The organism is Halomonas aquatica (assembly GCF_040196335.1).
GTDB classification, from domain to species: domain Bacteria; phylum Pseudomonadota; class Gammaproteobacteria; order Pseudomonadales; family Halomonadaceae; genus Halomonas; species Halomonas aquatica.
This window is the reverse complement of record NZ_JBEGCJ010000002.1, coordinates 453,513-508,065: the sequence shown is the minus strand read 5'-3', so window position 1 is coordinate 508,065 and position 54,553 is coordinate 453,513. Positions and strand designations below refer to the sequence as shown.

Below are 54,553 nucleotides of genomic sequence, written 5' to 3'. Positions count from 1 at the left end.
CTGGGTCTGGAAGCGGCCCAGGATGCGACTGACGGTCTCCACCGCAAGCCCCAGGTAGTTGCCGATATCGGCACGGGACATGGACAGCCGGAAACTGAAGGGGGAGTAACCGCGGCGACGGAAGCGGTCCGACAGGTTGGTGAAGAAGGTGGCCAGGCGCTGGTCGGCGGTCTTTCGTGAGAGCAGGCGCATCATGCGGCGATCGTCGCGCATCTCCTTGCTCATGCTGCGATAGAGCTGGCCCCTTAGCTCCGGCAGGGTCTCGGAGAGGGCTTCGAGCCGGTCGAAGGGGATCTCGCAGACGGTGGTGGTCTCCAGCGCCACCACTGTGCCCGGATAGCTTGCCTCACCGATGCCGTCCAGTCCTGCCAACTCGCTGGGCAGATAGAAGTTGGTCAGCTGTTCCTCGCCGCCGCCCTCGGTGGTCATCTGCTTGAGACTGCCGGAGCGCACTGCAAAAACGCTGGTGAAAGGGGTGCCCTGACGGAACAGCGAATCTCCCTTCTTCAGCGGTGCGCGACGGCGGATGATGGCATCTAACTGGTCCATGTCCTGCAACTCGAGCGCCAGCGGCAGGCAGAGGGAACTGAGGCTGCAGGTCTGACAGCGGGTCTCGTTCAATAGTGTACGGGGGCTGCCGGTAGCGGTGTCGGCCATGCTGTCCTCCATGAATGACGACTCCAGCCACAGTATGGAGGGATTGTCGCCCATCGGCAAAGTCCTCCTCGACATGCCTCAGGAGGCGTGTGATGACTGCCTGGGCAAGGGCGTGAGGGGATAGGCGTCGAAGGCCGTGGCCAGTTGGCGGACCAGCAGCCGTCCCTTGGCCGTGACAAGGAGTCGCTGGTCCTGGCGTTCGACGAGTCCCTCCCGCTCGGCCACTGCCAGGCGCCACAGGGGTTCGGCGAGATGGGCCTCGGCGTCCAGGTCGAAAGCGTCGCCGAGGGCCGCCAGATCCAGGGTGAGTTCGCTCATCAACGTCTCGATGGCGGCGCCGCGCAGCCGGTCGTCCAGGCTCAGTCGGTGTCCGGCGGCGGTGGCCAGGCGGCCCTGGTCCAGGGCCGCCTCATAGGCCTCCAGGGTCAGCGGGTTGCGGACATGCAGGTCCTCCAGGCGGGAGACGGCCGTGACGCCCAGCCCCAGCAGGTCATGGCGCTCGCACTTCCTCCCCGCCAGCCGGTCCTTGGTCAGGCGGTCGTCACTCCGCGCGAAGCGCTCCCTGCCAAGATGGACATAGCCCGCGGCGGCGAGCATCCGGTAGGCCGTATCCATCATCGCCAGGGTCTCCTGTGGGCCGGGTAGCTCCGCGATGCGGATGTGTCTCTGGATCGGGAAGCGTTCGGGATGGTGGCGGTAGTGAAACAGCGACAGCCGTTCCGGCGCCATGGCGATGACCTGCGCAAGCGTGGCGGTGAAGCCGTCCCGGGTCTGGCGGGGAAGGCCGATGATCAGGTCCAGGTTCACGGAGTGGAACCCCAGCCGTTCTGCCTCGTCGATCAGCTGCTCGGTCAGACCGCGTCCCTGGATGCGGTTGATCGCCTGCTGGACCTCGGGATCCAGGTCCAGCACCTCCAGGCTCAGGCGGTTGAAGCCCAGCGCTTCCAGATGACGCAGGGTGAGGACATCCGCCTCACGTGGGTCGATCTCGACCAGATATTCCCTGCCTCGATCGCTGGCCAACCGGAAGCGGGCATCCAGTCGATCGATCAGGTCACTCAGCTGGTTCAGGCCCAGGAAGGTGGGAGTGCCCCCACCCCAATGCAGGGAGCGGACTTCCCGTGCGGGATCCAGGTGGCGACGGATCAGGACCATCTCCCGGTCGAGGCGTGAGAGATAAGACTCGGGAAGCCGGGTATCCGAGGTGATGACCGGCTGGCGGGTGCAGTGAAAGCAGGCCTGCCGGCAGAATGGCAGATGGACGTAGAGTGCCAGGGGGCGTGCCGCCGCATTGCTGTGCTCCAGCGCCTGGCGATAGTCCTCGGCACCGATATCGTCACTCAGCGCATGGGTGGTGGGGTAGAAGGCATAGGCGGGGGCCGGCGACGCCGCTGAGAAGAGGGCCCCGTCACGGTCGGCGGCTGACGCGCGAGCAGGCATGGTCTGCACTCCGCTGGAACATGCCCTCATGCTAGTGACATGGATCTCGAGCCGCGTTGAGCTGTGTCAAGCTAAGCCGGAATCGCCGCCGGCGTCAGTGGGTCCCTGTGGCGGGAAGCAGCGTCCATACCTGCCATAGGGCGAAGGCGATGATCGATAGCGCGGCGAGGGTCCGGGTGGCCGGGTGGCGGATCAGGGAGCCAAGCTGGCGAGCCGCCAGGCCGGTGGCCAGCAGGGCAGGCAGGGTGCCGAGGCCGAAGGCGCCCATCAGGGCGGCGCCCCGCCAGGGATCGGCCATCGCCAGGCTCCAGGCCAGCATGGAGTAGACCAGGCCGCAGGGCAGCCAACCCCAGACGGCCCCCAGAGCTAAGGCCTGGGGGATCCTGACGACCGGCATCAGGCGACGCCCCAGCGGTTCGAGATGCTTCCAGAGTCGGCGTCCCAGGGCCTCGACCCGCAGCAGGCCCTTCCACCAGTCGGCGATGTAAAGCGCCATCAGGATCAGCATCACCGCGGCCAGGGCCTGCAGCACCAGGCGCGCCTGGGGGCTGAGGGCGACCAGTGTGCCGAGCCCGGCCACCAGGGCGCCGGCCGTCATGTAGCTGGTGATACGGCCCAGGTTGTAGCCCAGCAGCAGGCCCGAGAGTCGTGCCGGGCTGCGCATGCTGGGGGGAACGGCGAAGGTCAGGGCGCTCATGATGCCGCCGCACATGCCGATGCAGTGGGCGCCACCGAGCAGGCCGAAGATGAAGGCTGCGGCCAGCGGCGGCAGGTCGAGGCCGGTGGGGTCCATCAGTGGTGGCGGTCCTCGTCGTGGATCCCTTCAGGATCGGACGACGGCCGCTGCTCCTTGGGACGGTCGTTTTCGTCCTCGTCAAAGAGGATGCGGTAGGCGGGGCCCTCGAGATCCTCGAACTGGTCGTGCTTGACGGCCCAGAAGAAGGCCCAGACCGCCAGCCCCAGCAGGATCAGTGAGAGGGGAATCAGCAGGTAGAGGATGCTCATGCGTTCACCAGCCTGGGAGAGTCGGCACCGGAGGGTCGCGCGGGAGTGTCGCGGGACAGGCGCAGGGCATTGCCGACGACGACCAGCGAACTGGCCGACATGCCGATGGCGGCAAGCCAGGGAGGCACGAAGCCCATGGCCGCCAGGGGCAGCGCCGAGACGTTGTAGACCAGTGACCAGGCCAGGTTCTGGCGGATGATGCGCCGGGTTGCCCGGCTGGTCGCGATAGCCTCGACGATACGCCCCAGTCGCGGGCCGAGCAAGACGGCGTCGGCGCGGGTGCGCGCCAGGTCGGTGGCACCGTTCATGGCGATGGCCACGTCGGCACCGGCCAGCACCGGCACATCGTTGATGCCGTCACCCACCATGGCCACCCGCTCGCCGGCGGCCTGCAACGACCGGATGCGCTCCAGCTTGTTTTCCGGAGAGGCCGCCGCCTGCCAGGTCGCGATGCCCAGGCGTCGGGCCATGGCCGACACCGCCGACTCGGTATCCCCGGAGAGCAACTCCACCGCGAGGCCTCGCGCCTTCAGGGCCTCGACGGTCTCCCGGGCATCCTCCCGCAGGCGGTCGTGGAGGCAGAACCAGGCCCGGGGCATGCCGTCCTCCGCCAGCAGCAGCCACTGGCCCTCGCCAGGCACGGTGGGAGGCGTCTCGGGGGCGGCGAATGCCGGCGTGCCGAGCCGCCAGTGACGTCCATCGATCCGGCCTTCCAGGCCCTGGCCGGGGCGGCTGTGCACCTCGACGGCGCTGAGGGCTGCGTCGCGAAACGGGCGGAAGGCGCGGGCGATGGGGTGTTCGGACTGGGCTTCCAGTGCTGCCGCCAGGGCACGTGCGCGGTCATCGTCGAGGGCGTCGCCGACCCGGCGGGTCTCCACCAGGCTCATCTCGCCGCTGGTCAGGGTGCCGGTCTTGTCGAAGATCACCCGGTCCAGCTGGGACAGTGCCTCCAGGGCGTCGGCACGGGTGATGAGGACCCCGCGGCGGTGCAGCCGTCCGTGACCGGCGGTCAGGGCCGTGGGCGTGGCCAGTGCCAGGGCGCAGGGACAGGTGACCACCAGCACCGACAGGGTGACCCACAGCATCCGGTCGGGGTCGATGAACCACCAGGCGACGGCGACGGCGAGGGAGATCACCAGCACCTGCAGCACGAAGTGATGGGCCATGCGCGCCGCGAGCTGGGCGATGCGCGGGCGGCTGGCGAAGGCGCGGTCGGTGAGGTCGACGATGCCAGCGACCCGGGCATCACTGCCTGCGTGGGTGACGCGCACCGTGAGGGGACTCTCGATGTTCTGGCTACCGCCGGTCACGCGGTCGCCGACCCGCCGGGTCACCGGCTGGTTCTCTCCGGTGAGCATGGACTCGTCGAGACTCGACTCGCCGCTCTCGATCACCCCGTCGGCCGGCACGCCGTGTCCGGGCTTGACCAGCACCCGGTCCCCCGCGGCGAGCTCGCTGGAGGGCAGGATGCGTTCCTCGCCCTCTCCGGTGAGGCGGATGGCCGAAAGGGGCAGGGCGCCGGAGAGGGCATTGCCGCTGTGTCCACTGCGTCGCCGGGCACGCACCTCCACGTAGCGGCCGAAGAGCAGGAAGAAGGTGAACATGGCCACCGAGTCGAAATACACATCGCCGTGTCCCGCGATCACCGCATAGCCGCTGGCGAGATAGGCCCCGCCGATGGCCAGCGACACCGGCACGTCCATGCCCAGGACACGGGCCTTCAGGTCGCGCAACGCGCCCGCGAAGAAGGGCTGTGCCGAGAAGAGCACCACCGGGGTGGCCAGGGCGAAGGATAGCCAGTGGAAGAGGGCATCGAAGTCGGCGCTGAGCTCGCCTGGGTCCGCCACGTAGATCGGGATCGAGAACATCAGGACCTGCATCATCGCCACCGCGGCGACGATCAGCCGGCGCACGTTCATGCGCTCCTCGTGCTTCAGCCGGCTCTGGGCCGCATCGGGCTCGTAGGGTTGAGCGGCATAGCCGATGGCGGCCATCTCGGCGAGGATCCGCGACAGGGCCACCCGTTCGGGATCCCAACTGACACGCAGGCGGTGATGGGAGAGATTGACCGCGCTGGCGGTGATGCCGGGGAGGGCATTGAGCCGGTGCTCGATGAGCCAGGCGCAGGCCGCGCAGGTGATGCCGTCCACGGCCAGGGTGGCGTGCACCGTGTCACCGCCCCCATCGGCGTGCACGAAGCGCGCCTGTAGCCCCGGATCATCGAAGACCGCCCAGGTCTCTGCATTGACCGCCTGGCGATCATCCGGCCGCTCCGGCAGCTCGGTGCGAAAGCGGTAGTAGCTCGCCAGGCCTCCGTCGACGATGGCATGGGCCACCGCCTCGCAGCCAGGACAGCACAGCGGCCGACGCTCGTCGTCCAGAGTGATCGACCAGGGTGCGTCCGGCGGCACCCGGCTGCCGCAGTGGTAGCAGTCGAGGACGTCGGTCATGGAGGTCGTGGCGGGTGAGGCGGTCATCTAGATCCCGGGGGACAGCGGTATCCCGCTATCCGCCGGGAAGTGCGCCTCACCGGTCAGGCGCCACTCGGCATCCTGGCCCTCGGCGGGCTGCAGGTGCAGGTACCAGCGATAGTTCAGCGGTTCGTCGATCATCGTCACGTAGCGTCCGTCACGGACGTGCTCCAGCACCAGGGAGCGGTCGCGGCTGCTCTCGGTCGGGAAGATCAGTTCCAGGTAGAGTCGCTCCGGTCGGCGCTCGCCCTGAAGGTCGATGACGATGTCCCCGGTGAGGGGGTCGGCCAGCATGACCGCCTCGAGACCGAGCTCACGTGCATGCTCCTGCTTGGCCAGCTGTTCGTTGATGGCCAGGCCCCGCTTGTAATAGTCCCGCTCCACCGTGCCATCGTAGAAGTGGATCGAGAGCACCAGGTAGACGATGCTGAAGGTCACCGACGAGGCCAGCAGACCGATCAGGAACCAGGGCCAGAACTGCTTGTACCAGGGGGGGATGATCTCTTGCTCCGCGCTCATCAGCGGGTGCCTCCCAGGAAACGGCTGTCATGTTCGATGGCGATATCACCCTCATTGGCGGTGACCCGCAGAAGGATATCGTGGCTGGGGCGCTTGATCACCTCCGGGTTGGCGGTGGCTTCCACCACCAGCTGACGAGACTCTCCGGCGGGAACGCTGACTTCGTGGGTGTCCAGGGTGAGTCCCGGCAGGCCCTCTACCTCGAGGCGATAGACGTGGTCGCGACTGTCGAGGTTCCGCACGGTCATGGTGTAGACGTTGCTGATCTTGCCGTCTCGGGTCATCTGGTAAAGCTGATTGCGTTCGCGCTCCACGTCGAAGTCGAGTGGCGTGCGGTCAGCCACCGCCCAGGCGAACACCCCGATCATCACCATCAGGGCGGCGAGATAGCCCATCAGACGGGGCCGCAGGATGTGCGTCGGCTTGCCCTCCAGGGCGTTCTCGGTGGTGTAGCGGATCAGCCCTCGGGGGTAACCCATCTTGTCCATCACGCTGTCACAGGCGTCGATGCAGGCCGCGCAGGTGATGCACTCGTACTGCAGGCCGTCGCGGATGTCGATGCCGGTGGGGCACACCTGCACGCAGAGGTCGCAGTCGATGCAGTCGCCGTGGCCTTCCTGGCGGGCCTGCTCATGGCCGAGGTTCTTCTTCCGGGGCCCGCGGGGCTCGCCGCGGTCCGTGTCGTAGGAGACGATCAGGGTGTCGCGGTCGAACATCACCGACTGGAATCGCGCGTAGGGGCACATGTAGATGCAGACCTGCTCGCGCAGCCAGCCGGCATTGAGGTAGGTGAAGACCAGGAAGAAGCCCACCCAGAAGTAGGACCAGCCATGGGCCTCGAGGGTCGGCAGCTCCATCACCAGGTCACGGATCGGCGTGAAGTAGCCGACGAAGGTGATCCCTGTGGCCAGGGCGATCAGCAGCCAGATGGCGTGCTTGGCGGTCTTGCGCCGTAGCTTGTCGGCCGACGTCGGCTGTCGGTCGAGCTTGATGCGCCGGTTTCGCGATCCTTCTAGGCGATGTTCGACCCAGATGAACAGGAAGGTCCAGACACTCTGGGGGCAGGTATAGCCGCACCACACTCGCCCGGCGAATACCGTGATGAAGAACAGGCCGAAGGCGCAGATGATCAAGAGCCAGGAGAGCAGCATGAACTCCTGAGGGTAGAAGGTCGCCGAGAAGATGTGGAATTCCCGGCCGGGAAGATCGAACCAGATGGCAGGCCGGTCGCCCCAGGGCACCCAGGGCAGCAGGAAGAAGGCCAGCATGAGACCCCAGTTGGATCCACGGCGAAGGCGCTGGAAGACGCCCTTGATCTCACGCACATAGATATGCCGACGACTGGCGTACATGTGCTGGGTCACCGTCTCCTGCGGGCTGTGGTGCTTCACCGGATCCGGGGTGACATCGTGGGTCGGGATCTTCTCGCTCATGGCAGGCTCACGGCTGGCAAGGAGGGGCAGGGCCTGGCAAAGGGCCGCTGCGGGTGACCATCATTGTATCGGGGCGGCCGCTCAACGAGAAAGGGTGCGACCGGAGGCCGCACCCTTTTTCATGCCGATGGCCGTTGTAGATGGCCGTCGCCTCAGTCCTGGCGGCTCAGACTGTAGACGTAGGCAGCAACGAGATGCACCTTGTCCTCGCCGATGTAGGCGGCCTGCGCCGGCATATGGCCGTTGCGGCCATTGCGCAGGGTCTGGCGCACCGAGTCGGCCAGTGACTGGCCGGGCGCCCGATATAGCCAGGTGTCATCGGTCAGGTTGGGCGCGCCAAGGGCCTGGTTGCCGGTGCCGTCGGGCATGTGACAGGCGGCACACACCGAGGCGTACACGCTGGCTCCCTGCTCGGCGCTCTGCGCGTCCTCGGCATTGCCGGAGAGCGATAGCACGTGCTGGGTGACATTCTCGATGTTCTCGCTGCCCAGCTGCTGCCAGGAGGGCATCAGGCCGTTACGACCATTGTTGAGGGTGTGCACGATGTTCTCCGGCGCCCCCCCGTACAGCCAGTCATCGTCGGTCAGGTTGGGGAAGCCGTAGCCGCCCTGGGCATTGGAACCATGGCAGATCGCGCAATTGTTGAGGTAGATGCGCTCGGCGACCTGCATGGCATCGCCGTCCTGGGACAGTTCCGGGATCGGCACCTCCTGATACTGGGCGAAGATCGGAGCGAAGCGCTCCTCGGCACGGGCGACTTCCTCCTCCCACTGACCCTCCTGGCTCCAGCCCAGCATGCCGGAAAAGTTGCCGAGGCCGGGGTAGAGCACCAGGTAGCACAGCCCGAAGATCACGGTGCCGACGTAGAGCTGGAACCACCAGCGCGGCAGCGGGTTGTCATACTCCTCGATCCCGTCGGCGGCGTGACCCGTGGTGTCGACATTGCCTTCGGCATCCGGCGCCTTGTCGGTCTTGCGGTTGGCGAAGAGCAGCCAGAAGGCAATGCCGATGGTGCCCAGCGTGATGACGATGATCCAGACGCTCCAGAAGCTGGAAAGGGAGTCACCCCAAAAATTGTTCATGTCTTCCTCTCTCCCTTGTCGTGTCGGGAATCGGCCTCTCGGGAGGCACTCTGGTCACGGTTCGGCTGCTCATCCTCATCGGCAAAAGGCAGGTTGGCCGCTTCGTCGAAGTCCGGCTTGCGTCGCTTCGAGTAGGCCCACAGCGTGAGCCCCGCGAAGGCGATGATCAGCAGGATGATGATCACCCCGTTGACGATCCCGTTATCCATGGTCAGCGCGAATCCTTGAGCACGGTACCGAGTTGCTGCAAATAGGCGACCAGGGCGGTGATCTCGCGCTCGCCGCGAACCTCCTCGCTGGCGCCGGCAATCTGCTCGTCGGTGTAGGGCACGCCCAGCATCTGCATGGTGCGCATCTCGTCGTCGATGCGCTCTCCGCTCAGGGTGTTCTCGAAGAGCCAGGGATAGGCAGGCATGATCGACTCCGGCACCACGTCACGTGGGTTGTAGAGGTGGGCGCGGTGCCAGTCGTCGCTGTAGCGGCCGCCGACGCGGGCCAGGTCCGGCCCGGTGCGCTTGGAGCCCCAAAGGAAGTTGTGGTCGTAGACCGACTCGCCGGCCACGCTGTAGTGGCCATAGCGCTCGGTCTCGGCCCGGAAGGGGCGAACCATCTGGGAGTGGCAGCCGACGCAGCCCTCGCGACGGTAGATCCCGCGACCCGCGAGCTCCAGAGGAGCGAGGGGCTCGAGGCCCTCGACCGGCTCGGTCGTCTGTTTCTGGAAGAACAGCGGCACGATCTCGGCCAGACCCCCGAAGCTGATCACCACCAGGATCAGTACGGAGAGCAGGCCGACATTCTTTTCGACTATCTCGTGTCTCATTGGTGTCTCGTTCCCTGGTTGGCTCAGGCAGTCTGCGGAATCGGCTGACGCGCGTCTTCGCCGCGTCGGACGGTCATGTAGACGTTGAAGGCCATGATCAGCATGCCGGCCACCCAGCACAGGCCGCCGATCAGCCGCACCATGTACCCCGGGCCGCTGGCCTCCACGGACTCCACGAAGGTGTACATCAGGGTCCCGTCGGCGTTCACGGCTCGCCACATCAGGCCCTGCAGGATGCCGTTGACCCACATGGCGGCGATGTAGAGCACGGTGCCGATGGTGGCCAGCCAGAAGTGCACTCCGATCATCCCCACCGAATACATCTCGGTACGACCGAACAGTCGCGGGATCAGGTGGTACATGGAACCGATGGTGATCATGGCCACCCAGCCCAGGGCGCCGGCATGCACGTGGCCGATGGTCCAGTCCGTGTAGTGGGAGAGCGCGTTGACGGTCTTCACCGCCATCATCGGGCCCTCGAAGGTGGACATGCCGTAGAAGGAAAGGGCCACCACCAGGAAGCGCAGGGTCGGGTCGGTGCGCAGCTTATGCCATGCGCCGGAGAGGGTCATCATGCCGTTGATCATGCCGCCCCAGGACGGGGCCAGGAGGATGATCGACAACACCATGCCGAGTGACTGGGTCCAGTTGGGCAGGGCGGTGTAGTGCAGGTGGTGCGGACCGGCCCACATGTAGACCATGATCAGCGCCCAGAAGTGGACGATGGAGAGGCGGTAGGAGTACACCGGGCGTTCGGCCTGCTTGGGAACGAAGTAGTACATCATCCCGAGGAAGCCTGCGGTCAGGAAGAAGCCGACCGCATTGTGGCCGTACCACCACTGTGTCATCGCATCTATGGCGCCGGCATAGAGGGAGACGGAGTAGGTCGAGGTCACCGGGATGGAGGCGCTGTTGACGATGTGCAGCACGGCCACGGTGATGATGAAGGCCGCGAAGAACCAGTTCGCCACGTAGATGTGGGACGTCTTGCGCAGCTTGATGGTCCCCAGGAAGACGATGGCATAACTGATCCACACCACGGCCAGCAGGATGTCGATCGGCCACTCGAGCTCGGCATACTCCTTGGTGCTGGTGAGGCCCAGCGGGAGGGTGATCACCGCGGACAGGATAACGGCCTGCCAGCCCCAGAAGGTGAAGGCCGCCAGCTTGTCCGAGAACAGTCGCACCTGGCAGGTTCGTTGCACGACATAATAGGAGGTGGCAAACAGTGCCGAGCCGCCGAAGGCGAAGACCACGGCGTTGGTGTGGAGGGGGCGCAGTCGGCCGAAGCTCGTCCACGGCAGTCCCAGGTTCAGTTCCGGCCATACCAGCTGCGAGGCGATGATGACACCGAGGGCCATGCCCACGATGCCCCACACCACCGTCATGATCGCGAACTGCCGAACTACCTTGTAGTTGTAGGTCGGGTGTTCAAATGCTGTGCTCATGTCAGGTTCCCATCGAACGCGGTTTGGGGGTGTCCCGCGGCATTCTGCCTCGGGGTGACCTCCGCAGGATGATGCAGGTCTGTATCCAAGCGTGATTCTAGCGCAGGCTTACTGCAAGCTGAACACGCCAATCTGTTGATTTATTAACGCGAGGAGGCATAAATTGTCAGACTATTCTTGTCGGGATTTGCCTCTGATCGATGGCGATACCCTGGCCCGGCGGCTTCTGGAAGGCGATCAGGGGCGCTGGAATATCGAAGGCCTTGGCCCCCTTGAAGTACTAGGTGAATGCCGTGTCGGGCGGTTGCTGATGGCTCATGGAGCTGGCGCTGGGCAGGATTCAACCTTTATGCAACGCTTGCGCGACATCCTCGCCGCGACAGGGGTCCAGACCCTGGCCATGGAGTTCGACTACCTGCAGTCGATGCGCCGTGAAGGGCGACGTCGCCCTCCGCCGAGGGTCGATCGCCTGGTCGAGGAACTTGCCCGCTGGTGCGACATTGTGTCGCATCGAGACCTTCCGCCGCCCTGGCTGGGGGGGAAGTCCATGGGTGGTCGCGTCGCCAGCATGCTGGCGGCACGGGACGGTGCCCGGGGCCTGGTGCTGTGTGGCTATCCCTTCCATCCTCCCGGCAAGCCTGAACGCCTTCGGCTCGCCCACTGGTCGTTGCTCGAGTGTCCGACCCTGGTAGTTCAGGGCAGTCGAGACCCCTTCGGGACTCGTGAGCAGGTGCAGGGCTATGACCTTCCCAAGGTGGCGAAGCTGCACTGGCTCGGAGAGGGGGATCATGACTGGAAGCCGACGCGCGCCTCGGGGCGAGATCAGGCGGGTCTGATCGCCGAGGCTGGGGCCGCGATCGCCGCCTTCATGGTCGATCATTCCTGAAAGCCCCGTACCGCGGGCGATGTAGCCAAGTGGATGAAAGGGCGGCGATTCTTGCCCACTCGAGGGTCCGTTTCGGCGATGCAAAAAGCGTTGACATTGGTCGGCCCCCCTGTAGAATGCAGCGCCACGTGACCGAGGGTGGTTAGCTCAGTTGGGAGAGCACCAGCCTTACAAGCTGGGGGTCACAGGTTCGAACCCTGTACCACCCACCATTGCTGCGGCAATGCCCGATCGCGTAGCAGGAAGATCACAGCGGACCGGTAGTTCAGTTGGTTAGAATGCCGGCCTGTCACGCCGGAGGTCGCGGGTTCGAGTCCCGTCCGGTCCGCCATCTTCTTCCCCGTCGCAGGTCATCTTGCGGACCGGTAGTTCAGTTGGTTAGAATGCCGGCCTGTCACGCCGGAGGTCGCGGGTTCGAGTCCCGTCCGGTCCGCCATGATGGCATGAGACAGCAGTAAACTTGCAGTAACGCGTGGGTGATTAGCTCAGTTGGTTAGAGCACCAGCCTCACATGCTGGGGGTCACTGGTTCGAGTCCGGTATCACCCACCATGCGGACCGGTAGTTCAGTTGGTTAGAATGCCGGCCTGTCACGCCGGAGGTCGCGGGTTCGAGTCCCGTCCGGTCCGCCATCTGCACACGAATTCTTCAGCCCCGAGGCCCATCCGGTCTCGGGGCTGTCTCGTTTGGCCGCCGGACCGCCGGTTTCTTCCCCGCTCCTTTCTCTATGCACCTTTTTCTCTAACCTCCTTTACTCTCTCATCCTGCTTTCACGCTGGGTTCTCGCACGTTCGCACGTTCGCACGTGTGGCGATGGGCCTTTGCGTCCTCTGCCTCTATTGCCATACAGTTGTTTGAATATGTTGCCATCCCTACCGTGAGGATCCCGCCGTGAGTGCCTTTCCCCAGCTGTTTCGCCCCTTGAGGGTCGGGCACCTGACGCTCCCCAACCGGGTGCTGATGGGCTCGATGCACACCAACCTCGAGGAGGCGCCCGGTGGCGTCGAGCGGCTGAAGGCCTTCTATGCCGAACGGGCACGAGAGGGGGTCGGCCTGATCGTCACCGGCGGTATCGCGCCGCATCCCGAGGGGGCCGTCTTCCAGGGGGCCGCGACCCTCGAGCGGCCCGAGCAGGTGGCGGATCACCGCCGCGTGGTCGAGGGAGTTCACGAGGCCGGCGGACGCATCTGCCTGCAGATCCTGCATGCCGGGCGCTATGCCTATACCCCTGAGCTGGTGGCCCCGTCGGCGATCCAGTCACCGATCACGCCCTTCATGCCCCGAGAGCTCGACACCGACGAAGTTGAGTCACGTATCGAGGCCTATGTGCGCTGCGCGAAGCTGGCCCGAGAGGCCGGCTATGACGGTGTCGAGGTGATGGGCTCGGAGGGCTACCTCATCAACCAGTTCATCTGTCCGCGCACCAACCACCGCGATGATGCCTGGGGCGGAACCTTCCAGCATCGCATCCGATTTCCCGTGAAGATCGTGCAACGCATCCGCGCCGCGGTGGGGGATGACTTCCTGCTCATCTTTCGACTGTCGATGATCGACCTGGTGGAAGAGGGCAGCACACGGGAGGAAGTTCTGGGCCTGGGTCGCGCGATAGAAGCCGCCGGCGCCGACCTGATCAATACCGGCATCGGCTGGCATGAGGCGCGGGTGCCGACCATCGTCACCAGCGTGCCGCGGGCCGCCTTCACCGAGGTGACGCGACGCATGAAGGCCGAGATCAGCGTGCCGCTGATCACCACCAACCGCATCAACATGCCAGAGGTGGCGGAACGAGTGCTGGCCGAGGGACATGCCGACATGGTCTCCATGGCGCGCCCCTTCCTGGCCGACCCGGCCTGGTTGAGCAAGGCGGGCGCAGGGCGACGTGACGAGATCAATACCTGCATCGCCTGCAACCAGGCCTGTCTGGACCAGGTCTTCCTGGGCCGGCTCGCCTCTTGCCTGGTCAATCCCCGCGCCTGCCATGAGACAGAACTTCTGGTCACGCCGGTCGACAGCCCCGGGGCCATCGCCGTGGTGGGCGGCGGTCCGGCGGGGCTGGCCGCGGCCGTGACGGCCGCTGAGCGTGGTCATGCGGTGACCCTCTTCGAACGGGCGAGCGAGCTGGGCGGCCAGTTCAACTATGCACGACGGATTCCCGGCAAGGAGGAGTTCGAGGAGACCCTGCGCTACTACCGGGTGATGCTCGACCGTTACGGCGTTCAGGTACGGCTCGATACCGAGGCGGATGTCGATCAGCTGCGCGATTTCGACGCGGTGGTCCTGGCCACCGGTGTGCGCCCCCGACGGCTCTCGCTGCCGGGGATCGACCACGCGAAGGTAATGAGCTACCCCCGGGCCATCACCCACCCCGAGCGGGTCGGTCCCCGGGTCGCGATCATCGGCGCCGGGGGTATCGGCTTCGATGTGGCCGAGCTGCTGACCCATATCGAGCATCATTCTCGGGATGTCTCGGCCTGGTGCGACGAATGGGGGGTCGATCTCGACCTGGCGCATCGCGGGGGACTCAAGGCGATGCAGGCTCCTGCGACCCCGCGCCGCGTCTTCCTCCTGCAGCGCAGGGCCTCGCGGCCCGGCAAGGGTCTCGGCAAGACCACCGGCTGGGTGCATCGGGCCTCGCTTGCGCACCGTGGCGTCGAGATGATAGCCGACTGCGAGTATCTCGGCATCGACGACGACGGCCTGGCGCTGCGGATCGGAGGGGAGCCGCGCCGACTCGAGGTCGATACCGTCGTGGTGTGTGCCGGCCAGGAGTCGGTGCGGGAGCTGCTGGAGCCGCTTGAGTCAGCCGGCGTGGCCGTGCACGTGATCGGCGGTGCAGACGAGGCCGCCGAGCTCGACGCCAGGCGCGCCATCGAGCAGGGAACGCGCCTGGCCGCGGCGCTCTGACGCATCAGGGCGACCGCGATCGCCGAGCTAGAAGCGACACCGGAAGGCTGCCCGCCGATCGCCACCGGCGGGCAGCGTCGGGCCAGCGTTCAATCTTTGGAAAATCTTCATGAACCGATGGACGCTCCCCGGGCTCTCATCAAATGAGGGCTCGGGATCGTTGATTGGTGGGCTAAACCGTTATCCGCTGATGCTGTCTACGCTGAGAAGACCCCACCCCGGCTTGTCACCACCACGTCGTCGTGGCCCGGGAATCGGGCATTAAGGAGGCATAGATGAGCATCTTCGATCATGTGCAGAACCGCTTCGCTCGCGTCCAGCAGGAAGAGATGGGCCTGCAGGAGTATCTGGAACTCTGCCGCCGTGAGCCGGTGGCCTATGCCACGGCCGCCGAGCGGATGCTGGAGGCCATTGGCGCACCCGAGGTGATCGATACCGCGAAGGATCCGCGACTGTCCCGCATCTTCTCCAACAAGGTGATCCGCCGCTATCCGGCCTTCGCCGAGTTCTACGGCATGGAGGAGGCCATCGAGCAGATCGTCGCCTACTTCCGACACGCCGCCCAGGGCCTCGAGGAGCGCAAGCAGATCCTCTACCTGCTGGGACCGGTGGGGGGCGGCAAGTCCTCCCTGGCCGAGCGGCTCAAGTTGCTGATGGAGAAGGTGCCGTTCTATGCCATCAAGGATTCCCCGGTCTACGAGTCGCCGCTGGGCCTCTTCTCCCCGGATGAGGATGGCGAACTGCTTGAGAAGGAATATGGCATTCCCCAGCGCTATCTGAGGAGCGTGATGTCGCCCTGGGCCGCCAAGCGGCTCAAGGAGTTCGGCGGCGACATCTCGCAATTCCGGGTGGTGCGTCTCTATCCATCGCGGCTCAACCAGATTGCCATCTCCAAGACCGAGCCCGGCGACGAGAACAACCAGGACATCTCTTCGCTGGTCGGCAAGGTGGATATCCGCCAGCTCGAGCTCTACTCCCAGGATGACCCCGATGCCTACAGCTTCTCTGGAGGCCTGTGCCGCGCCAACCAGGGGCTAATGGAGTTCGTCGAGATGTTCAAGGCGCCGATCAAGGTGCTGCATCCGCTCCTGACGGCAACCCAGGAAGGCAACTACAACCCCACCGAGGGCATGGGCGCGATCCCCTTCGATGGGGTGGTGCTGGCCCACTCCAACGAGAGCGAGTGGCAGACCTTCCGCAACAACCGCAACAACGAGGCCTTCCTGGATCGCGTCTACATGGTCAAGGTGCCCTACTGCCTGCGAGTCACCGAGGAGATCAACATCTACAAGAAGCTCCTCGAGCACTCATCGCTGGCCGAGGCGCCCTGTGCCCCGGATACCCTGCGCATGCTGGCGCAGTTCACGGTGCTCTCGCGGCTGAAGGAGCCCGAGAACTCGAGCGTCTATTCCAAGATGCGGGTCTACGATGGCGAGAATCTCAAGGATACCGACCCCAAGGCCAAGTCGATCCAGGAGTACCGTGACAGCGCCGGTGTCGACGAGGGGATGGAGGGGCTGTCGACACGCTTCGCCTTCAAGATCCTCTCCAAGGTGTTCAACTTCGACAACCATGAGGTGGCGGCGAACCCGGTCCACCTGCTCTATGTCCTCGAGCAGCGCCTGGAGCAGGAACAGCTGCCCCGGGAGACCTTCGAGCGCTACCTGCGCTTCATCAAGGAGTTCCTGGCGCCACGCTACGTGGACTTCATCGGCAAGGAGATTCAGACGGCCTATCTCGAGTCCTACTCGGAGTACGGACAGAACATCTTCGACCGCTATGTCACCTATGCCGACTTCTGGATCCAGGATCAGGAGTTCCGTGACCCCGAGACCGGGGAGTTCCTCGACCGTCAGGCCCTCAACGAGGAGCTGGAGAAGATCGAGAAGCCGGCCGGCATCTCCAACCCCAAGGACTTCCGTCACGAGGTGGTCAATTTCGTGCTGCGGGCGCGTGCCCAGAACAACGGCATGAACCCCAGTTGGCAGTCCTACGAGAAGCTCAGGGGGGTGATCGAGCACAAGATGTTCGCCAACACCGAGGAGCTGCTGCCGGTGATCTCCTTCAATGCCAAGGCCTCGACGTCGGACCAGAAGAAGCATGAGGACTTCGTGGCGAGGATGGTCGACCGCGGCTACACCGAGAAGCAGGTGCGCCTGCTCTCCGAGTGGTACCTGCGGGTGCGCAAGTCGCAGTAGCCCGAGGAGGTCGTCATGACCTATTTCATCGATCGACGAGCCAACGCTAAGCACAAGAGCGCGGTCAACCGTCAGCGCTTCCTCGACCGCTACCGGACCCATATCAAGCGGTCGGTCGAGGAGTCGGTGAACCGTCGCTCGATCACCGACATGGAGCGGGGTGAAAATGTCTCGATCCCCACCCGGGACATCTCCGAGCCGGTCTTTCAGCACGGACCGGGAGGCAAGCGCGCCATCGTGGCGCCCGGCAACCGGGAGTTCGTCGAGGGGGATCGGCTGCGCCGCCCCGGGGGTGGGAGCGGCGGGGACGGTGCCGGGGAGGGAGGTGCCTCCAACCAGGGCGAGGGGATGGACGAATTCGCCTTCTCCCTTTCCCGGGAGGAGTTTCTTGAGTTTGTATTCGACGGCCTGGAGCTGCCCCACCTGGAGCGCAAGAATCTGGTGGACCTGGACGAGGTGCGCCAGGTGCGGGCGGGGGTGTCCCGAGACGGGACGCCTGCGCGCATCAACATCGTGCGCTCCATGCGTGAGGCTCAGGCGCGGCGCATCGCCATGCGGGCGCCGATCCGCCGGGCCCTTCGCGAGGCCAGGGAAGCGCTGGTCGAGGAGGAACGCAAGGATCCGGTGCTACGTAACCCGGCCCGCATCACCGAGCTCAAGGCAGAGATCGAGCGGCTGGAGAAGCGTCTCGAGTCGGTCCCCTTCATCGATACCTACGACCTGCGCTACAACAACCTGATCGACCAGCCCCAGCCGTCGAGCAAGGCGGTGATGTTCTGCGTGATGGATGTCTCGGGCTCCATGACCCAGGCCCACAAGGACATCGCCAAGCGCTTCTTCCTGCTGCTCTACCTCTTCCTCGAGCGCAACTACGAGAAGGTAGAACTGGTCTTCGTGCGCCACCACACCGCGGCCAAGGAGGTCGACGAGGAGGAGTTCTTCTACTCCCGGGAGACCGGCGGCACCATCGTCTCCAGTGCCTTGACCCTGGTCGACGAGATCATCGAGACGCGCTACCCCGCCGGGCAATGGAACCTCTACGTGGCCCAGGCCTCGGATGGTGACAACTGGGACGACGACTCCGTCGCATGCCGAGAGTTGCTGGTCGATCGCCTGATGCCGCGGCTGCAGTACTTCACCTACGTGGAGATCACCCCCCACGCCCACCAGGCGCTCTGGGAGGAGTATGAGCGGGTGGAGGCCGAATACGACACGCGCTTCGCCATGCGCCAGATCGTCGAGGCCGGGGACATCTATCCGGTCTTTCGCGAGCTGTTCAAGCGCCGAGTCGCCGTCTGAGGCGGCCTGAGGAGGCAGCATGACCCGACGAAAGCCCATCGCCACCGGCTCCGACTGGAATTTCGAGATCCTCGATGCCTTCGAGGGCGAGATCGCCCGACTGGCCGACGAGTATCGCCTGGACACCTACCCCAACCAGATCGAGGTCATCACCACCGAGCAGATGATGGATGCCTATGCCAGCGTAGGGATGCCGGTTGGCTATCACCACTGGTCCTTCGGAAAGCAGTTCCTGGCCGTGGAGCAGGCATATCGTCGCGGCCAGATGGGGTTGGCCTACGAGCTCGTCATCAACTCCGACCCCTGCATCGCCTACCTGATGGAGGAAAACACCCTGATGATGCAGGTGCTGGTCATGGCCCACGCCTGCTATGGCCACAACTCCTTCTTCAAGGGAAACTACCTGTTCCGCACCTGGACGGATGCCACCTCCATCGTCGATTACCTGGTGTTCGCCAGGAAGTACATCGGGGAGTGCGAGGAGCGCCACGGCGTGGAGGCGGTGGAGCAGTTGCTGGATGCCTGCCACGCCCTGCAGAACTACGGGGTCGATCGCTACAAGCGCCCGTCGCCTGTGTCCGCGGCGGAGGAGTCGCGCCGGCAGAAGGAGCGTGAGGCCCACCTCCAGGCTCAGGTCAACACCCTGTGGCGAACCATCCCGGGCCGGCCCCGCGGGGATGCCCTTCCCGGCATGGTCGACGAGGAGGATCCGCTCGGCCTGCATGAGGGTGGGCGCTATCCTCCCGAGCCTCAGGAGAACCTGCTCTACTTCATCGAGAAGAATGCGCCGCTGCTGGCCCCCTGGCAGCGGGAGGTGGTGCGCATCGTGCGCAAGCTGGCCCAGTACTTCTATCCCCAGCGCCAGACCCAGGTGATGAACGAGGGCTGGGCCTGCTTCTGGCACTACACCCTGATGAACCGCCTCTTTGATGAGGGGCTGGTGGACGAGGGATTGATGCTGGAGTTCCTGCAGTCGCATACCTCGGTGGTGCAGCAACCGGCCTTCGACAGTCCTTACTTCAGCGGCATCAATCCCTATGCCCTGGGCTTCGCCATCTTCACCGACCTCAAGCGTATCTGCGAGGCGCCGACCCAGGAGGATCGCCAGTGGTTCCCCGATACGGCCGGGAGCGACTGGCGGGAGACACTGGAGTTCGCGATGCGCAACTTCAAGGATGAATCATTCATCCAGCAATTCCTCTCGCCCAAGGTGATGCGTGACCTGAAGCTGTTCATGGTGGTCGACGATGACCAGGAAGAGATGCTGGAAGTGTCGGCGATCCATGACGAGCGTGGCTACCGGCGCATCCGTGACTCGCTGGCCACCCAGTATGCCCTGGCGGTGCGGGAGCCCAATATCCAGGTCTACGCGGCGGATATCCGCGGTGATCGCTCGCTGACCCTGCGCCATGTGCAGGACGGTCGTCGGCCGCTGGCGCGCAGCGTCTACCCGGTCATCCGTCACCTCAACCAGCTGTGGGGCTTCCCGGTGAGACTGGAATCCATGGAGGGTGACGAGGTGGTCCGCCGCTACCAATGGCCCCTGGCCGAGGAGGAACGGCGCGACTGAACGCTCATAGAACGAGAAGCCCCATAGAACGAAGAGACCCGCGCCATGGCGCGGGTCTTGGGTTTCCTGCTTCGACGGCGATTCAGGCCTGGGCCGTCCAGGACTGGCACCAGCCGCCTGGCTCGACGCTGTTCTGCGGGAACAGCTGGCAGCCCTGGCTGTCCGCCTTCCAGAACATGCAGTTCTGGCACACCTCGCCTTCTTCGTAGGCCGGGTGATCGCTGGCCTCACTGGCGACCTTGACGTAGTTAAGGGCCTGGGCCTGTGCGCCGCTCGGGTCCAGGGCGGGCAGGTCCTGGGCGAAGGCGCGCTTCGACAGGATGCCGGCACCCAAGGGCAGGGCGGCAAGGCCCAGCAGGCTGTTGCGCATGAAGTCACGACGGTTGCGGTCGGCCATGGTCTCTCCTGATCATCAGGTTGGGGATAAGGTCGCGGCGGAACATGTTGAGTGTCCGCTCTTCTTTCCTGGTCTTTCCTTGGTCTTTCTTGGCGGGTGATCGCGCCACCCTTGTTCGGACAGGCGTTTCCCCGCGGAGTTCTTGGGCCCATGGTAGCCACGTGACCTTGGCATCGCTAATTTCTTAGGACTCGTGCGGCAATCTGCCGCGTGGTTCAGGCTCATTGACATGGTTCGCGGATATGGCTCTTGGATATCGCCCGTGGAGATGTCTCGAGCCGAGAAGGTCCTGACGCCCGCGCACCTGCTGTCGGTGCAGCGTCCACGCCGGCGCTGCTATACTCGCCCAGCTGCGGTGGCCGCCAGGTCGACCGGAACGTGATGCGCGCGACAGCGCCTTGAGCAGGGAGAAGTCCGATGCAGAATGCCGTGATTCTGATCAATGCCGACAAGGGCCAGGTGAAGGCCGTGGCCGAGAGGCTGGCCGACGTCGAGGGAATCAGCGAAGTCTACTCCACCTGTGGCCGCTATGACCTCGTCGCCATCGCGCGTACCCGCGATTTCGAGAGCCTGGCGGAGCTTGTGACCGGGCGGCTCAATACCGTCGAGGGCATTCGTGATACCGAGACCCTCAATGCCATGCAGGTGCATTCCCGCCACGATCTGGAGACCATGTTCTCGTTGGGCTGGTAATGGGCTGGTAAAGAGTGTTCTGGCTGGGTTGTGAAAGAGTGTCCTCGCTGTGCTGGTGAGGAGTGTCGGGCCGCTCGGCCCAATGGATGAACGGGCAGGGACGATTCAGTCATGGCAGCAAGTCGCGCGCGCGCCAGTCACCGCTGGCGGCGCCGGGTCCGTCGTTTCGGCATCACGGCGCTGTTCCTGGCGGTGACCTCGGGGCTCTGGTACTTCCAGGAGCGCGAGCTCCGCGATGGCCTGAGCTGGCAGGGTGTCACCACCTGGGAGGAGCTCACGCCGTTGACCTTCCATCGGGTGCTGCGCAACGACGGTTACCTGGCGGGCTGGTCCGACATCCGTGTCAATCCGCTGTGGGTCAGCTACCTGCTGCAGAGAGTCGACGACCCCGCTGCCGGGCCGCGCCCCGGTTTCCGCCGTGACTGGCGGGCCCTCTGGCCGATCTCGCCGGACAGCTACTTCGGCAGTGGCTATGACCGCGGCCATCTTGCGCCGAACTATGCGATCGCGGCGGTCCACGGCGCCGGGGCCCAGCGCGACACCTTCCTGATGAGCAACATGTCCCCCCAGAGGCCGGCGCTCAACCGGCGTCTATGGCAGCGGCTCGAGGAGGTGGTGATGGATCACTTCGTGCCGCGTTTCGCTGTCATCCAGGTGATCACCGGCCCGGTCTTCCCGGCCCGATTTCGGGACAATGTGCTCAATCGCGTCGGGCTGGTGGAGGTGCCGGAGGCCTTCTACAAGATCCTGGTGGTGCCGGGGGAGACGCCCCGGGCGCTGGCCTTCATCATGCCGCAGCGCGTGTCGGGCGACGAGCCGCTGGACGACTTCCTGGTGAGCATCGACGATGTGGAGGCGCGCACCGGCCTGGACTTCTTTCCGCAGCTTTCCCGGGAGGCAGCCGAGGCGCTGGAGGGCGGGGTGCAGACCGCGGGCTGGGGCATCGACGAAGTGGCCAGATTGCCCGGGCGCTTCTGAACGAGCACCGGTCATGAGGCGGGCAGCAAGCGGAGCGTAGAAACACGACACAAAAAAACCGCGATCAAGGGTCGCGGTTTCCTGTGGGCTGCTCTTTATAGCTTACGGCTCGGTGGTGCGGCTCGTCTGCATGATGCGAGAAGTGGTGCCCAGGAGAGGACTTGAACCTCCACATCCGTAAGGATACTAGCACCTGAAGCTAGCGCGTCTACCAATTCCGCCACCTGGGCGCATCATGCTGCCATCGTGTTCGGGCGCATCGCGTCGGCGATGGTGCCCAGGAGAGGACTTGAACCTCCACGTCCATAAGGACACTAGCACCTGAAGCTAGCGCGTCTACCAATTCCGCCACCTGGGCGAACACGAGTGACTCGAGCTGACAAAGAGCGTGGGAGCTGACTCCCTGATATCCAGTCGATGATCGACCCGATATCGTTGGTGCCCAGAAGAGGACTTGAACCTCCACACCCGTAAGGATACTAGCACCTGAAGCTAGCGCGTCTACCAATTCCGCCATCTGGGCAGGCGAGGCGTATGGTACCGGATTCGTTCGTTGATGCAAGCGGCTCCGGGGCCAAAAATCAGGATTTTTTGCCGGCTGGCGGGGCCCCTTGGTACTGCCATGGTTGGGTGATGGAGACGCCGGCGCTATACTGCGCGCATGAAAACCTACCCGAAATGCAAGATGTCACGCGCCGGACGCCGTCCCTGCGCCCTTTCGATAACGCCGCTCCCGATGCCGCCAAGGATGCCCTCCGCATGACCCACTGGACGCTCAGCGACGATCCGCACGCGAAACGCGAAGCCCACAAGTACGACAAGCCCGCTCCCAGCCGAGAATACCTGCTGGCCCGCCTCGAGGAGGTCGGCAAGCCCATCACCCATGAGGTGATGAGCCAACAGCTGGGCCTCGAGGACGAGGATCTCCAGGAGGCGGTGCGGCGTCGCCTGGCGGCGATGGAGCGCGATGGCCAGGTGCTGCGCAACCGGCGCAATGCCTATGCGCTGATCGACAAGCTCGACCTGGTCAAGGGAAAGGTGCTGGGGCATCGCGACGGCTTCGGCTTCCTGTTGCGCGACGACGGCAAGAAGCCTGATCTGGTCCTGCCACCTCGGCAGATGCGCCGGGTCTTCCATGGTGATCATGTACTGGTGCGCATCAGCGGGCGCGACCGTCGGGGGCGTGACGAGGCCACCATCGTCGAGATGCTGGCACGCAACACTCAGACCATCGTCGGCGTCTATCGGGCCAATACGCCGGAATTCGGGGTGTTGATTCCCGAGAACTCCCGTATCACCCAGGAGGTCATCATTCCCCACAGCGCCTGTGGCGGCGCGAAGGATGGCCAGGTGATCTCCGCGAGGATCACCCAGCAGCCCGAGACGCGTGTGCAGCCGGTGGGCGAGGTGGTCGAGGTGCTCGGCGAGCGCATGGATCCCGGGATGGAGATCGACATCGCCATCCGCAGCTACGAGATTCCCGCCGATTTCCCGCCGGATGTCCACGACCAGATCTCCGGCATGTCCGCCGAGGTGGCCGAGGCGGACAAGGCGCATCGCATCGACCTGCGCGACGTGCCGCTGGTGACCATCGATGACGAGAGTGCCAAGGACTTCGACGACGCCGTCTGTGCATACAAGACCAAGTCCGGCAGTTGGAAGCTGCTGGTGGCCATCGCAGATGTCTCCCACTACGTGCGTCCGGGTACTGCCCTGGACCAGGAGGCCATCACCCGCGGCAACTCGGTCTACTTCCCGGGGCAGGTGGTGCCGATGCTGCCGGAGCTGCTCTCCAACGGGCTCTGTTCGCTTAATCCGGCCGTCGATCGCCTGGCGCTGGTCTGCGAGATGAACATCTCCCAGAGCGGGGCGATCAGCCGCTACCGTTTCTATGAGGCGGTGTTCCAGTCCCATGCGCGACTGACCTACAACAAGGTGGCCGCCATTCTCGATGACCAGGGGGAGCAGGGCGATGCCCTGCGCGAGGAGTACCGCGAGCTGGTGCCATCGCTTGAGAACCTGCATTCGCTCTACCGGCTGCTGCGTGAGGCCCGCGTGGAGCGCGGTGCCATCGACTTCGAGACCACCGAGACCGCCATCGTCTTCAACGATGAGCGCAAGATCGAGAAGATCGTCCCGCGCTCGCGTAACGACGCCCACAAGATCATCGAGGAGTGCATGCTGGCGGCCAACGTCGCCACGGCGCGATTCCTCGACAAGCATGACCTGCCGGCGCTCTATCGCATCCACGAGAAGCCCTCGCCGGAGCGGCTCGACAAGCTGCGGCTGTTCCTCAACGAGTTGGGCCTTTCGCTGCCCGGTGGCGATGACCCGAGTCCGCAGGACTATCGCGACCTGGCGGCGACCATCAAGGGTCGCGACGACGCCGACGTGATCCAGACCGTGATGCTGCGCTCCATGAGTCGAGCGGTCTACTCGCCTCAGAACGACGGGCACTTCGGCCTCGCCTATCCGGCCTATGCGCACTTCACCTCGCCGATCCGCCGCTACCCGGACCTGCTCGTCCACCGCGCCATCCGCTCGGTGATCCGCGGGCCGCGCCAGACCAATACCGTGCTGCGCGCCAATGGCGCCGCGGTGGAGCCGCCAAGCAAGTGGTCGCCCTATACCTTCGAGCAGATGCTCGAACTCGGCGAGCACTGCTCGATGACCGAGCGACGCGCCGACGACGCGACCCGAGACGTGGAGGACTGGCTCAAGTGCGAGTTCATGTCCGACAAGCTCGGCGAGGTCTATGAGGGCAGCATCGCATCGGTGACCCAGTTCGGCATCTTCGTGCGCCTCGATGAGGTCTACGTGGAGGGGCTGGTTCACGTCACCTCGCTGCCGTCCGACTATTACCACTACGAGCCCGAGAAGCATCGCCTCAAGGGCGAGCGCAGCGGGATGAGCTATCGCCTGGGCGATGGGGTCACCGTGCAGGTGGCCCGTGTCGACCTGGACGATCGCAAGATCGACTTCGAGCTGGCCGACGACAAGCCGCGCCCCAAGCGTCAGCCGCGTAAGCGCCGCGGGAATGGTCCGGCATCCTCCTCGCCGGAGGGGGGCAAGAAGCCAGATGAAAAGGCGGGCAAGGGCGGCAGGCGTCGTCGCGGTCCGCGGCGGTCGAGGGCGCGTGGCTGATGGCGGCAGGTCACCGCAAGCCGCGCGCATCTCGAAGGGCTTCGGGTCACGGGCCGTCGACACCCGGGGGGCTCGAGGCCGTGTTCGGCGTTCACGCAGTACGTGCGCTGCTGGACCGTGGCGAGACGCCCCGTGAGGTCTGGGTCCAGGAGGGCAGTGCCGGTGCCCGCCTGGACGAGCTGGTCGAGGCCGCACGCCAGGGAGGCGCTCGTCTCCAGTCGCGTCCTCGTGACGAGCTCGATCGACTCGCCCAGGGCGCCTCTCACCAGGGCATCATCGCCTTCGCCACGCCGCTGGCCTTCGAGGGGGAGGCATCGTTGTGGCTCAGGCTCGAGGGCTGGCCGCATGCGGCGCCACCCCTGCTGCTCGTGCTGGACGGCGTCACCGACGTGCACAACTTCGGGGCTTGCCTGCGCAGTGCCGACGCCGCCGGTGCCCACGGGGTGATCGTGCCCAAGGACAAGGCGGCGCCGCTAAATGCCACGGTGCGCAAGGTCGCCTGCGGGGCCGCCGAGAGCATACCCGTCTACCAGGTCACCAATCTCGCGAGGACTCTGGCGAAGATGAAGTCCCTCGGGGTGTGGATCACCGGTACCGCCGGCGAAGCCGAAGCGAGCCTCTATGAGGCCGACTTCACCGGCCCAGCGGCCCTGGTGATGGGTGCCGAGGGCAAGGGCATGCGTCGTCTCACTCGAGAGGCCTGCGACACCCTGGTCAAGCTGCCCATGGCCGGCAGCGTCTCCAGTCTCAACGTCTCGGTGGCTACCGGGGTATGCCTGTTCGAGGCAGTACGCCAGCGCCAGGGGGCAGGGTGAGCGACTGAGTCGCTCCTGCCTTGCCTCTCGGGCCATGAATCATTAGAATACCTGCGCCCGCTCGTCCTGCGAGCGGGCATTCCTGTCTTTTTGACAATCACTCCTTGCTTCCCCTGAGCGACCCGAGGTCGTCACTGTGGAAGCTGCCAAACCGCAAGGAGATTTCATGCGTCACTACGAGATCGTCTTCATGGTCCATCCGGACCAGAGCGAGCAGGTCCCGGCCATGGTCGAGCGCTACACCGGCCTCGTCACCGAGAGCGGCGGTACCGTGCATCGCCTCGAGGATTGGGGCCGTCGCCACCTGGCCTACCCGATCAACAAGATCCACAAGGCTCACTACGTTCTGATGAACGTCGAGTGCAGCGGCGAGACCCTCGACGAGATCGAGAACATCTTCCGCTTCAACGACGCCATCATCCGCAGCCTGGTGGTTCGCGCCAAGGAAGCCGTCACCGAGGCCTCTCCGATGATGAAGCCGGTGGAAGAGAAGCGTGTCCGTCGCGACGAGAAGCCGCGCAGCGCCGAATCCGCCTGAGCCCACCCATCGCACCTCTTAAGGAGTCTTCCCATGGCACGCTTTTTCCGTCGCCGCAAGTTCTGTCGCTTTACCGCTGAAGGCGTGAAGCAGATCGACTACAAGGATCTGGATACGCTCAAGGCCTACATCACCGAGACTGGCAAGATCGTACCCAGCCGCATCACCGGGACCAAGGCCCGTTACCAGCGCCAGCTGTCTTCCGCCATCAAGCGGGCACGCTACCTGGCACTGCTGCCCTACACCGATAGCCACCAGTAACGCGCCGCACGTGATGATGCCCGTTGCCCGCTGGATGATGCGCGGCACGCCCCACGCCGCCCTCGGGGCCGCCGCGGCCACCGCCATTCCCTGGCTGTTCTGGCTGGGGGCTGCCGTGGTGGCCCTGGTCACGCTGCGACATGGCCTGGCCGCGTCGCTGCCCGTGATCATCGCCGCGGCCGTTCCGGCTGGCTGGTGGTGGACTCAGGGGGATGTCATTCCGCTGACCAGCGTTCTGCTGGTCGTGCTGATGGCGGTGGTGCTGCGCTCTCGACTGCGCTGGAGCGAGGCCCTGATCGCCGGGACCCTGGCCGGGGCGGCGATGATCCAACTGGGCACCTTCCTGCCGCCGGGCGGCGCAGGTCTCGTGCTGGAGCAACTGCGCCAGGCGTCGCCGGACATTGCGGCGATGCTCGGTGAGCTCTCCCGCCAGGGCATGGATACCGAGCGTCTGGCCGGCCTGATGATCAGCGGCGTGACGGCACTGATCGTGCTGCTCGTCGCCGTGGTCTGTCTGGCCATGGCGCGCGGCTGGCAGGCCGAGCTCTATAACCCGGGCGGGTTCCGCGAGGAGTTCCATGGGCTGCGCCTGGCGCCTCGGGAGTTCGCCGTGCTGGCGGTGCTCGGGGTGCTTGGAGTGGTGCTGGGGCTTCCGGCCCTTGGCATGCTGACCTGGGTGCCGCTACTGGTGTCTGGCATCGCGCTGGTGCATGGTTTTATCGGATTGAAGGGAATGAACGGGCTGTGGCTGGTCGCCTTCTATGTGCTTCTGATCACCACCTGGCCCATGATTCTCATTGTGCTGCTCGCGGCCTTCATCGACACGTTCGCGGATTTCCGTGGACGATTGGCCCGCAGCCACTGACAAGAGGTTTACGAGAATGGACGTCATTCTGCTAGACAATATCGGCAAGCTGGGCGGTCTGGGTGACCAGGTCACCGTCAAGCCCGGTTACGGCCGCAACTACCTGGTTCCCTACGGCCTGGCCGTACCGGCGACCAAGGACAACATCGAGGCCTTCCAGGCCCAGCGTGCCGAGCTCGAGGCCCAGGCCGCCGAGCGCAAGGCCGTGGCCGAGGCGCGTGCCGAACAGCTCAACGACATCGAGCTCTCCCTGGTCTCCAAGGCCGGTGACGAGGGCAAGCTGTTTGGCTCGATCGGTCCGCGGGACCTGGCCGAGGCCATCTCCAGCGCAGGCATGGAGGTCGCCAAGAGCGAAGTGCGCATGCCGCAGGGTCCGATCCGTCAGACCGGTGAGTACGACGTCGTCCTGCACCTGCATGCCGAAGTCGACGCCACCGTGCGCGTGGTGGTCGTGGCCGAGTAAGGCCAATGCCGGTGGCACGCTCACTGGGGCGTGCCTCGACAGGGGGCGAGGAGCGAATCCTCGCCCCCTTTTTGTTGGCAGACCACCTCTCGCGGCGGTAGGCGGTTTTCGGGCATGGGGTCGTCGCCTGCCATCGGGTAGACTGTTCCTGTCCCTTTTTTCCCCTGAAGGTCCGCTCGCCATGAACGAACCCATCGCCCTCGACCGGGAAACCGCCGCCCTGAAGGTGCCGCCTCATTCTCTGGAGGCCGAGCAGTCGGTGCTCGGTGGCCTGATGCTCGACAACCAGGCCTGGGACAACGTGGCCGAGCGACTGGTGGCGGACGACTTCCATCGCTATGAGCACCGGCTGATCTTCAACGTCATGGCGGGCCTGGCAGAGGCGAGCCGGCCGCTGGACGTGGTGACCCTCTCCGAGGCCCTGGAAGGGCGCGACCAGCTCGATACCGTGGGCGGCCTGGCCTACCTTGCCGAACTGGCGCGCAACACGCCCTCGGCGAGCAACATTCGCGCCTACGCCGACATCGTTCGCGAGCGCGCCACGCTGCGCAAGCTCATCCGGGCAGCCAGCCAGATCGCCGATGGCGCCTTCAGCCCCCAGGGACGCCCCGCCGACGAACTGGTCGACGAGGCCGAACGGCTGGTCTTCCAGATCAGCGAGGAACGACCCAAGTCGGGCGGCCCCATCGGCATGAGCGAGCTGCTGACCAAGGCGGTGGACCGCATCGACGAGCTGTTCAACATGCAGGGCGAGATGACCGGACTCTCCACCGGCTTTCGTGACTTCGACGAGATGACCTCGGGCCTGCAGCCCTCGGATCTGGTGATCATTGCCGGTCGCCCCTCCATGGGCAAGACCACCTTCGCCATGAACCTGGTCGAACACGCGGTGATCGCAAGCGACAAGCCGGTCATGGTGTTCTCCATGGAGATGCCCGCGGATTCGCTCATGCTGCGCATGCTCTCCTCGCTGGGGCGCATCGACCAGACCCGGGTGCGGACCGGTCAGCTGGAGGACGAGGACTGGCCGCGGCTTACCTCGGCGGTGAACCTCCTCAAGGACAAGCAGCTTTTCATCGATGACACCGCGGCCCTCTCGCCCAACGAGATGCGCTCGCGGATCCGTCGAGTGGTTCGCGAACAGGGCAACCTGTCGCTGATCATGATCGACTACCTGCAATTGATGCAGATCCCCGGTTTCTCGGAGAATCGTACCGGCGAGATCTCCGAGATCTCCCGCTCGCTCAAGGGGCTGGCCAAGGAGTTCGGCTGCCCGGTGGTGGCGCTCTCCCAGCTCAACCGCTCGCTGGAGAGCCGCCCCAACAAGCGGCCGGTGATGTCGGATCTGCGCGAGTCCGGCGCCATCGAGCAGGATGCCGACATCATCGGCTTCGTCTATCGCGACGAGGTCTACAATTCGGATAACCCCGACAACCAGGGGCTGGCCGAGGTGATCATCGGCAAGCAGCGAAACGGCCCCATCGGCACGGTGCACATGGCCTTCATCGGCAAGTACACTCGCTTCGAGGACCTGGCACCGGACAGCTATCGCGAGGCCTTCGGCGACTGACGGCGTCCTTGAGTCCCGCCATCGGCCCCGTATAATGCCGACCCCTTGAATCCCACAGGAAGGAGGCACCATGGCAGGAGGATTCCGACGCGGCAATCGCCAGCGTACCCCGAAACTCGAAGGGCGCGGCGAGCTTCAATCGATGGAGCGTGAAGGCCCCTTCAAGGAGTGGCTGGGGATGCCCGATCTCTATCGTTACCACCTGGAGGTGGACGGCGAGTCCTACAGCTACCAGACCGAGGACGCCGAGTTGCCGGTGCAGGTCGGCGATCGAGTGGTTTTTCGCTACAAGGAAACCAGGGCTGGCAACTGGGTCGACCGCAATTCCCTGGGCAAGGCAATAGACCCCTCCGAATATCAGTAGGTCCGGAACCTCGCGAGATGGTCAGGGTCATTAGGGAGCAATATCGGCGACACGCTTCCGTCATCGAGTGCCGTCAGGCTTTGCCCGAACGTGTATCTCGACATCGCCGATCCGAATATCAGGAGGATGGACCCATGGAGTTCCAGGAACTGAAAGCCTTCGTGGCACACCACGACAACTTCGAGATTCGCGTGATCGGCCATGCCGGCAGCCGCTTCTATCAGGTCGAGCTCGAGGATGTGGAGGGCCAGCGCCACATGCTGACCCGCACCGGCAAGCCGATTCTCTTTCGCTCGCTGGACGACGTCTATCTGGAGCTAAGGCGTGCGGGCATTCACCGCGCCTACCTGGTTCAGCAGGTACCCCATGACGAGGTCATCGGACGCGAGACCCACTACCAGGATCCCCTGACCTCGCGCATGCCGCTGGTCTTCTGAGCGATGCCGGCGCCTTCCGCGCTCCATTCCGCTCTATCCATTGCCCCGCCGTTGTAGCCAGCGTCCCAGGCGAACGCGACGGCGGGCGAACCAGCGATACCCCGCGTCCATCAGCCCACCGATCCCCGGCAGGGTGCTCAGCCACACCAGCCGTCTATAGCCCAGCACCGCATAAAGGGCCCGGCTGGCGTCCATGCCCACGAACCATCGCCCGTCGTCGTCGCGGACGTGAAGCCTGCCCATCATCGCCTCGAAGCTGCTGCCCAGGGTCTCGGCATCGAAGTCCGGTGCCTGGATATCCACCAGCCGGACTCGCTCCCGCCGCGGGTGGCGCACCAGCCAGGCCACCTCGCGCTGGCACAGCGGGCAGTGGCCGTCGTGGAAAAGTGTCACCGGGGCGCGGGCCTCGAGGGTCTTGCGGCGTATCATGGTGTCGTCTCCTTGGCGTCATAGCCCGCCCTATGTTCGTTCTTGCCATGGGTGGATGAATGGGCGGGTGAATAGGCGGGCTCGGCGTCGAGCTGGTCCAGGAAGCTCGCGGCTTGGCGCCGCATGGCGTCGCGCCGCTCCTGCTTCATGCGCGACAGGCTGCCATAGATCAGCTTCATGCGGGGGTTGGCGCTCAGGGTGTCGGCGTGGCGCTCGAGGAAGTCCCAGTAGAGGCTGTTGAACGGGCAGGCCTCCTCGCCTATGGCCTGCTTGGGGTCGAAGCGACAGTCCCGGCAGTGGTCCGACATGCGATCGATGTACTTTCCCGAGGCGCAGTAGGGCTTCGAGCCCATCAGTCCGCCATCGGCATGCAGCACCATCCCCAGGGTATTGGGTAGCTCCACCCACTCGCAGGCATCGGCATAGACGGCCAGGTACCAGTCGCAGAGGGCCTCGGGGGCCACGTCGCACAGCAGGGCGAAGTTGCCGGTGACCATCAGGCGCTGGATATGGTGGGCATAGGCATGGTCGCGGGTCATCTCGATGGCGCGACGCAGGCAGCGCATCTCGGTCTCACCACTCCAGAAGAAGCTCGGCAGGCTGCGCTCGGCCCCCAGGGCATTGCCGCGCTTGTAGTCGGGCATGCGCGTCCAGTAGAGCCCGCGCACGTACTCCCTCCAGCCGAGCACCTGGCGGATGAAGCCCTCGACGGCATTCAGCGGGGCGCGACCCTCGCGGTATTCGCGCTCGACCGCCTCGCACACCTCCCGGGGCAAGAGCAGCCCGAGGTTGAGCGCCGCGGAGAGCCGGGAATGGTAGAGGAAGGGCTCGCTGTCGCTGATGGCGTCCTGGAAGCGACCGAATGCCGGCAGCCGGTACTCGAGGAAGTGCTCCAGCTCGTCCAGGGCCTGCCGGCGGGTCACCGGCCAGTGGAAGCTCTCGAGGTGCCCGAAGTGGCGGTCGAAATGCGACGCCACCAGCGCCAGCACCGCCTCGGTGGTGGCGTCCCGGGCGTGTCGGGGAGGCGCGGGAAAGCGAGCCTCCGACGGCAGGGGCTCGCGGTTGTCATGGTCGAAGTTCCAACGGCCCCCGGCGGGCTCGTCTCCCTCCATCAGCAGGCCGGTCCGTCGACGCATCAGTCGATAGAAGTGCTCCAGGCGGGGTGCCTTGCGCCCCCGGGCCCAGGCATCAAACGTCTCGGGCGTGCTGAAGAAGCGATCGTCCTCGAGCAGGCGCCAGGGGAGGGATGCCGTGGCACGGGCCTGCATCGCTTGCCACAGGCGCCACTCGCCGGGGCGCACCGCGCGGATCTCGTCGCAGCCGTACAGGCTGGCCAGGCGCTCTGCCTCACCGAGCAGGTCCTGAACGTTGTCGTCGTCTTCCAGCGCGCTGTAGTGGACTAAACGGCCGCGCTCGCGCAACTCTTCGGCGAAGTGGCGCATGGCCGAGAAGATCAGGGCGATCTTCTGGGGGTGGTGGGGCACATAGGTCCCCTCGGCTGCCACCTCGCACAGGGCGATGACGGCGCCCTCCGGCAGGTCTCGCAGGCTGGCGATCTCGTGGCTCAGCTGATCGCCGAGGAGCAGAATCAGGGGGTTGGACATGAATTATCCAAGAGTTGTACAAATGATCCTGATAGTATAACTTGATTCCGCGAGTGTGCCTGCCGGTGGTAGTCTCTAGGCCTGACAGGAACACCACGACATACCGTTCACTCGTGTCACCACCTCGTGCCACCAAAAAGGATCGTGCACCATGGCTGCCCCCGAGTCTCCCTCCACTGCCCGCGACCTCGACCGACCCGGCGAGGGACGCCTGACCCATGCCCCCGCCGATCACCCCGCCGTGCCCAGGGGCAAGGTCGGGGTGGTGCTGGCGAACCTCGGCACCCCGGATGCCACTGACTACTGGTCGATGCGGCGTTATCTCAGCGAGTTCCTCTCCGACAAGCGGGTGGTCGATTACGCCGACTGGAAATGGCAGCCCCTGCTGCAGTTGGTCATCCTCTCCCGTCGGCCCTTTACGTCCGGAAAGGCCTACCGGGGGATCTGGAACACCGAGCAGGACGAGAGCCCGCTGCTTACCATCACACGAGAGCAGACCCGCAAGGTGGCGAAGGGGCTGGCCGAGCGTCACGGCGACCGAGTGCTGGTGGATTTCTGCATGCGCTACGGCAACCCCTCCACCGACAGCGTACTGCGGCGCATGCAGGCCGAGGGCTGCGAGCGGATACTGTTCTTCCCGCTCTATCCCCAGTACGCCTCGCCGACCACGGCCACTGCCAATGACCAGGCCTTCCGCACCCTGATGACGCTCAAGTGGCAGCCGGCCCTGCGCACCGTGCCGGCTTACTTCGAACACCCCGCCTATCAGGATGCCCTGGCGAGTTCGGTGCGCGAGGCATATGAGGCTGCCAAGACACCACCGGAGGTGCTGGTGGCCTCCTACCACGGGGTGCCAAAGCGCTACCTGCTGGAGGGTGACCCCTACCACTGCCAGTGCCAGAAGACCACGCGACTGCTGCGCGAACGCCTGGGCTGGGAGGAGGAGGCCATCCAGACCGCCTTCCAGTCCAAGTTTGGTCCCGAGGAGTGGGTGGGGCCGGCCACCGTGGAACATGTCGCCGAGCTCGCCCGTCAGGGCAGGAAGCACATTGCGGTGGTGTCGCCGGCCTTCTCGTCGGACTGCGTGGAGACCCTCGAGGAGATTGAGGAGGAGATCCGCGAGAGCTTCCTCGCGGCTGGCGGCGAGACCTTCACCTATATCCCCTGCCTGAATGACCGCGACGACCACATCGCCGCGCTGCTCTCGGTGATCGAGAACGAGCTCGGCGGCTGGGTGTAGTGCCTGTCATGGGGTGGTTCCTGTCTGTATCTAGCCGAGGTTAACGCTTCAGGCCTGCCATTGACGGGCCTGAAGCGTATCAGCCATGGCCACGATCGGGGTGCGGTACCGGCTTTTCGCCGATCTCCTCGTCGCGCAGTTCGGGCGGGTTGCCGCGGGTCCTGTCCTCGTGTCGGAGCTGCAGATGCAGGCCGGTCTTGGCCAGCAGGTGGGCGCTGACCGGGGCGGTGATGAACAGGAACAGCGTGATCAGCATCTCCTGGATGTCGGGCTTACCTTCGATCACCCAGAAATAGAGCATCGAGGCCACCAGCATGCAGCCGATCCCCAGAGTGGTGGCCTTGGTGGGCCCGTGCAGGCGCATGAAGAAGTCGCGCAGGTGGGCCATGCCCAGAGAGCCGATGAAGGCGAAGGCGCCACCGGCGATCAGCAGGAAGGCGATCACGCCCTCGAGGAACACGTACAGCGTCATGGGGCCTCCTATTCGATGATGTCGCCACGCAGCAGGTACTTGCAGACCGCCACGGTGCTGATGAACCCGAGCATGGCGATCAGCAGCGCCGACTCGAAGTAGGTCTTGGTGTTCAGCCAGAGTCCCATCAGCACGATCAGCGCGATGGAGTTCACGTACATGGTGTCCAGCGCCAGGATCCGGTCCGGCATGTCCGGCCCCACCGTCAGGCGATAGACGTTGAGCAGCAGGGCCGCCACCACCAGGGCCATGCTGGTCCACAGGGCAAGGTCTAGCATTCGTAGATCTCCTTCAGCGGCTGCTCGTAGCGTTCACGGATGTGCGCGATCAGCGCCGCCTCGTCCTCCACGTCCAGGGCATGGATCAGAAGCGTCCGGCCGTCCAGGCGCAGGTTGGCCGATACCGTGCCCGGGGTCAGGCTGATGGTGTTGGCCAGCAGGGTGATGGTGAAGCGGTCCTCCAGCATCAGCGGGTATTCCACGAAATGCGGGCGCAGCCGTCGCCAGGGATTGACGATCAGCCAGGCCACCTCGATGTTGGCGACGAGGATGTCGCCGAGCACGCGCAACACGAAGCGCAGCAGCAGCCAGGGCCGGGCCACATGAGGCTGGGCATCCCAGAATCGGTGGGTGGCGAGCGGTATCACCACCGCCAGGACCGTGCCCAGCACGAACTGGCCGAAGGCCGTACTGCGCACCAGCAGCAGCCACACCGCCAGCAGCAGGATCGACAGCAGTGGGGTAGGCAGCCAAGGGCGTGGCTTGATCATGGCGTGCCTCCGGCATCGTTCAACAGGGCGTTGACCATCACCTGAGGGTTGGCCAACTGGTCGGCGGTGGCTCGAGTGTAGTCGCTGACCGGACCGGCCAGGACCACCAGCAGCGGTGAGGCACCCAGCAGCCAGGCGACCCCGAACCACTGGCGTCGGGGCAGGGGCAGGCCCATCGGCTCTCCCTGGCTGCGCCAGAATAGCGTGGAGCCAGCACGCGACAGGGCGATCAGCGCACACAGGCCGGTGCCCAGCAGGATCGGCCACAGCCAGGCGCGCTGCCCCCCTTCGGCCGAGGCCATCAGCAGGGCCTTGCCGATGGCCCCGGACAGCGGGGGCAGGCCGGCCACCGCCACGGCGCCGACGAAGAAGAGCCCTGCCAGCCAGCCGCCCTGATGCAGGGGACGGCCCTTGACCAGGCGGGTGCCGGCCTTGCCGCGCTGCAGGCCGATCAGCTCGGCCAGCAGGAAGAGCCCGCCGGTGATCAGGGTGCTGTGCACCAGGTAGTAGAGCAGGGCAGAGACGGCGGCCGGCGAGCCCATGCCGATGCCGGCAAGCAAGCTGCCCACCGAGACCAGCACCAGGTAGGCCACCAGCAGGCGCAGATCCCGGGCGGCCAGCACGCCGACGCCGGCCACCACCAGGGTGCCTAGCGACAGCCACCATACCCAGGCCTGTTCGAGGTTTGCCAGTGGTCCGGCATGCTCGCCGAAGACCAGCGAATAGACTCGGAGGATGGCGTAGATGCCGACCTTGGTCATGATGGCGAAAAGCGCCGCCACCGGCGCCGGGGCGGCGGCATAGGCCCGCGGGAGCCAGAAGTAGAGCGGCAGGATCGCGGCCTTGAGGCCGAACACCACCAGCAGCATCAGGCCGCCGGCGGTGACCAGCCCGGCCCGCTCGGCGGGAAGCTCGCCGAGGCGCACCGCCATGTCGGCCATGTTGAGGGTGCCGGTGGCACCGTAGAGGACGCCCACGGCGATCAGGAACAGCGAGGAACCGGCCAGGTTGAGCACCACGTAGTGCACCCCGGCCTGGATGCGCGCCTTGCCGCCGCCGTGCAGCAGCAGGGCGTAGGAGGCCAGCAGCAGCACCTCGAAGAACACGAAGAGGTTGAAGAGGTCGCCGGTGAGGAAGGCGCCGTTGATGCCCATCAGCTGCCACTGGAAGAGACCATGAAAGTTGCTTCCGCGCTCGTCATCGCCGGCACAGGCGAACACCACTGCCCCCAGGGCGAGCACCGCGGTGAGCAGCACCATCAGCGCCGAGAGGCGGTCGAGCACCAGCACGATGCCGAAGGGCGGCTGCCAGTCGCCCAGTGCATAGTAGGTGACCTCGCCGCCGGCGGCACGCGCCACCAGGGCGATGCCGACCACCACCAGCAGTGCCGTGGCCACGACCCCGACCAGGCGCTTGGCCCGGGTGGCTCCCTGGCGGCGGTAGAGCAGCAGGATGCCGGCGACCAGCGGCAGCACCACGGGCAGGACGATCAGATGCTGCATCACGAGCGGTCCTCCCTGTCTTCATGCTTGCGGCCGTCGACATGGTCGTTGCCTGCCTCGCTGCGCGCGCGCATGGCCAGGATCACCACGAAGGCGGTCATGGCGAAGCCGATCACGATGGCGGTGAGCACCAGCGCCTGAGGCAGCGGGTCGGCATAGTCCGCCGGTCCCTCGAGGATGGCGGCCCCGTCGGTGGTCAGCCCGCCCATGGAGAACAGGAAGAGGTTGACCGCATAGGAAAGCAGGGTGAGGCCGACCACCACCGGGAAGGTGCGGCCGCGCAGCACCAGGTAGAGCCCGCAGGCAGTCAGCACGCCGGTGGTGATGGCGTAGAGGCTTTCCATCAGTGTTTCTCCTTGCCGGGTCGCGAGGTGGGAGAGGTGTCGAAGCTGCTGGTGGCTTCCTTGGCCGGACGGTGAGGGGTGGTGACCTTGCCCAGATTGGCGAGGATCATCAGCGTGGCCCCCACCACGGCCAGGTAGACGCCCAGGTCGAACAGCATGGCGGTGGCCAGCTCGAAGTCGCCTATCAGCGGCAGGTGGAAGTGACCGAACGCCGAGGTCAGGAAGGGATGGCCGAGCAGCCAGCTGCCGAGCCCGGTGAGGGTGGCGATGGCTACCCCGGCGATCGCCACCGGTTGAAAGGGGAAGTCGAGGCGCTGCTGGGACCACTCCACGCCGCGGGCCATGTAGAGCAGGATCAGCGCCACGGCGGTGACCAGGCCGGCGATGAAGCCGCCGCCGGGCTGGTTGTGGCCGCGCAGGAAGATGAAGGCCGACACCAGCAGGGCCAACGGCAGCAGGGCCATGGAGATAGAGGTGAGGATCGCCGGATAGCGGTCCGGAGACCATAGTCGGCCCTCGCCGTCGCTGTGCGGCATGAACAGCCGCAGCCGGTTGAGTAGCTTGAAGATGGCCAGGCCCGCCAGCGCCAGCACGGTGATCTCGCCAAGGGTATCGAAGCCCCGGAAGTCCACCAGGATGACGTTGACCACGTTGTGGCCGCCGCCGCCGGGAACGCTGTTCTCCAGGAAGAAGCCGGAGATGGACGCATTGTCGCGGGTCAGCACCGCGTAGTTGAGGCTGGCGACCACCATGCCCAGGGCGCCGGCCAGCACCACGTCACGCAGGCTGCGGAGACGTGAGGACTCCCGGGGGGTCTTCTGGGGCAGGAAGAACAGCGCCAGCATCAGCAGGATCATGGTCACCACTTCCACCGACAGCTGGGTCAGCGCCAGGTCGGGCGCGGAGAAGCGGGCGAAGGTCAGGGCGACCACCAGCCCCACCACAGAGAGCATCAGCAGCGAGATCAGGCGGTAGCGGTGGGTGGCCGCGGTGCCTATGCCGCCGAAGATCAGCAGACCGGCCCCCAGCAGCAGGATGCCGTCGAGGGGCTGGTTGCCCTGGCTGCCGGTGAGCAGTGGCATGCCGGCCAGGCCCAGGCTGCCCATCAACAGGGCAGCGAGCAGCAGCCAGCTCATGTAGCGCTGCAGCGAGCCGCCATCGAAGCGGGCCAGACCGGCCTCCGAGCCGCGCCCCAGCCGCTGCACGGCGGCCTCGAATACCAGCAGGGCATCTACCGGGCGAAATCCTTTGAGGAAGCGGCGCAGGTCGGGGTGGCGCCAGTAGGTGGCCACCCCGGCGACCAGCGCCACCAGGCTCATCAGCAGCGGCAGGTTGATCCCGTGCCAGATCGCCAGATGGAAGGCGAACGCCTCGCCCAGTACCGGCGCCAGGGCCAGGCCCAGCAGTCCCTCCGCCAGCACGGGGGCCAGGCCCACCACCACGCACAGCACCACCAGCAGCACCACCGGGGCGCGCATCAGCCAGGGCGGCTCGTGGGGCGATTGCGGCGTTGCCTCGCGGGCCGGCTTGAAGAAGACCGCATGCACCAGGCGCAGCGAGTACGCCACCGAGAGAATGCCGCCCAGCGTGGCGAGTACCGGCAGCAGCCAGCTCAGCCCGCCCAGCACCGGGCTCACCAATGTCTCGGTGAAGAACATCTCCTTGGACAGAAAACCGTTGAGCAGTGGCACCCCGGCCATGGCGGCCCCTGCCACGCTGGTCAACACCGCGGTGACCGGCATGGCCCGGCGCAGCCCGCCGAGGCGGCCCAGTTCCCGGGTGCCGGTCTCATGGTCGATGATGCCCGCGCACATGAACAGCGCCGCCTTGAAGGTGGCGTGGTTGAGGATGTGGAAGAGCGCCGCCAATACCGCCATGGGAGTGCCGATGCCCAGCAGTACGGTGATCAGCCCCAGGTGGCTGACCGTGGAGAAGGCCAGGATGCCCTTGAGGTCGGTCTTGAGCAGGGCGAACCAGGCGCCGTAGAGCAAGGTGGCCATGCCGACCAGCGAGACGATCGCCGACCACAGCTCGCTGCCGGCGATGGCCGGGTGCAGGCGTGCCATCAGGAAGATGCCGGCCTTGACCATGGTCGCCGAGTGCAGGTAGGCAGAGACCGGGGTCGGCGCGGACATGGCATGGGGCAGCCAGAACTGGAACGGGAACTGAGCCGACTTGGTGAAGGCGCCTAGCAGGACCAGCACCAGCATCCAGGGGTAGCGTGGGTCGGCGAGAATGGTGGTGCCACTCTCGAGCACTACCTGCATGTCGTAGCTGCCGGCCAAGTCGCCAAGCAGCAACAGGCCGGCGAGCAGCGCCAGACCGCCGGCCCCGGTCACGGTCAGTGCCATGCGGGCCCCCTTGCGAGCATCGCTTCTATGCGACCAGAAGCCGATCAGCAGGAAGGAGGAGATGCTGGTCAGTTCCCAGAACATCCACAGCAGCAGCAGGTTGTCGGCCATCACTATGCCTACCATGGAGGCCATGAACAGGATCAGGTAGGCGTAGAAGCGCCCGTAGGGCTCACCCGGAGACAGGTAATAATGCGCATATAGCAGGATCAGCAGGCCGATACCCATGATCAGCAGGTTGAACAGCACCGACAGGCCGTCCAGCCTGAAGGCCAGATCGAGGCCGAGAGTGGGCACCCACTCGACGGCGAAACGCAACGTCTCGCCGGCCGCCAGGGCGGGAAGCTGGCCGAGCATCAGCAGCAGCGCCAGCGCGGGCAGCAGCGCGGTGGCCAGGGAGCAGAAGCATCGACCGCGTTGCGCGGTAAACGCGGGCACCAGAACCCCCAGCAGGGGCAGCATGGCTATCCACAGCAGTGTCATGTATCGGTCATCCTGCGCGGGTTCAGAAACGGGGAGGGCGTCGGGACAACGCGCCCGGGGAACAGGATGACGCAAGCGACATGTGATCGCACCCCGTCCCTGAGTCGGAGCCCCCCATGGTCAGGCTCTCTGCCACTTTAACGCAAAGCGAATTTCCTCGCTGCCTCCTTGCCTTTCAACACTTTGTCTCTCTAGAGTGGACGAACCTCGTTGAAGGGGCCCGATGCTATCGCGTGCTCCATCGTCACAGGAAGGGTGGCCGATGCAACTTGCCGTGCTGGGAGGTTTCGTGATGGCGAGCCTGGCTCCACTGCTGCATCAGTGGTTCGGGGCCCGGACGCCGAGGGTGATGGCTTTGCTGCCGGCGTCGATCGCCGCCTGGCTGGTCGGCCAGTGGTCGTCAATCGCCGCCGGCGAGGTCCTGCTGCTGGAGTGGTCCTGGGTGCCCGGGCTCGACATCACCCTGACTTTCCTGATTGACGGGCTCGCCTGGCTGTTCGCCCTGCTGATAACGGTGATCGGCGCCCTGGTGCTGGTCTACTCCGGGGAATACCTGCGCGGTCATCGCGACCTGCCGCGCTTTCTGGTGGTCATCACCGCCTTCATGATGTCGATGCTCGGCCTGGTGCTCGCCGACAACCTGGTCACGCTCTTCGTCTTCTGGGAGCTCACCAGCATCACCTCCTATCTGCTGATCGGCTTCAATCACACCGACCCCGCGGCCCGCAAGGCAGCCCTGCAGGGGCTCTTCGTCACCGTGGGCGGCGGGCTGGCGCTGCTGGCCGGCTTCGTCATGCTCGCCGAGGCGGGTGACAGCTGGTCGCTTGCCGAGTTGAGTCAGCGTGGCGAGATGCTGCGCGACCATGCGCTCTATACGCCGCTGCTGCTCTGCGTGCTGTTGGGCGCCTTCACCAAGTCGGCGCAATTTCCCTTCCACTTCTGGCTGCCCAATGCCATGGCGGCTCCCACGCCGGTCTCGGCGTATCTGCACTCGGCGACCATGGTCAAGGCCGGTATCTACCTGCTGGCCCGCCTGCACCCCACCCTCGGCGGCACCGACCTCTGGGTGACCACCCTGTCGCTCGTCGGCTCGGTGACCATGCTCACCGGCGCCTTCCTGGCGATCCAGCACACCAACGTCAAGACGCTGCTGGCCTACTCCACGGTGATGGCGCTGGGCACCCTGACGCTGCTGCTCGGCATCGGTACGTCCGGAGCGCTGGTCGCCTTCGTGATCTTCCTGCTGGCCCATTCGCTCTACAAGGGCGCGCTGTTCATGGTGGCCGGCATCCTCGACCACGCGACCGGCACCAAGGACGTCACCGCCATGGGTGGGCTGCGTCGAGCAATGCCGCTCAGCGCTGCCGTCGCGTTCGTCGCGGCGCTGTCGCTGGCCGGGCTGCCGCCGCTGCTGGGCTTCGTGGGCAAGGAGGCGATGCTCGCCTCGGTGCTGGCCGCCGAGGCCTGGCGGCCACTGATCCTGCTGCTCGCCTTCACGGCGGCTTTCCTGACCCTGGCCGTCGCGGCCATCGTCGCCCTGCGGCCGTTCTACGGTGCTACGCGCCAGACCCCGAGGGCGCCCCACGAGGTGCCCGTGGTGATGCTCGCGGGCCCTGCGCTGCTTGCCGTGCTGTCGCTTGGCTTCGGCCTGGCACCGGGCCTGCTTGACCCGCTGGTGGCCGCCACTCTGGCCGGCATCGGCGCGCCCGCGGCCGAGGTGCATCTGGCGCTGTGGCACGGGCTCAACCTGCCGCTCTTGCTGTCACTGGCGAGCCTTGCGCTGGGCCTTCTGACCTACCGCCACTGGGATCTCCTGCGGGCGCGCCTGGCCCGCCTCGCACCGCTCATGGCCCGCGGCCCCGAGGCCGGCTACGACGCGCTGATGGATGGCATGGTGGCCGTCGCCGACTGGCAGACCCGCGTGCTGCAGAACGGCCATATCCGCAATTACCTGCTGACGACCCTGCTGGTGCTGGTCGGCCTGGTCGGCCATGCGCTGTTCTTTCGCCACACCTTCACGCTCGATGTCGCCCTGGATGTGTACCTGCACGAGGCCGTGGTTGCCGGTCTGATGGTCGCCGGGGCCGTGGCGGCCTGCGTGATGAGGTCGCGCCTGGCGGCTGTCGCGGCATTGGGCATCATGGGATTCTCCATCGCCCTGACCTTCGTGCTCTTCAGCGCCCCGGATCTTGCGATCACCCAGTTGCTGGTGGAGACCCTGACGGTGATCCTGCTGGTGCTGGTGCTGTTCCGTCTGCCGCGCTTCGCCACGCTCTCCACGCCCATCGAGCGGCTGCGCGACCTGGTGGTGGCGAGTCTCACTGGCGGCCTGATCACCTTGCTTATGCTGTCGGTGCTCGCCGGCGAACGGTTGCCGCGGATCTCGGACTACATGGTCGCCAATAGCCAGCCGTTGGGGTACGGCCACAACATCGTCAACGTCATCCTGGTCGACTTCCGGGCGCTGGATACCTTGGGCGAAATGTTCGTGCTGGCGCTGGCGGCCATCGGTGTCTTCGCCATGCTGCGCTTCCATGCCGAGGAGTACGATGCTCAGCACCCCTCCCCGCCGACGGAGAGCGACGATGGTTAGATCGGGCACCCTGATCCTCAATGTGGCGGCGCGGCTGCTGCTGCCGCTGCAGCTGCTCTTTTCGCTGTTCCTGCTGCTGCGGGGGCACGATGAGCCTGGAGGCGGCTTCATCGCCGGCCTGGTGGCGGCGGGGGCCTTCGCGCTCTATCTCTTTGCCTATGGGCGCCATGCCCTCAAGGAGATGCTCAAGGTGTCGCCTCGCGATCTGGTCGCCATGGGGCTGGTGCTCGGCGTGGTCTCGACGCTGCCGGGCTGGTGGGTTGGTGATCCCTTCTTCACGGCCCAGTGGTGGACCATCCCGGTCATCGACTTCAAGGCATCTACGCCGCTGATCTTCGATATCGGCGTCTATCTGGTGGTCGTGGGTTCTGTGCTCACGGCGATCACCGCCCTGGTCAAGACCGATCAGGAAGACGACGCACGCTGAGGAGGCACCATGGAACCCTTGATGGCCATCGCCATCGGCATCCTGTTCACCGCCGCCATCTATATGATGCTGCGCCGTTCCATCGTCAAGCTGGTGATCGGGCTGATGCTGCTATCGAATGCCGCCAACTTGCTGATCTTCGCTACGGCGGGCATGGTGCGCGGCGCTCCGCCGCTAGTGCCCGAGGGCCTCTCGGCGCCGGCGAGCGCGGTGGCTGACCCGCTGCCCCAGGCGCTGGTGCTTACGGCCATTGTCATTGCCTTCGGGGTGCTGTCGTTTGCCGTGGTGCTGGTGCGACGCGCCTGGGAGGTCGTGGGCGCCGATGATCTGGACAAGATGAAGGATACTGACACGTGAACCCCCAGATCGCGCTGCCCATCCTCATCCCGTTGCTGTCCGGGGCCCTGTCGCTGATGTTTTGGCGCTCCCGGAGCATGCAGCGCTTCATCGCCGTGGCCGGCACCGCCAGCCTGCTGCTGACCAGCTTGTGGCTGCTGACCACGGTCAACCGCGACGGCATCCTGGTGATGCACATGGGCGGCTGGCCGGCACCCTTCGGCATCAGCCTGGTGGCCGACCTGCTGGGGGCGATCATGGTGGTGCTCACCGGTATCATCGGCTTCGCCGTGGCGCTCTTCTCGCTGGCTACGGTCGGACGCGGCCACGAGGCCTATGGCTACTTCCCGTTGATGCACCTGCTGCTGGCCGGGGTCGCCGGCGCCTTCCTGACCGGCGACATCTTCAACCTCTATGTCTGGTTCGAGGTGATGCTGGTGGCATCCTTCGCGCTGCTGATCCTCGGCAGCGAGAAGCCGCAGATGGAGGGGGCGATCAAGTACGTCACCCTCAACCTGGTTTCCTCGGTGATCTTTCTGGTCGCGGTGGGGCTGCTCTATGGCATGGTAGGCACGCTCAACATGGCCGACATCGCCCGTCGCCTGGCGGCCCAGGAGGACAGCGGCATGGTCGATGTCCTGGCGATGATGTTCATGGTGGCCTTCGGCATCAAGGCGGCGGCCTTCCCGTTGTTCTTCTGGCTGCCGGCCTCATACCACACCCCGCCGGTGGCCGTCTCGGCGCTGTTCGCCGGCCTGCTGACCAAGGTTGGGGTCTATGCGCTATTCCGGGTGTTCACGCTTATCTTCCACCAGAACCCGGGCTATACCCACGAGATCCTTCTGTGGGGCGCGGGGTTGACCATGCTCTCCGGGGTGCTGGGCGCGGCGGCGCAGTTCGAGTTCCGGCGCATCCTGTCGTTCCACATCGTGAGCCAGATCGGTTACATGATCCTGGGGTTGGCGCTCTTCACGCCCCTGGCAATCATCGGCGGGGTCTTCTACATCATGCATCACATCATCGTGAAGACGACTCTCTTTCTGGTCAGCGGTATCGTCCACCGGCTGCGCGGCACCTACCAGCTGAAGTCGCTGGGCGGGCTCTATCGCACCCACCCCTGGCTGGCGGTCCTGTTCCTGATCCCTGCGCTCTCTCTGGCCGGCATGCCGCCGCTCTCCGGCTTCTTCGCCAAGTTCATCGTGATCCGTGCCGGCATCGAGGCCGAGGCCTACGGTGTGACTTTCATCGCCCTGCTGGTGGGCCTGCTAACCCTCTATTCGATGATCAAGATCTGGTCCGAGGTGTTCTGGAAAGCGGCGCCCCTGGACGCTGACGGCGACGCCGAACCGGTGGTCAAGCATCGCGAGATGTGGTTGATGACCGCGCCGGTGGTCGGCCTGGCGCTCTGCACCCTGTTCATCGGCCTCAATGCCGGGCCCATCTATGCCCTGGCCGAGGCTTCCGCCGGCCAGTTGCTGTCACCCGAGCGTTACATCGAGGCTGTGCTCGGTGAGACCGGGGAGGTGGTGCCATGATCGGGGGCGTCTGGAATCTGCTGCTGGGCGTCGCCTGGGTGGTGCTTACCGGCGACTTCAGTGGTCTCAATCTACTGGCCGGCCTGATCTTCGGATACCTTGTGCTGGCGCTGATCCAGCCCCAGGTACCGTCGCTGGCCGGTTACGCGCAGCGTCTGCCGCGTCTGATCCGCTTCGTCGGTTTCTTCCTCAAGGAACTGGTGATGGCCAACCTGAAGGTCTCCTACGACATCGTCACTCCGCCCTGGTACATGAAGCCGGGAGTGATCGCCATGCCTCTGAAAGCCAGCAGCGAGTTCGAGATTGCCCTGGTCGCCAACCTGATCTCGTTGACGCCGGGCACCCTGAGCCTGGATGTTTCCGACGATCGCCGCGTGCTCTACATCCACGCCATGTTCCTGGACGATGAGCAGGAACTTCGGCGCAGCCTGGCGGTGCTGGAGCGTCGGGCTCTGGAGCTGTTTCACTAGTGATAGGAGGTGACCCCTTGTCGACCCTGATCCTGCTGAGCCTGGCGGTGATGGCCCTGGCGCTGTGCCTGGCCTTCGTGCGCCTGTTTCGCGGCCCCAGCCTGCCGGACAGGGTGGTGGCGCTGGAGCTCTTCTCTTCGATCCTCGTCGGCATCATCGGCGTGGTGGCTATCGCCACTGATGTGCCGAGCCTGCTCGATGTGGCCATCGTCATGGCGCTGATGGCGTTCATGGCCGCCATCGGCTTCGCCCGATTCCTGGAGCGCGGAGGACCTCGAGATGATTGAGTTTCTCAAGGGGACCCTGATTCTGTCCGGGGCGATCTTCATGTTTCTGGCGGCGCTTGGCCTGGTGCGCCTTCCCGACCTGCTGACCCGCATGCACGCGACCACGAAGGCCGCGACCCTGGGGGCCACCCTGATCATGCTCGCGGTGGCTGTTCATTTCGCCGAGGTGGCCGTGGTGGCGCGGGCCCTTGGCGTGATCTTCTTCATTCTCATGACCGCTCCGGTGGCGGCCCATGTGATCGGCCGCGCAGGGTATTTCGTCGGCGTCCGGCTGTGGAGTGGCACCGTCAAGGACGAGCTCAAGCCCCACTATAATCCCCTGACCCACGAACTGAAGAGTGGCCTGGAGACCGAGCCCCATGATCGAGGCGAGCCCGGGGGACGGACGCCTTCCTGAATCGGGTCGAACGTGACGGGGCCGCCTTCGGGCGGCCCCGGTCGTTGCCGGGCACACAAGGGCCGGCAGGTGGTATTATTTGTACAAATATTGTACTAATATATTTCGGTGTCCACTTTTCAGGATTTCCCATGCACCGCAAGCCGCATCTCCCCTCCAAGGTGTGCGCGCATTGCGCCCGTCCTTTCGCCTGGCGTCGCAAGTGGTTGCGTTGCTGGGAAGAGGTTCGCCACTGCAGCGAGCGATGTCGCGGCGATGCCCGTCGACTGGAGCGTGCGCAATGAGCCGGACGCTGATATGGCTGCGCAGCGATCTGCGCCTGGCCGACAACCCTCTTTTCCACTTCTCGGCGCCGCCCGAGTCACTGTTGTGCGTCTACGTGCTTGACGCGGCATGGCTGACGCCCGTCCCAGGCCTCGAGGCGCCACGCATCGGACCGTCTCGCCTGCAGTTTCTCTGGCAGAGCCTTATCGAGCTGCGTGGCGAACTGCTCAAGCGCGGCAGCGACCTGCTGGTGCGCATCGACAACCCCGTGGATGCGGTAGCGGCGATGGCCACCGAGCATGAGATCGACGAGGTGCGGGTTCGCGCGGATGCTGGCTGGGAGGAGAGGCAGTCCACCGCGCGACTGGCCGAACGGCTCAACGGTTCCGTGACCCTGTCCCGCCATGAGAGTGGCACGCTGCTCGATGAAGCCTCCTTGCCCATGGCGATCGGCGACCTGCCCGGCAGTTTCTCGGCCTTCCGCCGCAAGGTGGAGGAGGCCTGGTCGGTCCCCGGCGCCGTCCCGGCCCCGGTGACCCTGCCCAGCTGGCCGGAGGGTGCCCCGCGAGGCTTCCCGCCGCTGCACAAGGTCTGCGGCCGAGCGGCTTCCTGGTCGCCGGACCGGCGTGGCGGCTTTGCCTATGCCGGTGGAGAGACGCCGGGATGGGCGCGGCTCGACCATTATCTCCGGGACGGCGGAGCGGTGGCGGATTACAAGCAGACCCGCAATGGCCTGTCCGGATCGGACTTCTCCACACGGCTATCGCCCTGGCTGGCACAGGGCTGCCTGTCCGCGCGCCAGGTACATGACGCCGTGCGCGCCTGGGAGGCCAGGCACGGCGCCAACGACTCAAGCTACTGGGTCATCTTCGAGCTGCTGTGGCGCGACTACTTCCATTGGGCGGCATGGCAGGAGGGGGCGTCGCTGTTCGGCCGACGCGCGCTTCCGACAGCCGCCGATGACGTCCGTGCCTGGTGCGAGGGGCGCACCGGTGTTCCCTTCGTGGATGCGGCGATGCGCGAGCTGGCCGCCACCGGCTGGCTCTCCAATCGGGCTCGCCAGAATGCAGCCAGCTTCCTGCTGCGCGACATTGGGGGCGATTGGCGGCTCGGCGCGGCCTGGTTCGAGCACTGCCTGATCGATCACGACGTCGCCAGCAACTGGGGCAACTGGCGCTACCTGGCCGGGGTGGGTCGCAACACGCGTCCGCGGGCCCTTGACGTTCATGACCAGGCCGAGCGCTACGATCCCGAAGGCGCGTACGCGGACCTGTGGCAGGCGTCTGGCCAGACCCATCGGCCGGAGGTCTCATGATGCGTGCACCGATTCCGCGCCTGCCGCTGTGGCTAGGCCTGGCTGGCCTGCTGCCCTTCCTGATCGCTGTGGCGGCGGCCTGGCTGGCCCCGATCGCCTGGCAGGTCCTCGCCATCCGCGCCTTCCTCGGCTACGGCGCGGTGATCCTTTCCTTCCTGGGTGGGGTGCAGTGGGGTGTCGCCATGTGCCGGGAACGCCCTGGCGAGGCCCCCTTCCGGGCCCGGATGGTGCTCGCGATGGTGCCCAGCCTGCTGGCCTGGCCGGCCCTGCTGCTCCATCCGCTCACCGCTGCCTGGGTGCTGGCTGCGGGCTTTGCGCTGGTGCGCGGCCACGAGCTGTCCCGGGAAGGAAGGGCGAAGCTTCCCGATTGGTACCAGTCCCTGCGCACCCTCCTGACCCTGGTGGTGCTGGCCTGTCACGGCCTCCTGATCTGGCGGCTCATCGGCGCTTGAACGGGCTGGCCTGGCGGACAGTTCTGGGCGATGATCGGGCGGTTCATGGACATGTCCCGCAGGAGCAATGATGAAACGGATGCTGACCCCCTCCCTGCTGCTGGCCCTGCTGGCCGGCTGCCAGGCGACCCCGACCGGCGAGAACAGCGTAGCGCGTGCACAGGAACGCGATACGACGATCACGGTGGCCGTGGTCGATACCGCCGAGCAGTCCGCCAAGGTGGATTTCGAAGGCTGGCTGTCGCGTTTTCGGCGCGAGGCCCTGGCCGAGGGCATCTCTGCATCGACCCTGGCGAGAGCCCTGGAAGGCCTGCGCTATCGCCCTCGGGTGATCGAGCTCGATCGTTCCCAGCCCGAGTTCGTGCGGCCGATCTGGCAGTATCTGGACAGTGCCGTCTCATCGACCCGGGTGACCAACGGACGCCAGCGACTGGCCGAGCATCGCGCCACGGCCCGCGAAACGGAACAACGCTTCGGGGTGCCGGCCGAGGTGATCGTCGCCATCTGGGGGATCGAGAGCAACTATGGCGGGAACTTCGGCGACTTCTCGACTCTGGAGGCCCTGGCCACCCTGGCCTTCGACGGCCGGCGGCGCGACTTCGCTCGTGCGGAACTGCTCGCGGCGCTGCGTATCCTTGACGCCGGGGATATCTCGTCCGAACGCATGCTCGGTTCCTGGGCCGGAGCCATGGGGCACACACAGTTCATCCCCTCCAGCTTCGAGGCCTATGCGGTGGACGGCGACGGCGACGGGCGACGGGACATCTGGGGCAGCATTCCCGACGTGATGGCCTCCACCGCCAACTATCTGGACCGCGCCGGCTGGAAGCCTGGCCAGCCTTGGGGCACCGAGGTACGACTCCCCGACGACTTCGACTACGCCCGGACCGAGCTGACCCACCGTCAATCCAGCCGCGAGTGGGCCGAGCGAGGCGTGCGCACCCTGGACGGGGAGTCGTTGCCCGATTTCGAGATGGCCTCTGTGCTCGTGCCGGGCGGTGCCGAGGGACCGGCCTTCCTCGTCGGCCCCAACTTCCGGGCCATCCTGCGCTACAACAATGCCACCAGCTACGCCCTGGCGGTGGGCACCCTGGCCGACGAGATCGCCGGCCGTGGGGGCGTGGTGCAGGGATGGCCCCGGGAGCAGCGGCCGCTGAGCCGCAGCCAGGTGCGCGAGATGCAGCGCCTGCTCAACCAGCGTGGCTTCGAGGTGGGCGTGCCGGATGGGATCATGGGCCCCAATACCCGCCGGGGCCTGCGCGAGTTCCAGGCCGCCATCGGCACCACGCCGGATGGCTTCGCGACCGTCAGCCTGCTGGAGCGCCTGCAGCGTTGACCCCTGATCCCGAGGAGACCATGAGGCCGACCGGTTACCGCCTGCCCCTGCTTGCCGCCCTTCTGCTGTGTGCCGCGTCTCCGGCCGTGGCCTCCGGCGAGGTTAGGGTCTTCGGCTGGGTGGAGAAGGCGACACTGGAACCCCTGGACGTCGAGGTGAAGGCCAAGCTCGACAGCGGGGCCCTGACCTCGTCGCTGGACGCGCGTGATATCGAGACCTTCGAGAAGGACGGCGACGAGTGGGTCCGCTTTCGCCTGAAGCTAGAGGACGAGGCCAGTGGCGAGACCTTCTCCGAGCGCATGGAACTGCCGCTGTACCGCGACCTCAGGGTGCGCGGTGCGGGTGGAACCGATGAGCGGCCGGTGGTGCTGATGAATGTCTGCCTGGGCGATACCATCTACGAGGAACAGTTCGGACTGCGCGACCGCGAGGAGATGAACTACCCGCTGTTGCTGGGGCGACGTTCCATCGGCCACCTGGGGCTGCTCGACGTGCGAGAGACCTTCCTCACCGAGCCCGACTGTGACGAGGATTCCCCGTTCGTCTCCCATGACCCCGCCGAAGACGACTAGTGCGGCTTGCGGTCCTTCCTTCTGTGCCGCAAAGGTTCGGGTCAGAAGAGCCGGGCGAGCAGGGCGGTGACCGCAGTCTCCACCCGCAGGATGCGCGGCCCCAGGTGGATGCCCTCGCAGCCGGCCTCGAGCAGTCGCTCCACCTCCCAGGGAATGAAGCCACCCTCAGGTCCCACCAGCAGCAGGACCGGCTCATCGAGGCCGCGGGGGCAGCCGTTTGGCATGCCAGGATGGGCCACCAGGCCCCGGCGGCCCTCGAGCAGGCCCGGCAGCCGGTCCTCGATGAAGGGCCGAAAGCCCTTGGCCAGGGTCACCTCGGGCATCAGGGTGTCGCGGGCCTGCTCCAGGCCGAGAACCAGGTGGCGGCGGATCTTCTCGTCATCGAGTTCCGGCGACTGCCAGTAGCTCTTTTCGACCCGGCGGGTGTTGAGCAGGGTGATCCGCTTGACCCCCAGTGACGTGACATGCTCCAGGCTGCGCGCCAGCATTCGGGGGCGCGGCAGGGCAAGCACCAGGTGCACCGGCAGCGCCGGCGGAGGCGCCTGATCCAGGGTAGTGACATCGAACAGTGCCTCGTCGTCGTCCATGGCCAGCAGTTCGCCGCGTCCCAGTCGCCCACCCTCGAGGCCTAGCGTCAGGGTGTCCCCGGGGCGGGCACGATGCACCTCACGAAGGTGCGCCAGTCGGCGCGGGTCGCGCACCCGGGCCAGCCGATGGTTCTCGATGTCCTCGGGGGATAGCAGGATCAGGTTCATGGGGCCACGTCGAGTTGGAGACAGAATAGGGTCTATGCCTTGCATGCATGGTGTCGCGGTGCACAATAGCTCTGATAGGGGCAGCCGCCTCTTCAATGAACAAGGAGCAGCGCCGTGCGCGTGATTCGCAAATATGCCAACCGCAGACTCTATGATACCGAACAGAGCCGCTATGTGACCCTCGAGGACCTGCGGGGCCTGATCATCGACGAGGTGCCCTTCCGGGTCGAGGATGCCAAGAGCGGCGAGGACCTGACCCGCACCATCCTGCTGTCGATCATCATCGAGCAGGAGCAGGCCGATGGCGATGCACAGGTGTTCTCCAACGACCTGCTCGCCCAGTTCATTCGGGTCTACGACATGGCCCAGCCGTTGCCCCTTTCCCGCTACCTTGAGCAGGGCACCAAACTGATGCTGGAGCAGCAGAACCGCATGCAGGACCAGTGGCAGCAGGCCATGCGGCACTCCCCCATGGAACTGATGCGCGAGATGGCCGAGGAGAACATGAAGTTCTGGCAGAAGACCATCAATCAGGGCGGTACCTCCGACGACGACCTGGGAAAGGACAAGCAGTGAGCGGCGCCGCGGGCGAGTTTCTGACATAATGCCGCGACGTTTATTGCACGGTTCTGAGGTAGCACAGCGGATGAAGGTCCTGATCATCGGCGGCGGTGGCCGCGAGCACTCCCTGGCCTGGAAGGTTGCCCAGTCCCCCCGGGTGGATACGGTCTTCGTGGCCCCCGGCAATGCCGGCACGGCCCTGGAGCCGGGGATGGAGAATGTCGACATCGGCGTCAGTGACCTGGAGGGCCTGGTGGCCTTCGCCCGACAGCAGGGCGTCGGGCTGACCATCGTCGGGCCCGAGGCGCCGCTGGTCGAGGGCGTGGTCGACCGCTTCCGCGAGGCGGGCCTGGCGATCTTCGGCCCCACGGCGGGGGCGGCCCGGCTCGAGGGCTCCAAGGCCTTCACCAAGGACTTCCTGGCCCGCCACGCCATCCCCTCCGCCGATTACCGCACCTTTACCGCGGTGGAGCCGGCCCTTGCATATCTCGCCGAGAAGGGCGCGCCCATCGTCATCAAGGCCGATGGCCTGGCGGCCGGGAAGGGGGTGATCGTCGCGATGACCCCCGCGGAGGCCGAAACGGCGGTACGCGACATGCTCGAGGCCAACGCCTTCGGCGATGCCGGCGCCCGGGTGGTGATCGAGGAGTTCCTGCAGGGCGAGGAGGCAAGCTTCATCGTCATGGTCGATGGCGAGACGATCCTGCCCATGGCCACCAGCCAGGATCACAAGCGGGTCGGCGACGGCGACACCGGCCCCAATACCGGTGGCATGGGAGCCTACTCCCCGGCACCGGTCGTCACCGACCGCGTCTTTGAGCGCATCATGGAACGGGTGATCCGTCCCACGGTGAATGGCATGGCTGAGGAGGGTGTTGCCTACACGGGATTCCTTTACGCCGGACTGATGATCGATGCCGACGGCAACCCCAGGGTGATCGAGTACAACTGTCGCTTCGGTGACCCCGAGACCCAGCCGATCATGATGAGGCTGCGATCCGACCTGGCCGAGCTCTGCCTGGCCGGGGCTCGCGGCGAACTGGCCGGCCAGACCTGCGAATGGGATCCGCGAGCCGCGGTGGGCGTGGTGCTGGCCGCCGGCGGCTATCCGGGCAGCTACCGCAAGGGAGACGTCATCGAGGGCCTCGACGCCGCCGAGGCCACTGGCTGCAAGGTCTTCCATGCCGGCACCGCCGCGCGGGATGGCCGGGTGGTAACGGCCGGCGGCCGGGTGCTCTGCGTCACCGCCCTGGGTGATGGCGTCGGCGAGGCCCGTGATCTGGCCTATCGGGGAGCCGCGGAGATCGCCTGGCCCGACGTGCTCTACCGCCATGACATCGCCCACCGGGCCATCGCCCGGGAGCGCGGGGAGGCCTGACGGCGGGCGTCTCCGAACAACAGGATCAGGAGCGAGGATGGAGCGTGTCAGACTGAGCTTTCCCGTCGATGACGTGGTGCATCGCCACCCGCTGACGGTGCGCATCACCGACATGAACTACGGTCGCCACCTGGGTCACGATGCGCTGGTGTCGCTGCTGCACGAGGCCCGGGTCGCCGCGCTGGCCTCGCGCGGGCTTCACGAGTGGGACCTGGGCGGCTTTCCCTGTGTGGCGGCGGACCTGGCCGTGCAGTACCAGGCCGAGGCGCGCTGGCCCGATGCGCTGGTGGTGGAGACCGCCATCCCGGCGCCGGGACGCAAGGCGATCAGCGTCTATCATCGTATCCGGCGCGAGGCCGATGCCACGACCGTGGCCACCGCCCGGATCAACCTGATGCTGGTCGACCCCGCGAGCGGTCGTCCGGTGGTGATCCCCGATGTCGTGCGGGATGCCCTGGCAGGAGCGCGCTGATGTCACGGGAGTATCCGATCATCGCCCTAACCGGCTCCTCCGGGGCCGGCACCACCACGGTGAAGCGCACCTTCGAGCGGATGTTCGCCCGTGAGGCCGTGCATGCCGCCATGGTCGACGGTGATGCCTTCCATCGCTATACCCGAGAGGAGCTGGCGCGGATCATCCTCGACGAGCCCGATCGCAAGGATGAGCTCTCCCACTTTGCGGTGGAGGCCAACCTGCTCGACCGGCTCGAGGCGCTGTTCCAGGAGTATGGCGAGCATGGCAACGGCAGCTTCCGCCACTATATCCATGCCGAGGACAAGGAGATGATCGAGGCCGGCTACCAGGTCGGCACCTTCACCGAATGGCAGCCGCTGCCCTGCGGCACCGACCTGCTCTTCTACGAGGGACTGCACGGGGGGCTGGTCACCGCCGAGATCGATATCGCACGCCATGTCGACCTGCTGGTTGGGGTGGCGCCGACCATGAACCTGGAGTGGATCCAGAAGATCGATCGTGACATGCGCCACCGCGGCTACTCCCAGGAAGCGGTGATCGACACCATCCTGGGGCGCATGGATGACTATGTGCGCTACATCCAGCCGCAATTCTCGCGTTCCCATATCAACTTCCAGCGGGTGCCCACGGTGGACACCTCCAACCCCTTCGAGGTCCAGGATATCCCCACCGACGCCGAGTCCTTCGTGGTCATCCGCTTCCGCGACCCGGCCACGGTGGACTTTCCCTACCTGCTGGCGATGATTCAGGATGCCTTCATGAGCCGCCCCCACACCCTGGTGGTGCCGGGCTCGCGCCTGTCGTTGGCCATGGAACTGATCCTGGGGCCGCTGGTGCGCCACCTGCTGGCCCAGCGCCGCTTTCGCTGATGCCGGAACCGATCACCACGCAAGGAGACACCGCCCATGGATTGCCTGTTCTGCAAGATCATCGATCGTGAGATTCCCGCCGACATCGTCTACGAGGACGATCACGTGCTCGCCTTCAACGACATCAATCCCCAGGCACCGACCCATATGCTGATCGTGCCGAAGCGGCATATCGCCACCCTCAACGACATCGAGGAGGACGGCGACCTGGCGCTGGTGGGGCGCCTGCAGTTCACCGCCGCCAAGCTGGCCAAGCAGGCCGGCTTCGCCGAGGATGGCTACCGGGTGGTGATGAACTGCAACGATCAGGGTGGCCAGACTGTCTACCATATCCACATGCATCTGATGGGCGGCCGTCGCTTCACCTGGCCGGCTGGCTAGCCGGCGCCTCGCGCCGCGCGCGATCAGGCGTATGACGCTTCAGTTGCCTTCTCGAGAGACTCCATCATGACCCGCTCCCATTCCCGCGCCGACAACCTGATCCAGCAGTTCGATGCCGTGCTGAGGACCCTGGTGCCCCACGCGGCGTCGCCCTCGCGGCCCACCCCCGCGACCGAGGCGGTGCATGACGAGCCGATGAGCGAGGAGGAACGACGGCACGCGGCGGGACTGATGCGCATCAACCACACCGGCGAGGTGTGCGCCCAGGCCCTCTATCAGGGGCAGGGGATGACCGCCAAGCTGCCGGAGGTGCGCGGCCAGATGGAGCAGGCCGCCCAGGAGGAGATCGATCACCTGGCCTGGTGTGACGCACGGCTCCAGGAGCTGCACGACCGTCCGAGCCTGCTCAATCCGCTCTTCTACGCGGCATCTTTCGGCCTGGGGGCCACCGCTGGTGCCGTGGGTGACCAGGTCAGCCTGGGCTTCGTGGCCGCCACCGAGGAGCAGGTCGGCCAACATCTGGAAGAGCACCTGGTCAAGCTGCCGCCGGCCGACCATCGCTCCCGCGCCGTGCTTCGCCAGATGGCCATCGACGAGGCCCACCATGCCCAACTGGCCCTGGAGGCGGGGGGCAGCCGCTTCCCCGCCCCGGTCAAGCTCGGCATGAAACTGATGTCCAAGCTGATGACCAAGAGCGTCT

Annotated in this window: 56 protein-coding genes and 8 tRNA genes (2 of these 64 only partly in view); 40 read left to right on the top strand and 24 right to left on the bottom strand. The window is 65.8% G+C overall.

The window, feature by feature from the left end; translation table 11 throughout:
• From fnr to ccoN, 11 genes are all read right to left on the bottom strand, one after another.
• Positions 1 to 657, bottom strand: partial view of a fumarate/nitrate reduction transcriptional regulator Fnr gene (gene fnr, locus ABE960_RS05545; protein WP_349761397.1) — the 5' portion only. The gene continues 87 nt to the left of window position 1, outside the view; only the first 657 of its 744 coding nucleotides appear in the window; it begins with the start codon at positions 655 to 657; its stop codon lies beyond the left edge, outside the window.
• 78 nt (positions 658 to 735) lie between these two features.
• Positions 736 to 2,097: an oxygen-independent coproporphyrinogen III oxidase gene (hemN, locus tag ABE960_RS05540; protein WP_349761232.1), complete on the bottom strand. Its 1,362-nt coding sequence runs from the start codon at positions 2,095 to 2,097 to the stop codon at positions 736 to 738.
• A 94-nt stretch (positions 2,098 to 2,191) separates the two neighbouring features.
• A complete protein-coding gene (locus ABE960_RS05535) occupies positions 2,192 to 2,890 on the bottom strand; it encodes a sulfite exporter TauE/SafE family protein (RefSeq protein ID WP_349761231.1) in 699 nt (232 codons plus the stop codon).
• On the bottom strand, positions 2,890 to 3,102 hold the full coding sequence (ccoS, locus tag ABE960_RS05530) for a cbb3-type cytochrome oxidase assembly protein CcoS (protein WP_349761230.1): 213 nt from the start codon (positions 3,100 to 3,102) through the stop codon (positions 2,890 to 2,892). The genes ABE960_RS05535 and ccoS overlap by 1 nt, the downstream gene beginning before the upstream one ends.
• On the bottom strand, positions 3,099 to 5,579 hold the full coding sequence (locus tag ABE960_RS05525) for a heavy metal translocating P-type ATPase (RefSeq protein ID WP_349761229.1): 2,481 nt from the start codon (positions 5,577 to 5,579) through the stop codon (positions 3,099 to 3,101). Before ABE960_RS05525 ends, ccoS begins: the two co-directional genes overlap by 4 nt.
• Positions 5,580 to 6,092: a FixH family protein gene (locus ABE960_RS05520; protein ID WP_349761228.1), complete on the bottom strand. Its 513-nt coding sequence runs from the start codon at positions 6,090 to 6,092 to the stop codon at positions 5,580 to 5,582.
• Positions 6,092 to 7,525, bottom strand: a complete 1,434-nt coding sequence (gene ccoG / locus ABE960_RS05515) for a cytochrome c oxidase accessory protein CcoG (RefSeq protein ID WP_349761227.1) — start codon at positions 7,523 to 7,525, stop codon at positions 6,092 to 6,094. Before ccoG ends, ABE960_RS05520 begins: the two co-directional genes overlap by 1 nt.
• Before the next feature lie 152 nt (positions 7,526 to 7,677).
• Positions 7,678 to 8,607, bottom strand: a complete 930-nt coding sequence (ccoP, locus tag ABE960_RS05510) for a cytochrome-c oxidase, cbb3-type subunit III (RefSeq protein WP_349761226.1) — start codon at positions 8,605 to 8,607, stop codon at positions 7,678 to 7,680.
• Entirely contained in the window at positions 8,604 to 8,816 is a 213-nt protein-coding gene (locus ABE960_RS05505; protein ID WP_349761225.1) for a cbb3-type cytochrome oxidase subunit 3, read from the bottom strand. The genes ccoP and ABE960_RS05505 overlap by 4 nt, the downstream gene beginning before the upstream one ends.
• A gap of 2 nt (positions 8,817 to 8,818) precedes the next feature.
• A complete protein-coding gene (gene ccoO / locus ABE960_RS05500; protein WP_349761224.1) occupies positions 8,819 to 9,427 on the bottom strand; it encodes a cytochrome-c oxidase, cbb3-type subunit II in 609 nt (202 codons plus the stop codon).
• A gap of 23 nt (positions 9,428 to 9,450) precedes the next feature.
• On the bottom strand, positions 9,451 to 10,875 hold the full coding sequence (gene ccoN / locus ABE960_RS05495) for a cytochrome-c oxidase, cbb3-type subunit I (RefSeq protein WP_349761223.1): 1,425 nt from the start codon (positions 10,873 to 10,875) through the stop codon (positions 9,451 to 9,453).
• A 310-nt stretch (positions 10,876 to 11,185) separates the two neighbouring features.
• On the opposite strand from ccoN, the gene ABE960_RS05490 reads away from it, so the two are divergent.
• From ABE960_RS05490 to ABE960_RS05445, 10 genes are all read left to right on the top strand, one after another.
• Positions 11,186 to 11,761 carry an alpha/beta family hydrolase gene (locus ABE960_RS05490; protein ID WP_432765348.1) on the top strand — a complete coding sequence of 192 codons (576 nt, stop codon included), beginning with the start codon at positions 11,186 to 11,188 and terminating at the stop codon, positions 11,759 to 11,761.
• A 136-nt stretch (positions 11,762 to 11,897) separates the two neighbouring features.
• Positions 11,898 to 11,973: transfer RNA gene (locus tag ABE960_RS05485), tRNA-Val, on the top strand.
• A 42-nt stretch (positions 11,974 to 12,015) separates the two neighbouring features.
• A tRNA-Asp gene (locus ABE960_RS05480) sits at positions 12,016 to 12,092 on the top strand.
• Between the two features lie 28 nt (positions 12,093 to 12,120).
• A tRNA-Asp gene (locus ABE960_RS05475) sits at positions 12,121 to 12,197 on the top strand.
• A gap of 38 nt (positions 12,198 to 12,235) precedes the next feature.
• A tRNA-Val gene (locus tag ABE960_RS05470) sits at positions 12,236 to 12,312 on the top strand.
• Between the two features lie 3 nt (positions 12,313 to 12,315).
• A tRNA-Asp gene (locus ABE960_RS05465) sits at positions 12,316 to 12,392 on the top strand.
• A 259-nt stretch (positions 12,393 to 12,651) separates the two neighbouring features.
• On the top strand, positions 12,652 to 14,664 hold the full coding sequence (locus tag ABE960_RS05460) for an oxidoreductase (protein WP_349761222.1): 2,013 nt from the start codon (positions 12,652 to 12,654) through the stop codon (positions 14,662 to 14,664).
• Between the two features lie 275 nt (positions 14,665 to 14,939).
• Positions 14,940 to 16,862: a PrkA family serine protein kinase gene (locus ABE960_RS05455; RefSeq protein WP_349761221.1), complete on the top strand. Its 1,923-nt coding sequence runs from the start codon at positions 14,940 to 14,942 to the stop codon at positions 16,860 to 16,862.
• A 15-nt stretch (positions 16,863 to 16,877) separates the two neighbouring features.
• Complete coding sequence (locus ABE960_RS05450; protein ID WP_349761220.1) at positions 16,878 to 18,161, top strand: YeaH/YhbH family protein; 1,284 nt, start codon at positions 16,878 to 16,880, stop codon at positions 18,159 to 18,161.
• A 19-nt stretch (positions 18,162 to 18,180) separates the two neighbouring features.
• Positions 18,181 to 19,731, top strand: a complete 1,551-nt coding sequence (locus tag ABE960_RS05445) for a SpoVR family protein (RefSeq protein WP_349761219.1) — start codon at positions 18,181 to 18,183, stop codon at positions 19,729 to 19,731.
• Positions 19,732 to 19,813: 82 nt separating this feature from the next.
• Here ABE960_RS05445 and ABE960_RS05440 read toward each other — a convergent pair whose 3' ends face one another.
• The gene (locus tag ABE960_RS05440) at positions 19,814 to 20,128 is read right to left on the bottom strand and encodes a high-potential iron-sulfur protein (RefSeq protein ID WP_349761218.1); all 315 of its coding nucleotides are present in this window, start codon (positions 20,126 to 20,128) and stop codon (positions 19,814 to 19,816) included.
• Positions 20,129 to 20,545: 417 nt separating this feature from the next.
• Here ABE960_RS05440 and ABE960_RS05435 point away from each other — a divergent pair, with 417 nt between their 5' ends.
• Positions 20,546 to 20,821: an Lrp/AsnC family transcriptional regulator gene (locus tag ABE960_RS05435; RefSeq protein ID WP_349761217.1), complete on the top strand. Its 276-nt coding sequence runs from the start codon at positions 20,546 to 20,548 to the stop codon at positions 20,819 to 20,821.
• A 111-nt stretch (positions 20,822 to 20,932) separates the two neighbouring features.
• Positions 20,933 to 21,799 carry a DNA/RNA non-specific endonuclease gene (locus ABE960_RS05430; RefSeq protein WP_349761216.1) on the top strand — a complete coding sequence of 289 codons (867 nt, stop codon included), beginning with the start codon at positions 20,933 to 20,935 and terminating at the stop codon, positions 21,797 to 21,799.
• A gap of 143 nt (positions 21,800 to 21,942) precedes the next feature.
• On the opposite strand, the gene ABE960_RS05425 is transcribed toward ABE960_RS05430, so the two are convergent.
• From ABE960_RS05425 to ABE960_RS05415, 3 genes are all read right to left on the bottom strand, one after another.
• Positions 21,943 to 22,029, bottom strand: a tRNA-Leu gene (locus ABE960_RS05425).
• A gap of 41 nt (positions 22,030 to 22,070) precedes the next feature.
• Positions 22,071 to 22,157, bottom strand: a tRNA-Leu gene (locus ABE960_RS05420).
• A gap of 78 nt (positions 22,158 to 22,235) precedes the next feature.
• Positions 22,236 to 22,322: transfer RNA gene (locus ABE960_RS05415), tRNA-Leu, on the bottom strand.
• 236 nt (positions 22,323 to 22,558) lie between these two features.
• On the opposite strand from ABE960_RS05415, the gene rnr reads away from it, so the two are divergent.
• From rnr to ABE960_RS05370, 9 genes are all read left to right on the top strand, one after another.
• Positions 22,559 to 24,943 carry a ribonuclease R gene (gene rnr, locus ABE960_RS05410; RefSeq protein ID WP_349761215.1) on the top strand — a complete coding sequence of 795 codons (2,385 nt, stop codon included), beginning with the start codon at positions 22,559 to 22,561 and terminating at the stop codon, positions 24,941 to 24,943.
• Positions 24,943 to 25,758, top strand: a complete 816-nt coding sequence (gene rlmB / locus ABE960_RS05405; RefSeq protein WP_349761214.1) for a 23S rRNA (guanosine(2251)-2'-O)-methyltransferase RlmB — start codon at positions 24,943 to 24,945, stop codon at positions 25,756 to 25,758. Before rnr ends, rlmB begins: the two co-directional genes overlap by 1 nt.
• Before the next feature lie 166 nt (positions 25,759 to 25,924).
• Entirely contained in the window at positions 25,925 to 26,296 is a 372-nt protein-coding gene (rpsF, locus tag ABE960_RS05400) for a 30S ribosomal protein S6 (RefSeq protein ID WP_349761213.1), read from the top strand.
• A gap of 33 nt (positions 26,297 to 26,329) precedes the next feature.
• Positions 26,330 to 26,557 (top strand): 30S ribosomal protein S18, encoded by a 228-nt coding sequence (gene rpsR, locus ABE960_RS05395; RefSeq protein WP_089712195.1) that lies wholly within the window; start codon positions 26,330 to 26,332, stop codon positions 26,555 to 26,557.
• 13 nt (positions 26,558 to 26,570) lie between these two features.
• Positions 26,571 to 27,422: a YybS family protein gene (locus ABE960_RS05390; protein WP_349761394.1), complete on the top strand. Its 852-nt coding sequence runs from the start codon at positions 26,571 to 26,573 to the stop codon at positions 27,420 to 27,422.
• Between the two features lie 16 nt (positions 27,423 to 27,438).
• On the top strand, positions 27,439 to 27,885 hold the full coding sequence (gene rplI / locus ABE960_RS05385; RefSeq protein ID WP_349761212.1) for a 50S ribosomal protein L9: 447 nt from the start codon (positions 27,439 to 27,441) through the stop codon (positions 27,883 to 27,885).
• Positions 27,886 to 28,066: 181 nt separating this feature from the next.
• Positions 28,067 to 29,455 (top strand): replicative DNA helicase, encoded by a 1,389-nt coding sequence (gene dnaB / locus ABE960_RS05380; protein WP_349761211.1) that lies wholly within the window; start codon positions 28,067 to 28,069, stop codon positions 29,453 to 29,455.
• A 70-nt stretch (positions 29,456 to 29,525) separates the two neighbouring features.
• A complete protein-coding gene (locus tag ABE960_RS05375) occupies positions 29,526 to 29,819 on the top strand; it encodes a hypothetical protein (protein WP_349761210.1) in 294 nt (97 codons plus the stop codon).
• Positions 29,820 to 29,953: 134 nt separating this feature from the next.
• Positions 29,954 to 30,256: a DUF6482 family protein gene (locus tag ABE960_RS05370; protein WP_349761209.1), complete on the top strand. Its 303-nt coding sequence runs from the start codon at positions 29,954 to 29,956 to the stop codon at positions 30,254 to 30,256.
• 33 nt (positions 30,257 to 30,289) lie between these two features.
• Here the strand turns inward: ABE960_RS05370 and ABE960_RS05365 are convergent, their stop codons facing one another.
• Both ABE960_RS05365 and ABE960_RS05360 read right to left on the bottom strand, forming a co-directional pair.
• Positions 30,290 to 30,685, bottom strand: coding sequence for a thiol-disulfide oxidoreductase DCC family protein (locus ABE960_RS05365; protein WP_349761208.1), 396 nt, complete (start codon positions 30,683 to 30,685; stop codon positions 30,290 to 30,292).
• Complete coding sequence (locus ABE960_RS05360) at positions 30,682 to 32,289, bottom strand: cryptochrome/photolyase family protein (RefSeq protein ID WP_349761207.1); 1,608 nt, start codon at positions 32,287 to 32,289, stop codon at positions 30,682 to 30,684. The genes ABE960_RS05365 and ABE960_RS05360 overlap by 4 nt, the downstream gene beginning before the upstream one ends.
• 151 nt (positions 32,290 to 32,440) lie before the next feature.
• On the opposite strand from ABE960_RS05360, the gene hemH reads away from it, so the two are divergent.
• Entirely contained in the window at positions 32,441 to 33,529 is a 1,089-nt protein-coding gene (gene hemH / locus ABE960_RS05355) for a ferrochelatase (RefSeq protein WP_349761206.1), read from the top strand.
• Positions 33,530 to 33,608: 79 nt separating this feature from the next.
• Here hemH and ABE960_RS05350 read toward each other — a convergent pair whose 3' ends face one another.
• Genes ABE960_RS05350 through ABE960_RS05325 form a run of 6 tightly spaced genes read right to left on the bottom strand, consistent with a single transcriptional unit; the run spans position 33,609 to position 39,450 of the window.
• Positions 33,609 to 34,001 (bottom strand): Na+/H+ antiporter subunit G, encoded by a 393-nt coding sequence (locus tag ABE960_RS05350; RefSeq protein ID WP_349761205.1) that lies wholly within the window; start codon positions 33,999 to 34,001, stop codon positions 33,609 to 33,611.
• Between the two features lie 8 nt (positions 34,002 to 34,009).
• A complete protein-coding gene (locus ABE960_RS05345; protein ID WP_151443168.1) occupies positions 34,010 to 34,279 on the bottom strand; it encodes a K+/H+ antiporter subunit F in 270 nt (89 codons plus the stop codon).
• Positions 34,273 to 34,770, bottom strand: coding sequence for a Na+/H+ antiporter subunit E (locus ABE960_RS05340; RefSeq protein ID WP_349761204.1), 498 nt, complete (start codon positions 34,768 to 34,770; stop codon positions 34,273 to 34,275). The genes ABE960_RS05345 and ABE960_RS05340 overlap by 7 nt, the downstream gene beginning before the upstream one ends.
• Positions 34,767 to 36,275, bottom strand: coding sequence for a monovalent cation/H+ antiporter subunit D (locus ABE960_RS05335; RefSeq protein ID WP_349761203.1), 1,509 nt, complete (start codon positions 36,273 to 36,275; stop codon positions 34,767 to 34,769). The genes ABE960_RS05340 and ABE960_RS05335 overlap by 4 nt, the downstream gene beginning before the upstream one ends.
• Positions 36,272 to 36,616 carry a Na+/H+ antiporter subunit C gene (locus ABE960_RS05330; protein WP_349761202.1) on the bottom strand — a complete coding sequence of 115 codons (345 nt, stop codon included), beginning with the start codon at positions 36,614 to 36,616 and terminating at the stop codon, positions 36,272 to 36,274. Before ABE960_RS05330 ends, ABE960_RS05335 begins: the two co-directional genes overlap by 4 nt.
• Positions 36,616 to 39,450 (bottom strand): monovalent cation/H+ antiporter subunit A, encoded by a 2,835-nt coding sequence (locus ABE960_RS05325; RefSeq protein WP_349761201.1) that lies wholly within the window; start codon positions 39,448 to 39,450, stop codon positions 36,616 to 36,618. Before ABE960_RS05325 ends, ABE960_RS05330 begins: the two co-directional genes overlap by 1 nt.
• A gap of 262 nt (positions 39,451 to 39,712) precedes the next feature.
• On the opposite strand from ABE960_RS05325, the gene ABE960_RS05320 reads away from it, so the two are divergent.
• The 12 genes from ABE960_RS05320 to rloA3 all read left to right on the top strand — a co-directional run bounded on the left by ABE960_RS05320 (position 39,713) and on the right by rloA3 (position 49,434).
• On the top strand, positions 39,713 to 42,043 hold the full coding sequence (locus ABE960_RS05320) for a putative monovalent cation/H+ antiporter subunit A (protein WP_349761200.1): 2,331 nt from the start codon (positions 39,713 to 39,715) through the stop codon (positions 42,041 to 42,043).
• On the top strand, positions 42,036 to 42,470 hold the full coding sequence (locus ABE960_RS05315; protein WP_349761199.1) for a Na+/H+ antiporter subunit B: 435 nt from the start codon (positions 42,036 to 42,038) through the stop codon (positions 42,468 to 42,470). Before ABE960_RS05320 ends, ABE960_RS05315 begins: the two co-directional genes overlap by 8 nt.
• A 9-nt stretch (positions 42,471 to 42,479) precedes the next feature.
• Positions 42,480 to 42,827 carry a Na+/H+ antiporter subunit C gene (locus ABE960_RS05310; RefSeq protein ID WP_349761198.1) on the top strand — a complete coding sequence of 116 codons (348 nt, stop codon included), beginning with the start codon at positions 42,480 to 42,482 and terminating at the stop codon, positions 42,825 to 42,827.
• Complete coding sequence (locus ABE960_RS05305) at positions 42,824 to 44,341, top strand: Na+/H+ antiporter subunit D (RefSeq protein WP_349761197.1); 1,518 nt, start codon at positions 42,824 to 42,826, stop codon at positions 44,339 to 44,341. Before ABE960_RS05310 ends, ABE960_RS05305 begins: the two co-directional genes overlap by 4 nt.
• Positions 44,338 to 44,811 (top strand): Na+/H+ antiporter subunit E, encoded by a 474-nt coding sequence (locus tag ABE960_RS05300; RefSeq protein ID WP_349761196.1) that lies wholly within the window; start codon positions 44,338 to 44,340, stop codon positions 44,809 to 44,811. Before ABE960_RS05305 ends, ABE960_RS05300 begins: the two co-directional genes overlap by 4 nt.
• Positions 44,812 to 44,828: 17 nt before the next feature.
• Complete coding sequence (locus tag ABE960_RS05295) at positions 44,829 to 45,098, top strand: MrpF/PhaF family protein (protein WP_349761195.1); 270 nt, start codon at positions 44,829 to 44,831, stop codon at positions 45,096 to 45,098.
• Positions 45,091 to 45,495, top strand: a complete 405-nt coding sequence (mnhG, locus tag ABE960_RS05290) for a monovalent cation/H(+) antiporter subunit G (protein WP_349761194.1) — start codon at positions 45,091 to 45,093, stop codon at positions 45,493 to 45,495. Before ABE960_RS05295 ends, mnhG begins: the two co-directional genes overlap by 8 nt.
• Before the next feature lie 131 nt (positions 45,496 to 45,626).
• On the top strand, positions 45,627 to 45,779 hold the full coding sequence (locus ABE960_RS05285) for a DUF2256 domain-containing protein (RefSeq protein WP_349761193.1): 153 nt from the start codon (positions 45,627 to 45,629) through the stop codon (positions 45,777 to 45,779).
• Complete coding sequence (locus ABE960_RS05280; RefSeq protein WP_349761192.1) at positions 45,776 to 47,074, top strand: DASH family cryptochrome; 1,299 nt, start codon at positions 45,776 to 45,778, stop codon at positions 47,072 to 47,074. Before ABE960_RS05285 ends, ABE960_RS05280 begins: the two co-directional genes overlap by 4 nt.
• Positions 47,071 to 47,526: a DUF3429 domain-containing protein gene (locus tag ABE960_RS05275; protein WP_349761191.1), complete on the top strand. Its 456-nt coding sequence runs from the start codon at positions 47,071 to 47,073 to the stop codon at positions 47,524 to 47,526. The genes ABE960_RS05280 and ABE960_RS05275 overlap by 4 nt, the downstream gene beginning before the upstream one ends.
• A gap of 79 nt (positions 47,527 to 47,605) precedes the next feature.
• Positions 47,606 to 48,862, top strand: coding sequence for a lytic murein transglycosylase (locus ABE960_RS05270; RefSeq protein WP_432765347.1), 1,257 nt, complete (start codon positions 47,606 to 47,608; stop codon positions 48,860 to 48,862).
• 20 nt (positions 48,863 to 48,882) lie between these two features.
• The gene (gene rloA3 / locus ABE960_RS05265; protein ID WP_349761189.1) at positions 48,883 to 49,434 is read left to right on the top strand and encodes a retropepsin-like aspartic peptidase RloA3; all 552 of its coding nucleotides are present in this window, start codon (positions 48,883 to 48,885) and stop codon (positions 49,432 to 49,434) included.
• Positions 49,435 to 49,475: 41 nt separating this feature from the next.
• Here the strand turns inward: rloA3 and ABE960_RS05260 are convergent, their stop codons facing one another.
• Positions 49,476 to 50,189 (bottom strand): 16S rRNA (uracil(1498)-N(3))-methyltransferase, encoded by a 714-nt coding sequence (locus ABE960_RS05260; RefSeq protein WP_349761188.1) that lies wholly within the window; start codon positions 50,187 to 50,189, stop codon positions 49,476 to 49,478.
• A gap of 114 nt (positions 50,190 to 50,303) precedes the next feature.
• Here ABE960_RS05260 and phaR point away from each other — a divergent pair, with 114 nt between their 5' ends.
• The 6 genes from phaR to coq7 all read left to right on the top strand — a co-directional run.
• Positions 50,304 to 50,765 carry a polyhydroxyalkanoate synthesis repressor PhaR gene (gene phaR, locus ABE960_RS05255; RefSeq protein ID WP_349761187.1) on the top strand — a complete coding sequence of 154 codons (462 nt, stop codon included), beginning with the start codon at positions 50,304 to 50,306 and terminating at the stop codon, positions 50,763 to 50,765.
• 70 nt (positions 50,766 to 50,835) lie between these two features.
• Positions 50,836 to 52,128 (top strand): phosphoribosylamine--glycine ligase, encoded by a 1,293-nt coding sequence (gene purD, locus ABE960_RS05250; protein WP_349761186.1) that lies wholly within the window; start codon positions 50,836 to 50,838, stop codon positions 52,126 to 52,128.
• Positions 52,129 to 52,165: 37 nt separating this feature from the next.
• Positions 52,166 to 52,600 (top strand): acyl-CoA thioesterase, encoded by a 435-nt coding sequence (locus ABE960_RS05245; protein WP_349761185.1) that lies wholly within the window; start codon positions 52,166 to 52,168, stop codon positions 52,598 to 52,600.
• Positions 52,600 to 53,472, top strand: a complete 873-nt coding sequence (locus tag ABE960_RS05240) for a phosphoribulokinase (RefSeq protein ID WP_349761184.1) — start codon at positions 52,600 to 52,602, stop codon at positions 53,470 to 53,472. The genes ABE960_RS05245 and ABE960_RS05240 overlap by 1 nt, the downstream gene beginning before the upstream one ends.
• 36 nt (positions 53,473 to 53,508) lie before the next feature.
• Entirely contained in the window at positions 53,509 to 53,853 is a 345-nt protein-coding gene (locus tag ABE960_RS05235; RefSeq protein WP_349761183.1) for a histidine triad nucleotide-binding protein, read from the top strand.
• Positions 53,854 to 53,919: 66 nt separating this feature from the next.
• Positions 53,920 to 54,553 carry the 5' portion of a 2-polyprenyl-3-methyl-6-methoxy-1,4-benzoquinone monooxygenase gene (coq7, locus tag ABE960_RS05230; RefSeq protein WP_349761182.1) on the top strand. The gene runs 11 nt beyond the window's last position, so the window shows 634 of its 645 coding nt (coding positions 1–634); its start codon is at positions 53,920 to 53,922; its stop codon lies beyond the right edge, outside the window.

Bases quoted from the DNA above. Each gene is read 5' to 3' on its own strand.
- ABE960_RS05300 (WP_349761196.1), top strand. From the start codon at position 44,338: ATGATCGGGGGCGTCTGGAATCTGCTGCTGGGCGTCGCCTGGGTGGTG.
- ABE960_RS05455 (WP_349761221.1), top strand. From the start codon at position 14,940: ATGAGCATCTTCGATCATGTGCAGAACCGCTTCGCTCGCGTCCAGCAG.
- ABE960_RS05440 (WP_349761218.1), bottom strand. From the start codon at position 20,128: ATGGCCGACCGCAACCGTCGTGACTTCATGCGCAACAGCCTGCTGGGC.
- ABE960_RS05235 (WP_349761183.1), top strand. From the start codon at position 53,509: ATGGATTGCCTGTTCTGCAAGATCATCGATCGTGAGATTCCCGCCGAC.
- ABE960_RS05280 (WP_349761192.1), top strand. From the start codon at position 45,776: ATGAGCCGGACGCTGATATGGCTGCGCAGCGATCTGCGCCTGGCCGAC.
- ABE960_RS05270 (WP_432765347.1), top strand. From the start codon at position 47,606: ATGCTGACCCCCTCCCTGCTGCTGGCCCTGCTGGCCGGCTGCCAGGCG.
- dnaB (WP_349761211.1), top strand. From the start codon at position 28,067: ATGAACGAACCCATCGCCCTCGACCGGGAAACCGCCGCCCTGAAGGTG.
- rplI (WP_349761212.1), top strand. From the start codon at position 27,439: ATGGACGTCATTCTGCTAGACAATATCGGCAAGCTGGGCGGTCTGGGT.
- rloA3 (WP_349761189.1), top strand. From the start codon at position 48,883: ATGAGGCCGACCGGTTACCGCCTGCCCCTGCTTGCCGCCCTTCTGCTG.
- hemH (WP_349761206.1), top strand. From the start codon at position 32,441: ATGGCTGCCCCCGAGTCTCCCTCCACTGCCCGCGACCTCGACCGACCC.
- ccoO (WP_349761224.1), bottom strand. From the start codon at position 9,427: ATGAGACACGAGATAGTCGAAAAGAATGTCGGCCTGCTCTCCGTACTG.
- ABE960_RS05390 (WP_349761394.1), top strand. From the start codon at position 26,571: ATGATGCCCGTTGCCCGCTGGATGATGCGCGGCACGCCCCACGCCGCC.
- ABE960_RS05245 (WP_349761185.1), top strand. From the start codon at position 52,166: ATGGAGCGTGTCAGACTGAGCTTTCCCGTCGATGACGTGGTGCATCGC.
- ABE960_RS05525 (WP_349761229.1), bottom strand. From the start codon at position 5,579: ATGACCGCCTCACCCGCCACGACCTCCATGACCGACGTCCTCGACTGC.
- ABE960_RS05285 (WP_349761193.1), top strand. From the start codon at position 45,627: ATGCACCGCAAGCCGCATCTCCCCTCCAAGGTGTGCGCGCATTGCGCC.
- ABE960_RS05330 (WP_349761202.1), bottom strand. From the start codon at position 36,616: ATGGAAAGCCTCTACGCCATCACCACCGGCGTGCTGACTGCCTGCGGG.
- ABE960_RS05315 (WP_349761199.1), top strand. From the start codon at position 42,036: ATGGTTAGATCGGGCACCCTGATCCTCAATGTGGCGGCGCGGCTGCTG.
- rpsF (WP_349761213.1), top strand. From the start codon at position 25,925: ATGCGTCACTACGAGATCGTCTTCATGGTCCATCCGGACCAGAGCGAG.
- ABE960_RS05340 (WP_349761204.1), bottom strand. From the start codon at position 34,770: ATGATCAAGCCACGCCCTTGGCTGCCTACCCCACTGCTGTCGATCCTG.
- rlmB (WP_349761214.1), top strand. From the start codon at position 24,943: ATGGCGGCAGGTCACCGCAAGCCGCGCGCATCTCGAAGGGCTTCGGGT.
- ABE960_RS05310 (WP_349761198.1), top strand. From the start codon at position 42,480: ATGGAACCCTTGATGGCCATCGCCATCGGCATCCTGTTCACCGCCGCC.
- ABE960_RS05490 (WP_432765348.1), top strand. From the start codon at position 11,186: ATGGCTCATGGAGCTGGCGCTGGGCAGGATTCAACCTTTATGCAACGC.
- ccoS (WP_349761230.1), bottom strand. From the start codon at position 3,102: ATGAGCATCCTCTACCTGCTGATTCCCCTCTCACTGATCCTGCTGGGG.
- ABE960_RS05365 (WP_349761208.1), bottom strand. From the start codon at position 30,685: ATGATACGCCGCAAGACCCTCGAGGCCCGCGCCCCGGTGACACTTTTC.
- hemN (WP_349761232.1), bottom strand. From the start codon at position 2,097: ATGCCTGCTCGCGCGTCAGCCGCCGACCGTGACGGGGCCCTCTTCTCA.
- ABE960_RS05520 (WP_349761228.1), bottom strand. From the start codon at position 6,092: ATGAGCGCGGAGCAAGAGATCATCCCCCCCTGGTACAAGCAGTTCTGG.
- ABE960_RS05430 (WP_349761216.1), top strand. From the start codon at position 20,933: ATGGCAGCAAGTCGCGCGCGCGCCAGTCACCGCTGGCGGCGCCGGGTC.
- ABE960_RS05445 (WP_349761219.1), top strand. From the start codon at position 18,181: ATGACCCGACGAAAGCCCATCGCCACCGGCTCCGACTGGAATTTCGAG.
- ABE960_RS05375 (WP_349761210.1), top strand. From the start codon at position 29,526: ATGGCAGGAGGATTCCGACGCGGCAATCGCCAGCGTACCCCGAAACTC.
- ABE960_RS05240 (WP_349761184.1), top strand. From the start codon at position 52,600: ATGTCACGGGAGTATCCGATCATCGCCCTAACCGGCTCCTCCGGGGCC.
- rpsR (WP_089712195.1), top strand. From the start codon at position 26,330: ATGGCACGCTTTTTCCGTCGCCGCAAGTTCTGTCGCTTTACCGCTGAA.
- rnr (WP_349761215.1), top strand. From the start codon at position 22,559: ATGACCCACTGGACGCTCAGCGACGATCCGCACGCGAAACGCGAAGCC.
- purD (WP_349761186.1), top strand. From the start codon at position 50,836: ATGAAGGTCCTGATCATCGGCGGCGGTGGCCGCGAGCACTCCCTGGCC.
- ABE960_RS05350 (WP_349761205.1), bottom strand. From the start codon at position 34,001: ATGACGCTGTACGTGTTCCTCGAGGGCGTGATCGCCTTCCTGCTGATC.
- ABE960_RS05535 (WP_349761231.1), bottom strand. From the start codon at position 2,890: ATGGACCCCACCGGCCTCGACCTGCCGCCGCTGGCCGCAGCCTTCATC.
- ABE960_RS05450 (WP_349761220.1), top strand. From the start codon at position 16,878: ATGACCTATTTCATCGATCGACGAGCCAACGCTAAGCACAAGAGCGCG.
- ccoG (WP_349761227.1), bottom strand. From the start codon at position 7,525: ATGAGCGAGAAGATCCCGACCCACGATGTCACCCCGGATCCGGTGAAG.
- ABE960_RS05435 (WP_349761217.1), top strand. From the start codon at position 20,546: ATGCAGAATGCCGTGATTCTGATCAATGCCGACAAGGGCCAGGTGAAG.
- ABE960_RS05320 (WP_349761200.1), top strand. From the start codon at position 39,713: ATGCAACTTGCCGTGCTGGGAGGTTTCGTGATGGCGAGCCTGGCTCCA.
- ABE960_RS05325 (WP_349761201.1), bottom strand. From the start codon at position 39,450: ATGACACTGCTGTGGATAGCCATGCTGCCCCTGCTGGGGGTTCTGGTG.
- ABE960_RS05275 (WP_349761191.1), top strand. From the start codon at position 47,071: ATGATGCGTGCACCGATTCCGCGCCTGCCGCTGTGGCTAGGCCTGGCT.
- ABE960_RS05345 (WP_151443168.1), bottom strand. From the start codon at position 34,279: ATGCTAGACCTTGCCCTGTGGACCAGCATGGCCCTGGTGGTGGCGGCC.
- ccoN (WP_349761223.1), bottom strand. From the start codon at position 10,875: ATGAGCACAGCATTTGAACACCCGACCTACAACTACAAGGTAGTTCGG.
- ccoP (WP_349761226.1), bottom strand. From the start codon at position 8,607: ATGAACAATTTTTGGGGTGACTCCCTTTCCAGCTTCTGGAGCGTCTGG.
- ABE960_RS05505 (WP_349761225.1), bottom strand. From the start codon at position 8,816: ATGGATAACGGGATCGTCAACGGGGTGATCATCATCCTGCTGATCATC.
- ABE960_RS05370 (WP_349761209.1), top strand. From the start codon at position 29,954: ATGGAGTTCCAGGAACTGAAAGCCTTCGTGGCACACCACGACAACTTC.
- ABE960_RS05260 (WP_349761188.1), bottom strand. From the start codon at position 50,189: ATGAACCTGATCCTGCTATCCCCCGAGGACATCGAGAACCATCGGCTG.
- mnhG (WP_349761194.1), top strand. From the start codon at position 45,091: ATGATTGAGTTTCTCAAGGGGACCCTGATTCTGTCCGGGGCGATCTTC.
- ABE960_RS05360 (WP_349761207.1), bottom strand. From the start codon at position 32,289: ATGTCCAACCCCCTGATTCTGCTCCTCGGCGATCAGCTGAGCCACGAG.